Origin of the sequence: Burkholderia sp. MS389 (assembly GCF_016899425.1) — a bacterium.
GTDB lineage: Bacteria > Pseudomonadota > Gammaproteobacteria > Burkholderiales > Burkholderiaceae > Burkholderia > Burkholderia sola.
In genome coordinates this window covers 1-56087 of the sequence record NZ_CP045995.1, presented here as the reverse complement: position 1 = coordinate 56087, position 56087 = coordinate 1, and the positions used below count along the sequence as shown (strand labels likewise).

Annotated in this window: 55 protein-coding genes and 1 pseudogene (1 of these 56 running past the window's edge); 24 read left to right on the top strand and 32 right to left on the bottom strand. The window is 67.5% G+C overall.

All coding sequences use genetic code 11. The features are described from left to right. Nucleotides 1-114: the 3' end of an ornithine decarboxylase gene (locus tag GJG85_RS16835; RefSeq protein WP_204384193.1), read on the top strand. It extends 2067 nt beyond the left edge of the window; only the last 114 of its 2181 coding nucleotides appear in the window; its start codon lies beyond the left edge, outside the window; its stop codon occupies nt 112-114. Between the two features lie 59 nt (nt 115-173). Next, nucleotides 174-695: a hypothetical protein gene (locus GJG85_RS16830; protein ID WP_176015387.1), complete on the top strand. Its 522-nt coding sequence runs from the start codon at nt 174-176 to the stop codon at nt 693-695. Nucleotides 696-732: 37 nt separating this feature from the next. Here the strand turns inward: GJG85_RS16830 and GJG85_RS16825 are convergent, their stop codons facing one another. The 3 genes from GJG85_RS16825 to GJG85_RS16815 form a co-directional block, all read right to left on the bottom strand. Then, entirely contained in the window at nt 733-1890 is a 1158-nt protein-coding gene (locus GJG85_RS16825) for an iron-containing alcohol dehydrogenase (protein ID WP_089489233.1), read from the bottom strand. Next, nucleotides 1887-2222: a putative quinol monooxygenase gene (locus GJG85_RS16820; protein ID WP_089489735.1), complete on the bottom strand. Its 336-nt coding sequence runs from the start codon at nt 2220-2222 to the stop codon at nt 1887-1889. The genes GJG85_RS16825 and GJG85_RS16820 overlap by 4 nt, the downstream gene beginning before the upstream one ends. A 240-nt stretch (nt 2223-2462) precedes the next feature. After that, nucleotides 2463-3182 (bottom strand): SDR family oxidoreductase, encoded by a 720-nt coding sequence (locus GJG85_RS16815; RefSeq protein ID WP_050011142.1) that lies wholly within the window; start codon nt 3180-3182, stop codon nt 2463-2465. A gap of 134 nt (nt 3183-3316) precedes the next feature. Here GJG85_RS16815 and GJG85_RS16810 point away from each other — a divergent pair, with 134 nt between their 5' ends. The 3 genes from GJG85_RS16810 to GJG85_RS16800 all read left to right on the top strand — a co-directional run bounded on the left by GJG85_RS16810 (nt 3317) and on the right by GJG85_RS16800 (nt 6319). Then, the gene (locus GJG85_RS16810) at nt 3317-4294 is read left to right on the top strand and encodes a LysR family transcriptional regulator (protein WP_050011143.1); all 978 of its coding nucleotides are present in this window, start codon (nt 3317-3319) and stop codon (nt 4292-4294) included. Between the two features lie 142 nt (nt 4295-4436). Continuing rightward, a complete protein-coding gene (locus tag GJG85_RS16805) occupies nt 4437-5825 on the top strand; it encodes a nucleobase:cation symporter-2 family protein (protein ID WP_204384191.1) in 1389 nt (462 codons plus the stop codon). A 68-nt stretch (nt 5826-5893) separates the two neighbouring features. Further along, on the top strand, nt 5894-6319 hold the full coding sequence (locus tag GJG85_RS16800; RefSeq protein ID WP_050011145.1) for an NUDIX hydrolase: 426 nt from the start codon (nt 5894-5896) through the stop codon (nt 6317-6319). Nucleotides 6320-6380: 61 nt separating this feature from the next. On the opposite strand, the gene GJG85_RS16795 is transcribed toward GJG85_RS16800, so the two are convergent. From GJG85_RS16795 to GJG85_RS16785, 3 genes are all read right to left on the bottom strand, one after another. Beyond that, nucleotides 6381-6593, bottom strand: a complete 213-nt coding sequence (locus tag GJG85_RS16795; protein WP_050011377.1) for a hypothetical protein — start codon at nt 6591-6593, stop codon at nt 6381-6383. Between the two features lie 224 nt (nt 6594-6817). Beyond that, nucleotides 6818-8158, bottom strand: coding sequence for an APC family permease (locus GJG85_RS16790; RefSeq protein ID WP_050011146.1), 1341 nt, complete (start codon nt 8156-8158; stop codon nt 6818-6820). A gap of 139 nt (nt 8159-8297) precedes the next feature. After that, nucleotides 8298-9143 carry a carbon-nitrogen hydrolase family protein gene (locus tag GJG85_RS16785; protein ID WP_050011147.1) on the bottom strand — a complete coding sequence of 282 codons (846 nt, stop codon included), beginning with the start codon at nt 9141-9143 and terminating at the stop codon, nt 8298-8300. A 176-nt stretch (nt 9144-9319) separates the two neighbouring features. Between GJG85_RS16785 and GJG85_RS16780 the strand changes: the two genes are divergently transcribed. Next, nucleotides 9320-10138, top strand: coding sequence for a helix-turn-helix transcriptional regulator (locus GJG85_RS16780; protein ID WP_050011148.1), 819 nt, complete (start codon nt 9320-9322; stop codon nt 10136-10138). An 82-nt stretch (nt 10139-10220) separates the two neighbouring features. On the opposite strand, the gene GJG85_RS16775 is transcribed toward GJG85_RS16780, so the two are convergent. The 9 genes from GJG85_RS16775 to GJG85_RS16735 form a co-directional block, all read right to left on the bottom strand. Next, nucleotides 10221-10610, bottom strand: coding sequence for an HrpB1 family type III secretion system apparatus protein (locus GJG85_RS16775; RefSeq protein WP_089489734.1), 390 nt, complete (start codon nt 10608-10610; stop codon nt 10221-10223). Nucleotides 10611-10685: 75 nt separating this feature from the next. Continuing rightward, nucleotides 10686-11492, bottom strand: a complete 807-nt coding sequence (sctT, locus tag GJG85_RS16770) for a type III secretion system export apparatus subunit SctT (protein ID WP_050011149.1) — start codon at nt 11490-11492, stop codon at nt 10686-10688. A gap of 52 nt (nt 11493-11544) precedes the next feature. Continuing rightward, the gene (locus GJG85_RS16765; protein ID WP_050011150.1) at nt 11545-12030 is read right to left on the bottom strand and encodes a type III secretion system protein; all 486 of its coding nucleotides are present in this window, start codon (nt 12028-12030) and stop codon (nt 11545-11547) included. A gap of 15 nt (nt 12031-12045) precedes the next feature. Beyond that, on the bottom strand, nt 12046-13437 hold the full coding sequence (sctN, locus tag GJG85_RS16760; RefSeq protein WP_204384189.1) for a type III secretion system ATPase SctN: 1392 nt from the start codon (nt 13435-13437) through the stop codon (nt 12046-12048). A 51-nt stretch (nt 13438-13488) separates the two neighbouring features. Then, a complete protein-coding gene (gene sctL / locus GJG85_RS16755) occupies nt 13489-14511 on the bottom strand; it encodes a type III secretion system stator protein SctL (RefSeq protein ID WP_204384187.1) in 1023 nt (340 codons plus the stop codon). Then, the gene (locus GJG85_RS16750) at nt 14505-15317 is read right to left on the bottom strand and encodes a type III secretion protein HrpB4 (protein ID WP_239468965.1); all 813 of its coding nucleotides are present in this window, start codon (nt 15315-15317) and stop codon (nt 14505-14507) included. Before GJG85_RS16750 ends, sctL begins: the two co-directional genes overlap by 7 nt. After that, nucleotides 15314-16108, bottom strand: coding sequence for a type III secretion inner membrane ring lipoprotein SctJ (sctJ, locus tag GJG85_RS16745; RefSeq protein ID WP_204384185.1), 795 nt, complete (start codon nt 16106-16108; stop codon nt 15314-15316). Before sctJ ends, GJG85_RS16750 begins: the two co-directional genes overlap by 4 nt. A gap of 43 nt (nt 16109-16151) precedes the next feature. Further along, entirely contained in the window at nt 16152-16550 is a 399-nt protein-coding gene (locus tag GJG85_RS16740; RefSeq protein ID WP_050011153.1) for a serine kinase, read from the bottom strand. A gap of 28 nt (nt 16551-16578) precedes the next feature. Next, complete coding sequence (locus GJG85_RS16735) at nt 16579-17190, bottom strand: HrpB1 family type III secretion system apparatus protein (protein WP_235356125.1); 612 nt, start codon at nt 17188-17190, stop codon at nt 16579-16581. A gap of 335 nt (nt 17191-17525) precedes the next feature. On the opposite strand from GJG85_RS16735, the gene sctU reads away from it, so the two are divergent. The 11 genes from sctU (at nt 17526) to GJG85_RS16680 (ending at nt 27170) form a co-directional block, all read left to right on the top strand. Next, nucleotides 17526-18584 carry a type III secretion system export apparatus subunit SctU gene (gene sctU, locus GJG85_RS16730; protein WP_050011155.1) on the top strand — a complete coding sequence of 353 codons (1059 nt, stop codon included), beginning with the start codon at nt 17526-17528 and terminating at the stop codon, nt 18582-18584. Between the two features lie 5 nt (nt 18585-18589). Next, complete coding sequence (locus tag GJG85_RS16725; RefSeq protein ID WP_089489732.1) at nt 18590-20566, top strand: FHIPEP family type III secretion protein; 1977 nt, start codon at nt 18590-18592, stop codon at nt 20564-20566. Then, nucleotides 20529-21533 (top strand): type III secretion system protein SctP, encoded by a 1005-nt coding sequence (sctP, locus tag GJG85_RS16720; RefSeq protein WP_239468964.1) that lies wholly within the window; start codon nt 20529-20531, stop codon nt 21531-21533. The genes GJG85_RS16725 and sctP overlap by 38 nt, the downstream gene beginning before the upstream one ends. Before the next feature lie 7 nt (nt 21534-21540). Beyond that, nucleotides 21541-22665, top strand: coding sequence for a type III secretion system cytoplasmic ring protein SctQ (sctQ, locus tag GJG85_RS16715; protein WP_050011158.1), 1125 nt, complete (start codon nt 21541-21543; stop codon nt 22663-22665). Next, nucleotides 22652-23308: a type III secretion system export apparatus subunit SctR gene (gene sctR / locus GJG85_RS16710; protein WP_006750699.1), complete on the top strand. Its 657-nt coding sequence runs from the start codon at nt 22652-22654 to the stop codon at nt 23306-23308. The genes sctQ and sctR overlap by 14 nt, the downstream gene beginning before the upstream one ends. A gap of 10 nt (nt 23309-23318) precedes the next feature. Beyond that, nucleotides 23319-23582 (top strand): type III secretion system export apparatus subunit SctS, encoded by a 264-nt coding sequence (gene sctS, locus GJG85_RS16705; RefSeq protein ID WP_050011159.1) that lies wholly within the window; start codon nt 23319-23321, stop codon nt 23580-23582. Next, a complete protein-coding gene (locus GJG85_RS16700; RefSeq protein WP_050011160.1) occupies nt 23579-24772 on the top strand; it encodes a hypothetical protein in 1194 nt (397 codons plus the stop codon). Before sctS ends, GJG85_RS16700 begins: the two co-directional genes overlap by 4 nt. A gap of 114 nt (nt 24773-24886) precedes the next feature. After that, nucleotides 24887-25924: an HrpD5 family protein gene (gene hrpD5, locus GJG85_RS16695; RefSeq protein ID WP_179233163.1), complete on the top strand. Its 1038-nt coding sequence runs from the start codon at nt 24887-24889 to the stop codon at nt 25922-25924. Between the two features lie 23 nt (nt 25925-25947). Beyond that, nucleotides 25948-26208: a hypothetical protein gene (locus GJG85_RS16690; protein WP_011660757.1), complete on the top strand. Its 261-nt coding sequence runs from the start codon at nt 25948-25950 to the stop codon at nt 26206-26208. A 173-nt stretch (nt 26209-26381) separates the two neighbouring features. Further along, nucleotides 26382-26591 (top strand): hypothetical protein, encoded by a 210-nt coding sequence (locus GJG85_RS16685; RefSeq protein ID WP_006765597.1) that lies wholly within the window; start codon nt 26382-26384, stop codon nt 26589-26591. Between the two features lie 123 nt (nt 26592-26714). Further along, nucleotides 26715-27170 carry a molecular chaperone Tir gene (locus tag GJG85_RS16680; RefSeq protein WP_089489224.1) on the top strand — a complete coding sequence of 152 codons (456 nt, stop codon included), beginning with the start codon at nt 26715-26717 and terminating at the stop codon, nt 27168-27170. 133 nt (nt 27171-27303) lie between these two features. Here GJG85_RS16680 and GJG85_RS16675 read toward each other — a convergent pair whose 3' ends face one another. The 4 genes from GJG85_RS16675 to sctC all read right to left on the bottom strand — a co-directional run bounded on the left by GJG85_RS16675 (nt 27304) and on the right by sctC (nt 32614). After that, the gene (locus tag GJG85_RS16675; protein ID WP_204384183.1) at nt 27304-28731 is read right to left on the bottom strand and encodes a secretin N-terminal domain-containing protein; all 1428 of its coding nucleotides are present in this window, start codon (nt 28729-28731) and stop codon (nt 27304-27306) included. Next, a complete protein-coding gene (locus GJG85_RS16670) occupies nt 28728-29513 on the bottom strand; it encodes a response regulator transcription factor (protein ID WP_204384181.1) in 786 nt (261 codons plus the stop codon). Before GJG85_RS16670 ends, GJG85_RS16675 begins: the two co-directional genes overlap by 4 nt. 88 nt (nt 29514-29601) lie before the next feature. Further along, a complete protein-coding gene (locus tag GJG85_RS16665) occupies nt 29602-30810 on the bottom strand; it encodes a PAS domain-containing sensor histidine kinase (RefSeq protein WP_080334123.1) in 1209 nt (402 codons plus the stop codon). Between the two features lie 40 nt (nt 30811-30850). Beyond that, the gene (gene sctC / locus GJG85_RS16660) at nt 30851-32614 is read right to left on the bottom strand and encodes a type III secretion system outer membrane ring subunit SctC (RefSeq protein ID WP_176015394.1); all 1764 of its coding nucleotides are present in this window, start codon (nt 32612-32614) and stop codon (nt 30851-30853) included. 109 nt (nt 32615-32723) lie between these two features. Here sctC and GJG85_RS16655 point away from each other — a divergent pair, with 109 nt between their 5' ends. After that, the gene (locus GJG85_RS16655; protein ID WP_050011384.1) at nt 32724-33824 is read left to right on the top strand and encodes an ATPase, T2SS/T4P/T4SS family; all 1101 of its coding nucleotides are present in this window, start codon (nt 32724-32726) and stop codon (nt 33822-33824) included. 106 nt (nt 33825-33930) lie between these two features. Here GJG85_RS16655 and pilV read toward each other — a convergent pair whose 3' ends face one another. The 10 genes and pseudogenes from pilV to GJG85_RS16605 form a co-directional block, all read right to left on the bottom strand. Beyond that, complete coding sequence (gene pilV, locus GJG85_RS16650; RefSeq protein WP_050011164.1) at nt 33931-35640, bottom strand: shufflon system plasmid conjugative transfer pilus tip adhesin PilV; 1710 nt, start codon at nt 35638-35640, stop codon at nt 33931-33933. Further along, nucleotides 35633-36112: a type IV pilus biogenesis protein PilM gene (gene pilM, locus GJG85_RS16645; RefSeq protein WP_050011165.1), complete on the bottom strand. Its 480-nt coding sequence runs from the start codon at nt 36110-36112 to the stop codon at nt 35633-35635. The genes pilV and pilM overlap by 8 nt, the downstream gene beginning before the upstream one ends. Nucleotides 36113-36164: 52 nt before the next feature. Continuing rightward, nucleotides 36165-36719, bottom strand: coding sequence for a type 4 pilus major pilin (locus tag GJG85_RS16640; RefSeq protein WP_204384179.1), 555 nt, complete (start codon nt 36717-36719; stop codon nt 36165-36167). A gap of 102 nt (nt 36720-36821) precedes the next feature. Then, nucleotides 36822-37898, bottom strand: coding sequence for a type II secretion system F family protein (locus tag GJG85_RS16635; RefSeq protein ID WP_050011167.1), 1077 nt, complete (start codon nt 37896-37898; stop codon nt 36822-36824). Continuing rightward, the gene (locus GJG85_RS16630) at nt 37888-39672 is read right to left on the bottom strand and encodes an ATPase, T2SS/T4P/T4SS family (RefSeq protein WP_124554037.1); all 1785 of its coding nucleotides are present in this window, start codon (nt 39670-39672) and stop codon (nt 37888-37890) included. The genes GJG85_RS16635 and GJG85_RS16630 overlap by 11 nt, the downstream gene beginning before the upstream one ends. 4 nt (nt 39673-39676) lie before the next feature. Next, nucleotides 39677-40207 (bottom strand): type IV pilus biogenesis protein PilP, encoded by a 531-nt coding sequence (gene pilP / locus GJG85_RS16625; protein ID WP_235356128.1) that lies wholly within the window; start codon nt 40205-40207, stop codon nt 39677-39679. A gap of 46 nt (nt 40208-40253) precedes the next feature. Beyond that, nucleotides 40254-41570, bottom strand: coding sequence for a type 4b pilus protein PilO2 (pilO2, locus tag GJG85_RS16620; protein WP_204384177.1), 1317 nt, complete (start codon nt 41568-41570; stop codon nt 40254-40256). A 25-nt stretch (nt 41571-41595) separates the two neighbouring features. Then, nucleotides 41596-43329, bottom strand: a complete 1734-nt coding sequence (locus GJG85_RS16615) for a PilN family type IVB pilus formation outer membrane protein (protein ID WP_050011171.1) — start codon at nt 43327-43329, stop codon at nt 41596-41598. After that, nucleotides 43329-44597 (bottom strand): toxin co-regulated pilus biosynthesis Q family protein, encoded by a 1269-nt coding sequence (locus GJG85_RS16610; RefSeq protein WP_239468963.1) that lies wholly within the window; start codon nt 44595-44597, stop codon nt 43329-43331. The genes GJG85_RS16615 and GJG85_RS16610 overlap by 1 nt, the downstream gene beginning before the upstream one ends. A gap of 406 nt (nt 44598-45003) precedes the next feature. Further along, nucleotides 45004-45322, bottom strand: a pseudogene (locus GJG85_RS16605) (transposase); the annotation flags it as partial. Between the two features lie 243 nt (nt 45323-45565). On the opposite strand from GJG85_RS16605, the gene GJG85_RS16600 reads away from it, so the two are divergent. Further along, nucleotides 45566-46999 (top strand): helix-turn-helix transcriptional regulator, encoded by a 1434-nt coding sequence (locus tag GJG85_RS16600; RefSeq protein WP_050011173.1) that lies wholly within the window; start codon nt 45566-45568, stop codon nt 46997-46999. Between the two features lie 181 nt (nt 47000-47180). Next, nucleotides 47181-47648 (top strand): lytic transglycosylase domain-containing protein, encoded by a 468-nt coding sequence (locus tag GJG85_RS16595; protein WP_050011174.1) that lies wholly within the window; start codon nt 47181-47183, stop codon nt 47646-47648. 206 nt (nt 47649-47854) lie between these two features. On the opposite strand, the gene GJG85_RS16590 is transcribed toward GJG85_RS16595, so the two are convergent. Further along, the gene (locus GJG85_RS16590) at nt 47855-48655 is read right to left on the bottom strand and encodes a hypothetical protein (RefSeq protein WP_235356130.1); all 801 of its coding nucleotides are present in this window, start codon (nt 48653-48655) and stop codon (nt 47855-47857) included. A gap of 196 nt (nt 48656-48851) precedes the next feature. Between GJG85_RS16590 and GJG85_RS16585 the strand changes: the two genes are divergently transcribed. After that, nucleotides 48852-50939, top strand: coding sequence for a hypothetical protein (locus tag GJG85_RS16585; RefSeq protein ID WP_239468962.1), 2088 nt, complete (start codon nt 48852-48854; stop codon nt 50937-50939). Nucleotides 50940-51247: 308 nt separating this feature from the next. After that, nucleotides 51248-52066: a phage tail tip lysozyme gene (locus GJG85_RS16580; RefSeq protein WP_204384175.1), complete on the top strand. Its 819-nt coding sequence runs from the start codon at nt 51248-51250 to the stop codon at nt 52064-52066. Nucleotides 52067-52258: 192 nt separating this feature from the next. On the opposite strand, the gene GJG85_RS16575 is transcribed toward GJG85_RS16580, so the two are convergent. Next, the gene (locus GJG85_RS16575; protein WP_050011176.1) at nt 52259-52618 is read right to left on the bottom strand and encodes an HrpB1 family type III secretion system apparatus protein; all 360 of its coding nucleotides are present in this window, start codon (nt 52616-52618) and stop codon (nt 52259-52261) included. A gap of 19 nt (nt 52619-52637) precedes the next feature. Further along, complete coding sequence (locus GJG85_RS16570) at nt 52638-52943, bottom strand: hypothetical protein (RefSeq protein ID WP_050011177.1); 306 nt, start codon at nt 52941-52943, stop codon at nt 52638-52640. Between the two features lie 283 nt (nt 52944-53226). On the opposite strand from GJG85_RS16570, the gene GJG85_RS16565 reads away from it, so the two are divergent. Then, nucleotides 53227-54936: a hypothetical protein gene (locus GJG85_RS16565; protein WP_204384173.1), complete on the top strand. Its 1710-nt coding sequence runs from the start codon at nt 53227-53229 to the stop codon at nt 54934-54936. 198 nt (nt 54937-55134) lie between these two features. Then, nucleotides 55135-55989: a formyltransferase family protein gene (locus tag GJG85_RS16560; protein WP_204384172.1), complete on the top strand. Its 855-nt coding sequence runs from the start codon at nt 55135-55137 to the stop codon at nt 55987-55989. Nucleotides 55990-56087: the final 98 nt, after the last annotated feature.

Sequence of the window (56087 nt, the reverse complement as noted above, 5' to 3'; positions counted from 1 at the left end):
TTGCCGGGCTTCGAGCCGGAAATCCAGGGCGTGTACCTGCAGACGAAGTTGGACGGCACGAAACAGGCGTCGGCGTACGTGGTCGCGGCCGGCGCCGACGCGTCGCGGGCCTGATCGCGATCGGTGCCCGGCCCGCGCGGCGCTTGCGCGCCGCGTGTATCATCGCCGCCATCATGCCCATCCGACCGCTTCGTTCTATCCTGATCGCCCCGGCGCTCGCCGTCTCCATCGCCGCGCATGCGCAGCAGGTCGGCGTGGTGGCCGACGGCGTCTACTACACGCCGAATACGCATCTCGCGGCAGGTACGTCGCTGCAAGTGCTGCCCGACGACGACAAGGGCGTCGCGCGCTGCTGCGCGACGGTCACCGGCCGCGCCGGCAAGCCCGGCAACCAGATTCTCGACAGCCTGCACGACGACCGCACGATCGCCGCGTACGCCCTGTCGCTGCCGAAGTCGGTGCCGGCGGACACGCGCGGCTTCGGCGTCGTCGGCGCCGCGCATTTCGTGCGTCAGGGCGCACACCCGGAAGCCGTGCTCGACGGCGGCTTGCAACTCGCGTTCTCGACCTGCACGTCGGTGGAGGGCACGCATTACCTCGGGCGCAAGGTCGGCGCCAACACGTTGCTCGTGCACCTGTATCAGTACTTCGACGGCGAATTCGAGCCGACCTGCAAGGATCGCGACCTGAAATAACGGAACCCGGCCGGCGGACGGCATCGCGCCCGCCGCGTCACCACGCCTGCCGGTAGATCGCCAGCGCGTCGGCCTCGGTCACCTCGCGCGGATTGTTCACGAGCAGACGCGTCTGCAACATCGCGTCCGACGCCATCCTCGGCAAGTCGTCCTCGCCGATACCGACGTCGCGCAGCGTGCGCGGAATGCCCGTCGCGACGATCAGCCGGTCGATCTCGGCGATCAGCGCATGCGTTTTCGCTTCGTCGCTGCCCGTGGCCGACGGCGCGACGATGGCCGCCAGTTCCGCGTAAAGCGGCGCGGCCGCCGGCGCATTGAAGCGCAGCACGTGCGGCAGCACCAACGCATTCGACAACCCGTGCGGCACGTGGAAGATCCCGCCGACCGGATAAGCCAGCGCGTGCACGGCCGCGACCGGCGCATTCGCGAACGCCTGCCCCGCGAACATCGCGCCGACCAGCATCGCTTCGCGCGCGTGCCGGTTCTGCCCGTCGTCGCATGCGGCCAGCAGGTTGCGCGACAGCAGCGTCAGCGCGTGCGTCGCCAGCATGTCGGATACCGGATTCTTCAGCCGCGCGGACGTGTACGCCTCGATCGCATGCACCATCGCGTCGATGCCGGTGGCGGCCGTCGCCGCACGCGGCAGGCCGAGCGTGAGTTCCGCGTCGAGGATCGCGACGTCCGCGAACAGGTGCGGCGACACGACGCCCATCTTGCGCGCCTCCCCGACCGTGACGATCGACACGGCCGTGACCTCGGAGCCGGTGCCGGCCGTGGTCGGCATCTGCACGAGCGGCAGCCTCGCGCTCGCGACCTTGTCGACGCCGTACATGTCGGCCAGCGCCTGCTGGCCCGGCGCGAGCACCGCGATCAGCTTCGCGACGTCCATCGACGAGCCGCCGCCGAGACCGAGCACGATCTCGGCATCGGCCGCGACGGCTCGCGCGGTTGCTTCGAGCACCACGTGCTCGGGCGGATCGGCGATCACGTCGTCGATCACGGCGACCTGCCAGCCGTGCGCGGCGAGGCTCTCCAGCGCGGGCGCGAGCACGCCGCTGCGGTGCAGGAACGCATCGGTGACGACGCACAGGCGCGCGAGCGCCGGAAAGCGTTCGCGCAACAGCGCGCCGAGCCGGCGCGCGGCGCCGAATTCGACGATCTGCGTCGGAACGGTGCGGAATTGAAACGGGTTCATTGGGCGCCTCCCGGGGGCGTCGCCGTGCCGGTGTCCGGCTGCACCATGTAGCGGATCACGTCGCGACGCTCGAGCAACGGCATGATCGCGCCGACACCGATCCGCTGGAAATGCGGCGTTTCCCGATGCACGTCGAGGCCGTCGGCCTCGCTGTAACGCTCGAGGATCACGATGTGGTCGGGGTTCTCCGGGGACCGGAAGTACGCGTAGTCGAGGTTTTTCGGCTCGGTGCGCGTGGCCGGCGCGAGTTCGGCCAGCAGCTCGACCACGCGGTCGCCGTTGCCGGGTTTCGCGAAGAAATGCGCGATGACCTGCAGATAGGGTTCGTTCATGCTGCGCTCCATGTTGGACACAAGCCCGTCGCGACGGGAGCGCCCCCCATCCGCCACGAACCGGATGAATTCAAACGCGATGAGGCGGCACCGTATCGCTGACGCGTCGTCGCATTGTATTGAATCGGCACGGCCTGCGCTGTGCCGCGACCGGGCCGCCAACGGCAGGCCGAATCGCGCCGCACGTTCACGGCGAGCCGGAACCGGGCCGGCCGCCGCGCGCTTGCGCCGCCGCCCCGGCTACCACGGCACCGTCCGCCCCAGATAGTCGAGATACTCGAGCCCGGGCCGCGCCCGCTTCGCCAGCAGCACGTCGACGAGGCTCGGCACGCTCTCGTCGATGGTCAGGCGCGCGTCGGGCCCGCCGAGTTCGGTACGGACCCAGCCGGGCGCCATCAGCGCCAGCGCGCGGCGCGTATCGGCCTGACGCGCCGCGAAGCTGCGCATGAACTGGTTCAGCGCGGCCTTGCTGCCGCGATACACCTCGCGCATCCCGCTGACGTTGTTCGCGACGCTGCCCTGCCCCGACGACATCGCGCCGATCAGCCCGTCGTCGGTCACGAGATCCTGCAGCGTCTCGATCGCGCGCATCGGCGCCAGTGCATTCGTGATCATCACGCGCACGAATTCGTCGGTCGTCACTTCGCCGATCGTTTCGTTCGGATCGTTGGTCGTGCCCGCATTCACGAACAGCATGTCGAAGCGCCGGCCCGACAGACGCTCGCGCAGCGCGGCCAGTTGCGCGGGCTCGCAGATGTCGAGCGTGCCGATCTCGAGCCGGCCGTCGAACCGGTCGGCCAGGTCGTGCAGCTTGGTGCGCCCCGATCCTTCGCGCACGGTGCCCGTCACGTTCCAGCCCTTGTTCAGGAATGCCTCCGCCATTGCCAGTCCGAGGCCGCGCGACGCCGCGACGAGGAGGATCGCGGAGGTATTTCGTCGATTCGATTCAGTCGATTGCATGGTTTTTCGCCTTTGCCGTGTTTCGTCATGCGCCCACTATAGGCGCGCACCACACCAGGCGCCAGACGCACCGGATGCAACCCATCATTGCATCGAACGCCATGTCAAACCTCCCAGTGGCGTATCCTGTCCGCATGGAAGACATCGACCTGAACCTCGTCACCGCGCTCGACGTGCTGCTGTCGGAGAGCAGCGTGACCGGCGCCGCACGCCGGCTGGGCCTGAGCACGTCCGCGATGAGCCGCACGCTCACGCGGCTGCGCCTCGCCACCGGCGATCAATTGCTCGTGCGCGCCGGGCGCAAGCTCGTGCCGACGCCTCATGCCGCCGCGCTGCGCGACCGTGTCCATGCGGTCGCGCGCGACGCGCGCGCCGTGCTCCGGCCGGCGACGGCCGACGTCGATCTTGCAACGCTCACGGCTACGTTCACCGTTCGCGCGGCCGCATCGTTCATGGAAATGCTGGCCGGCCCGGTCGTCGCCGCACTGGCCGACGTCGCACCGCACGTACGGATCCGCTTCGTCCCGAAGCGCGACCGCGATCCGCAGGCGCTGCGCGACGGCACCGTCGACCTCGAGATCGGCAAGCGCGGCGACGACGCGCCCGAGCTGCATACGCGCATGCTCTTTCACGACTGGCACGTCGCGGTGGCGCGCGCCGGGCATCCGCTGTTCGCGTCAGCCCGGATCACGGCCGCGCGCTATGCCGCCTGCCGCCACGTGATGGCGGCCCAACTCGGCGATTTCGGCGGGCCGGCCGACGACTCGACCAGCCATGCCGGCCCGGACCCTGCGGTGCACGTCGTCGTGCCGGGCTACCCCGACGCGATGCGTGTCGCGGCCAGCACCGACCTGATCGCGCTGGTGCCGCGCTCGAGCCTCGGCAACGCGTGCTCGCCCGGGCTCATCGAAGCGCTCGGGTTGCGCAGCTTCGAGGTCCCGGTCCGCCTGCCGGCGATCCTCGTGTCGGCGCTGTGGCATCCGCGCATGCACGGCGACCCCGTCCATCGCCGTCTGCGCGACACGGTCATCGCCGTGTGCCAGCGCGCGTATCCGGATTCCCGTCCGCCACGCACGACGGCGCGCGGCAAGGGAGCCCGCGCGGCCGGCTGACGTCGGTTTGCGGGCGTGCTTGCCGGCCAGCCGCGCGGCCGGCAACGCACCGCCGACGCCCCACTACCGCGGCCCGGCCGGGCGGCGCCGCCAGCCCCTTCGGCTAAAATGCCGCACTTTCCACCTTGCCCGCCCGCTCGCCATGCAACCCGCCTCCTCCGCCCCATCCGCCTCCCACGGCGCCGACGCCGCAGACGCGGCCCGCGACCTCGTCTACGGCCCGAACGACCGGCCGGCGCCGATGGTCGCGTTCGTCGCCGCGCTGCAGCACCTGCTGGCGATCATCGTGCCGATCGTCACGCCCGGCCTGCTGATCTGCCAGGCGCTCGGCGTGTCCAGCCGCGATACGACCCTGATCGTGTCGATGTCGCTGGTGATTTCCGGCATCGCGACCTTCGTCCAGTGCAAGCGCTTCGGCCCGCTCGGCGCCGGCCTGCTGATCGTCCAGGGCACCAGCTTCAACTTCGTCGGCCCGCTGATCGCCGGCGGCAGCCTGATGGTCAAGCAGGGCACGCCGGTCGAGACCGTGATGGCCGCGATCTTCGGCGTCGTGATCGCCGGGTCGTTCATCGAGATGGGCGTGTCGCGCATCCTGCCGTTCGTGAAGCGCCTGATCACGCCGCTCGTCACCGGTATCGTCGTGCTGCTGATCGGCCTCACGCTGATCAAGGTCGGCCTGATCAGCATGGGCGGCGGCTACGGCGCGATGGCCAAGGGCACCTTTGCGAGCGCCGAGAACCTGACGCTGTCGGGCCTCGTGCTCGGCACGATCATCCTGCTGAACCGCGTGCCGGTCGTCTGGGTGCGCAGCACCGCGCTCGTCATCGCGCTCGCGATCGGCTACCTCGCGGCCGCGTTCCTCGGCCGCCTCGACTTCACCGGCATGCACCAGGCGGCGCTGTTCCAGGTGCCGACGCCGCTGCATTTCGGCATCGGCTTCTCGTGGGCGCTGTTCGTGCCGATGCTGATCATCTACCTCGTCACGTCGCTCGAAGCGATCGGCGACGTGACGGCCACCAGCAAGATCTCGAACGAGCCGGTCGAAGGGCCGGTGTGGATGCAGCGGATCAAGGGCGGCGTGCTCGTCAACGGTGCGAACTCGCTGCTGGCCGGCGTGTTCAACACGTTCCCGAGCTCGGTATTCGCGCAGAACAACGGCGTGATCCAGATCACCGGCGTCGCGAGCCGTCACGTCGGCATCTGGATCGCGGCGATGCTCGTCGTGCTCGGCCTGTTCCCGGTCGTCGCCGGCGTGCTGCAGGCCGTGCCCGAGCCCGTGCTCGGCGGTGCGGCGATGGTGATGTTCGGCGCCGTGGCCGCGTCGGGCATCAACATCCTCGCGGGCGTGCACCTCGATCGCCGCGCGCTGCTGATCATCGCGGTGTCGCTCGCGCTCGGCCTCGGCGTGTCGCAGGTGCCGGACATTCTGAACAACCTGCCGCATGCGCTGAAGAACGTGCTGGAATCGGGCGTGGCGACGGGCGGCATCTGCGCGCTCGTGATGAACTGGTTCCTGCCGGAAAGGAAGTAACGGCAATCAATCGTCAAACCCGGTCAGGGCGCCTTGGCCGATCGATTTCGGCTGGTTAGAATCACCGCATGCCCCAAACCCTCGCGCCCGACCAAACCCCCGAAACGACTGCCGTTCCGATCAAGGAACGCGCGACCGTCGTCTGCTATCGCGATGCGCGCGTGTTGCTCGTCACGCGCGCGGCGTCGCGCTGGGCCCTTCCCGGCGGCACGATCAAGCGCGGGGAAACCCCGCTCGAAGCCGCGCATCGCGAATTGGGCGAGGAAACCGGCATGACCGGCCAGGATCTGGTGTACTCGATGCAGTTCACCGGACTCGCGAAGATCCATCACGTGTTCTTCGCGGAAGTCGGGCCGGACCAGACGCCGCAAGCGAGCAACGAGATCGAGAAATGCAAGTGGTTTCCGATCGACAGCGTCGACCGTCTGCGCGCGAGTATTCCGACGAAGCGAATCGTCGAACTCGTCTACAACCACGAAATCCGCAACGCGTAGCGCCCGCCCGGCGCCGTCGGCCGGCTCGAGTCGCGTGTCGCGATCAGCGGGGCGCGAACGCTCAGTGCGAGCGCTTTCTTCGCAGTTCGTGCGTGGAATAGACGACGAGGAAGATGCCCAGCATCGCGACGCCGGACGCCATGAAGTCGTTTGCGCTGCCCGAGCTGCGCAGCGCCGCCGGGAAAATACCCAAGCTCAATCCCGCACCAGCAAGAAGCAATCCTGCTGCCACGCCCCAGATCGGTCCGGCGGTCTTGTCGATTATGTTTTTCATACAGCACCCGTCTACGGTCGTTACCTGAACGGTATCGGCAATCAGCGCCGCGTCTACCTTCAGCGATTCCACTATAACCGGAAGAAATTCCGCAAGCTTCTGGTGCTTTTCCCGATCAAGTTTCGGCGGCCGCGGCCGCCACGTGCGGCCGGGTCGCGCAACCTGCCGCAGGTTATTGGGTGCGCCCGTCCAGCTTCCGGATCACGTCGTCACTGATCGGTCGTTCAAATCGCCACTTCCGGCGGCGCCTGGCGAAACAGCCGCGTCATCCAGCACAGATACACGAGCCCGAGCACGAACCATGCGACGCCGAGCACGAGCGCCGTCTTCTCGAGGCTCACGAGCAGCCAGATATCGGACACCGCGCCGATCAACGGAAACACGAGGCCGCCGAATACCCCGATCCTGCGCTCACCGTGATGGTCCGACAGATACAGCCGGATCACGCAAAGATTGACGGCAGTAAAGGCGAGGAACGCGCCGAAGTTGATGAACGACGTCGACGTGGCGACATCCAGCTTCAGCGCGATCAATCCGACGACGCCGGCGAGGGCGATATTGATCGCGGGCGTCCTGAAGCGCGGATGAATGAACCCGAAGATGCGCTTCGGCAGGATTTCGTCGCGGCCCATCGCATACAGCAGCCGCCCGACGCTCGCTTGCGCGGAGATGCCCGATGCGAACTGCGCGAGGATCAGGCCCGCGAGGAACACGGTGACGAACAGGTCGCCGCCGATCATCTTCGCGACTTCGAACGCGGCCGAATCCGTATCCTTGAATTCGACGCCGGGATGCGCGAGCTGCATCGTATACGCCGCGATCACGAAAATCGCGCCGCCGATCAGCGCAATCAGCAGGATCGCACGCGGCATGTTCTTTTTCGGATCGATCGTTTCCTCGGTCAACGTCGAGACGGCGTCGAAGCCGAGATACGAATACGCGGCGATCGCGGCGCCTGCCATCGTCGCGCCGAACGGCACGTGCGGCCTGAAGAACGGCTCCGCCATCGCGATGCCGCCCGGGCCCGCCGCAGCCGACGCATAGTGCCAGCACAGCACGACGAACATCGCGACGATCGCCAGTTGCACGACCATCAGCACGATATTGAAGCGCGCGGCCAGTTCGATGCCGACGATGTTCAATCCGCTCGTCAGCACGATGAACGCGACGATCCAGATCCAGGTCGGCACGTGCGGAAATGCCGCGTTCAGGTACGCCGCACCGATCAGCCAGATCACCATAGGCAGGAAGAAATAATCGAGCAGCGTCGCCCAGCCGATCATGAAGCCCAGGTGCGGGTTGAACGTCCTGCGCGTGTACGTGTAGGCCGAGCCGGCGGCCGGATAGAGCCGCGCGAGCTTGCCGTAGCTGAGCGCGGTGAATGCGATGGCGATCAGCGCGAGCAGATAGGCGAGCGCGGCCGTATCGTCGCTGGCCTTGGCGAGCACGCCGTAGGTACCGTAGACGATCAGCGGCGCCATATAGGCGAGACCGAACAGCAGCACGGACGGCAGGCCGAGCGTGCGCTTCAGGCGGACGGGTTCACTGGATGACGACGCTTGCATGTGATCTCCTGGGCCCCTCTGGGGCCGATGCGAGTGCCTGGGTGCCGTGCGGCAGGCATTTCCGGCATGTCAATGGGACGACCGGGCATGTGCGGGCATCGCGCCCTGCTCCATGCATCGGATGGACCGGGGATTCGGGCTACTCGGTGCGGTGACGGCCCGCGTCGATCGTGAGCACGCGACTCCCGTCAACCTGTTCGACAGGCGACAGACCGAGCGCCACGCGTGCGTCGTGCAGATAGCTGTAATGCTCGCGACTTGCTTCGAGGCGAGTCGGATCGAGGCTCGCCGGTGCGACGGCTTCGTCCCGGCCGAGTTCGATCGTGCTCTCGCCAAACGGATCGACCAGCGTGGACAGGCCGGCGAACGTCAGATCGTCGTCGCCGGGCCCGCAGCGATTCACCATCACCGCGAACATCTGGTTCTCCATCGCACGTGCCGCGATCGCGCGGTGATGGACGGGCCCGAACGGGTCCATGTTGCCGTTGGTGACGATCAGCAGATCGGCGTCGAGCGCGGCGACCGCGCGCGCCGTCTCGGGGAATTCGATGTCGTAGCAGATCAGCAGGCCGACCGTCAGGTCGTTCCAGACGCAGGTCGCGAAGCGGTCGCCCGGCGTGAATACGCCGACATCCGACGCCCACAGATGGGTCTTGCGATAGCGCAGGACGATGTCGCCCCGCTCGTCGACGAGTACCGTCGTGTTGTAGAACCGTTCGCCGTCGCGCTCCGCGAGGCCCACCGCGACGGCAACGCCCTTGCGACGTGCCGCATCGCGTACCGCCACCAGCCGCGGGCCGTCGAGCGTCTCGGCGACGTCGGCGACGTTCTCCCGCGTCGGGAAACCCGACAGCGTCGTTTCGGGGAACACGATCAGTTTCGTGCCGCCGACCACGTCGGCGCGCTCGATCGTGTCGATCACCTTGCGCGTGTTGTGCACGACGTCTCCGTCGACGAGCGACAGTTGCGCGAGTTCTACCTGCATGAAGCCCTCTCCTTCCAATTGCCTTTCAGTGGCATGTCGTATGCGTTGCACGAGTCATGCGACGCGCGTCGAGCGAAGCGGCGAACGGCCCGCCGCCCGTCGAATCGAGGCCGATTATCGGGTTATTATTTTTGACCTGAAATTCCCCGCCAGGGTTACCCTCACCGGAGCACACGATGGACCTCGAATGGCGAGATCTCGCTTTTCATCGGGAGATTGGCTCGGCCATCGACGCCCTCGACGGCCCGCATTTCTGGGCGCGTCTCACGCGCGTACTCGAGCGGCATCTCGATTTCGACAACTGGGTCGCGCTGCGCTTCGCGCGCGATGCGGCGCCGCTGGTGCTTGCCGAACAGGCGATGCCGGACGGCAAGATCGACCTGATGTTCCAGGACTATCTGGCCGCGCTCTACCAGCTCGATCCGTTCTATCTCGCCGCGTTCGAAACGCAGGCGTCGGGCTTCTACACGCTCGCCGACGTCGCGCCGGACAACTTCCGGATGACCGAGTATTACCAGCGGTACTTCAAGAAGAACATCGTCGGCGACGAAGTGCATTTCAACGTCGTGATCGATCGCGATCACACGCTGGGCTTCTCGCTCGGCAAGACGAGCAAATACGACGAGCGCGAGATCGCATTGCTTACGCTTTACACACCCTGGGTGCTGTCGTTGATGCAGCAGCGCCTGCGCTTCGAAACGTTCGTCGTGAACGAAACGCCGCGCGCGAGGCAACCAGAAGCGCCCGATCCGCACGCGCGCTTCGGCATGCTGACCGGAAAGAGCGGACGCGGCGCATTGACGACGCGTGAAACCGAAGTGGCGATGCTGTCGTTGAGCGGCTTCTCCACGCGGGCGATCGGGGAGAAACTGTCGATCTCGTTCGAGACCGTGCGCGCACACAAGAAGCACATCTATGCAAAGCTCGGTGTCGGGTCGCAGTCGGAATTGTTTGCGCTGTTCTACGATCCAGCGGGGGCGGGTGAATCCGCGTGATATGAGCGGCGGCGATGTTGCGCGTTCTCCCGTTCTTTCGGCGGGAAGGCGGCCGAACACGGCGATGGGAGCTTGCGGGCGGCTATCCGCGCCCGATCGCGGGCGCGGATAGCAGCGCCTGGGCGGTGCGCGTCGCCATCGGGTCGTCGGATCGGTACGCCGCCGCGTAGGCATAGGTACGCCACGATGCATCGCCAAGCGCGTAAAGACATACGGCCGCGAGCGCGATGCCGCGCGACGACAGCGCGCCATCGCGCTCGACCCGGCGCAATTCGCTCAGCGCCTCGCCCCACGCGCGTGCCCGCACATGCCACCAGGCCAGCACCTCGCGCATTTCGCCGTTCCCGGGACGCAGCACCGCCATCGCATCGAGCAGGTCCTGAACGTCCGAAAACGTATCCAGCGCCGCACCGGCCCACAGCACGTCCATCATCCCCGTAACGATCGCGTTGTCGCTCAACGTCTCGATCATGTTCTTCTCCCGGCTTTTTCCGTCAATCGCCATCGTCGAACGCATACTTGCGCTCGCTCGCGCATTCGGCGCGTTTCACTTGCCGCCCGCGAGCGCCCTCGCCTCGGCCGCGATGCCCACGAGCGACAGCTGATCGCGTACCTGATCGATGAAAATCGCCGCCATCAGCGCGAGCATCAGGATCGTGAGCGCGCCTTTCACGGGCTGCGCCAGCGACGGCAGATCGAGCTTTTGCGACACCTTCCCGGTAAAGCCGAAGCCGATATCGATCAGCAGCAGCATCAGCATCATCGGCGTGGCCAGCTTCGCCACCGTTTCCATCAGCGAGTCGGTCTTCAGCAGCACGAACGATTCGAGTACCGATCCCCCGGCCGGCATGAGGTTCGCCAGCGGCCACCAGGTATACGATTCGTAGATCGCGCCGAGGAGGAACGTCATGCCGCCCAGACACCAGAACGCCGCGATCGCGAACTGGCTCAGGAGCGTGGAAGTCAGCGACGTCTGCTGCCCCTGGCTCGGGTTCTGCATCTGCAGTTGATTGAAACCGGTCAGATCGTCGACGTACGTGCCGACGCTCTCGGCGGCCCAGAACACCGTCGACGCCGCGAAGCCCAGGCCGACGCCGATCAGCGCCTCCTTCAACCCGATGCCCACGAGCATCGTCGCATCCCCTTGCTCGAGCAGGCCGCGTTGCCCGTAGGCGATGAAGCTGCCCCACAGCAGCGCCAGCGCGGTGCGCACGCGGCCTTGCACGACGTTGTCGGACGTCGGCGGAAAAATCATCATCAGGACCATCAATCGTTCGCTGCAAAGGCCCAGCACGATCAGAAACCTGACCAGTTGATGGCTCGATTCGATCGATGCGAAGGTAATCTCGCTCATTTCAGTCGCCTGTCGTTCAATGGATGCGCGGCTTGCGGGCGCGCTCGCCGCTTCAAAACGCCGGGCTGGGCCGGCGGCTCTCCGATGTTTCCTCGTCCTGCGCGTCCTCGATCGCGAGCTCGATCGCCTTGACGAGCGTGTCGCGCCGCTTCTCGTAGATGTCGATGCGGGCACGGTTGCGCAGGATCTCCGTGCGCAGCGCGCCGATCTGCGCCTCCTTCGCCGCCAGCGCCTGCCCGGCCTGCGCCGCCCGGGCCTCGAGCATCGCGTGCTGCTCGGCCGCGTGCGAGCGGAATTCGCGCAGCTTCAGATACGCGTCCGCCCGGAAGGAAACGCTGCCCAGCATCGCGTCGATCTTGCCGTCGTGCGCGGCGAGCCCGGCCGCATGCGCGCGCACCGCCGCGCGGCTTTCCTCCAACGCGTCGATGAGCGCCTGCAGCTCGCCGCGCAAGCCGCCGAGCGCCGCATTGAGCTTGCGATCGAGCTGGCGGCGGCGCGAGAGCACGCGCTCGAACGCGGCAACGCGGCGGTCTTTCATCGCTTGCCTCCGGCATCAGGACTGCACGATCTCGCCGAGGGCCGCGAGCGTGTCGTTCGGGTCGACGAGCAGATCGGTCGGTTGGCCGAGGAAATCCCGAATCGCGTCGATCTTCGCGATGGCTTCGTCGGCAAGCGCATCGGTGCCGCTCTGATACTCGCCCACCTGCAGCAGCAATTCGACCTCCTTGTGCTTGGCCATCAGCCGGCGCACGTGTCCTGCCGCCGCCACGTGCTCGCGCGGCACCACCTGCGTCATCACGCGAGAAAGACTGCCGAGCACGTCAATCGCCGGATAGCGGTTCTGTGCCGCAATCTCGCGCGAAAGAATCATGTGGCCGTCGAGAATGCCCCGTACTTCCTCGGCGATCGGGTCGCCGCCCGATTCGTCCTCGGCCAGCACGGTATAAAGGGCGGTGATCGAACCATGCTCCGAGCGGCCCGCGCGCTCCAGCAGCCGCGGCAGCTCCGCGAAGATCGACGGTGGAAAGCCGCGCCGCGTCGGCGGCTCGCCCATCGCCAGGCCGATTTCGCGCTGTGCGCGCGCAAAGCGCGTCAGCGAATCCATCATCAGCAGCACACGCATGCCGCGGTCGCGGAAGTATTCGGCCACCGCCGTTGCCGCATAAGCGGCCTTCGCGCGCTCGATCGACGAGCGGTCCGATGTCGCGCAGACGACGACCGAGCGGGCCATTCCCTCGGGCCCGAGAATGTGCTCGCAGAATTCGCGCACTTCGCGGCCGCGCTCCCCGATCAACGCGATCACGTTGACGTCGCAGCGCGCCCCGCGCGCGAACATGCCCATCAACGTACTCTTGCCGACGCCGGCCGGCGCGAAGATGCCCATGCGCTGGCCCTCGGCCAGCGTCATCATGCCGTCGACGACGCGCACGCCCGTCGGCATCGGGGTATCGACGACGGGCCGCGACATCGGATCGGGCGGATCGGCGATGACGGGCTGCCACTCGTCGCATTCGAGCGGCCCCTTGCCGTCGATCGGCTCGCCCAGGCTGTCGATCACGCGGCCGAGCAGGCGGGGGCCGATGCGCAGCGAAAGCGGACGCCGGAGTCCCACCACGCGTGTCGCCCGCGACACGCTGCCGAGCCGGCCGAACGGCGAGAGCAGCGCGACGTCGCGCGAGAAGCCGACCACCTCGGCACGCTGCAGCAACGTGCCTTCGGGCGAGCGCAGCTCGCATAGCTCGCCGAGCGTCGCATCGAGCCCCGATACGCGTACGAGCGTGCCGATCACTTCCTGGACCTTGCCGCATGCGGCGGGTTGTGGGCGGGCGCGCAGTTCGCGCTCCATCGCATCCATCAGCGCCGAGAAGCCGCGTACGTCCCGTAGCTGCGCGATGGGCACCCCGCTCGCTTCGTCGGTTTCGAAACCATCCGCGCTGTCGATCATGGCGCTCCTTTCGTTGTCGTGTCTTCTTCCACGTGCCGCTCGAAGATCGGTTCAGATGGACATCGCGTCGGCGTCGGCATACGCGGCATCGGTCCACCCCTCGTCGCGCAGGTCGCCCGCCGTTTGCACGGCCGCGGCCTCGTCTTGCCAACCTTCTTCGTCGCCGATGTCGCCGATGTCGCCGATGTTGCTGATGTCGCTGATGTCGCCGTCGTCCGCGCGCGCATCCGGGTCCGCCAGGCCCTCGCCGGCTCCGACGGCGTACTCGCCGATCGGCACCTCGTCGTTGCCCGCGAAACCGGTCTGCACGTCGACGGCTTGCGCGTCATCCCCGGGCCGCGCATCCGGCGCGTCGCGCGATGGGCCCTCCGTCACGCTTCGCACCGCGCGCGCCAAGGCATCGCGCATCGCCGCCAAGTGCAACGACAAGCTCGCGTCGATCGCGCCCAGGTCGGTTTCGGCGACGCATGCGCCGGGCGCAAGCGTCGCGTCGGCCGCCACGCACAGCCGCACGGAGCGCCCGGCCTCGCGCCACGCCGCGGCCGCTTCGTCGAAGGCCGCGCTCGCCGCGGCCAGATCCGACGGATGAACACGCAGATGAACGGGGCTGCCGTCGGCGACGATCCGCTCGACCGTCGCGGCCGCGCGGGCGAAAAGCGCTTCAGGCTCCACTGACGCGACGATCTGCTCGACCGCCAGCGTCACCAGCCCGGCCAGCCGGTCATGCTGCCCGGGCGCGAGCCGGCAGGCTTCGGCATGCGCGGCCGCCGCGCGTTCGTGCCAATCGGTCAGCCCCCGCCTCAAACCGTCGTCATAGCCGCGCTCGGCCGCTTGCGCGAACTCGCGCATGGCGCGCTCGACGAGTTCGTCCGCGCGGGCGCGGGCTTCGTCGAGCAGCATGCGGGCCTCGGCGCGCGCCGCGTCCAGCGCCTCGTCGCATTGCCGGCGCATCTCCGCGTACGCCGCATCGATCTCGACGATCGCCGCGACGCGTTCGTGGCGCAGGACGTCGCCTTCGACGCCCACGCCGAGATCCGTGCCTTCGGCCTGCGGATTGCGTAACCAGATCACCATGATCCCTCCGGAAACAAGTCGGGCAGTTGCGAGACGATCGAAAGGCTCGGGCTCGAGCCTTCCGAAGACGGTAGCGACGGCGGCAACGAAGGGAATGGCAACGGCCCCCCGTCGTCGCGCGCCGGCATGGCCAACCGCATGATCGCGAGCGGGCCGCCCGGCGCCCATCGGCGGTCGCGCGCGAACAGCCGAAAGCCGAGCCACGCGAGGTCATCGCCATCGGCGGCGTCGAGCGGCACTTGCATGACCGCTGCCGCGTGGTGCGCGCGCGCGGCAAGCGAGCGCGCATCGCCGGCAAGCTCGCGCCCGCGCGCGAAGAGCAGATTGACGCCGCGCGCCCCGATCCAGCCCGTCAACTTCTCGCGACGCGGCCGGTCGATCCACGCGCGCAACGGCTCCGCCTGCTCCACGAGCGCGCGCAAGCGGAATACGGTCAGACAATCGTGCGCCGGCAGCAACGCAAGCGCCGTTTCCGGCGCGTTGAACGCGGCAAGCGGCGGCGCCGGCATGCCCCATTCGTCGAGCAGCGCATCGGCAAGCGCCTCGGCCTGCGCGGGGCTGCATGCGCCGATTCGGTCCGCACCGGGCACGCGTGCAAGCCACGCCGGATGCATCCAGTCGAACAGCGTACGCCGGCGCCGATGGTAGGCGGCCAGTCTCGCCGCCACGGCCGCCGGCGTCTCGCCGTGCGGGGCGGCAACGCTGTCGGCGGCTGCGTCGTATGCATCGGCTGCGTCGTATGCGCTCATCATGGGCTCACCCATGCTTACCATGCCGGCCACGCGATCGTTCGGATCGACGGTCATGCCGGCGCTTTCGCTGCACGCCCCGTCCGGCGCGCGAGCAGGCCCGCAAGTCCGCCGCCGCCCTTGAGCAGGTTGCCGCGCAACAGCGCGAAGCCGCCGGCGATCGTCAACAGCAGCAAGCCGAGCGCGCCGCCCGCATAGACGACCCAGCCGTCCTGGCGGTGCGGGTGGGCGGGCGGATCGAGCGCATCGGCCGGCACGCTGGTCACGCTGACCTGATCGTAGGTCAGTCCCTCTATGCTGTGCACGACCAGGTTCTTGATCGCCGGCGTCATCCGCTCGAGATTCGCGTCGGGCCGGTACTTGATGAAGACCGATGCGGACGACGGCTTGACCGACTGTGCGAGCGGGTCGTTGTTCGGCAGCACGATCTGCACGCGCGCCACGACCACGCCGTCGATCTTCGACAACGTGTCGTCGAGTTCCTGCGACAAACCGTAAATGAAGCGCACGCGCTCCTCGGTCGGCGTGGACACGAGCCCGTCCTTCTTGAACAGCGAGCCGAGGTCGTCGAATTTCTTGCGCGGCAGGCCGCGTGCGCGCAGCACTTCCACCGCATGCACGATCTGCTTTTCGTCGACGCTGACCGACCAGGTCTTGCCGCCATCGGGCGTGCTCTTTTGCGCGTCGACGCCGGACATCAGCAGCGCGGCCGCCATTTCGTTGCAGTCGCTCTCGGTCAATTGCCCGTAGAGTTCCTGCTTGCAGGCCGCAAGCGACAGCACGAGCGCCGCCACCGCGACGAGCCGCCATGCGGAGTGCAGCCTCGAAGGCATGAGGTTCGGTTTCATCAGTTGCTCCGAGAAACCCTGTCCTTCAGGACGGGGAGTCAAGTTATTGGTTCTTCATGAGCGTCTGCACGGCGTCCTTCGACGACTGCACGGTCGCCATCTTCACCTGCAGATCGGCGTTCAGGCTGGCGATCTCGAGCTGGATGGTCATGTCGGCGGCGGCAAGGCGCTCCATCGACAGCGCGCTCATATGCTGAGTCATATAGAGCACGTCGTTCGGCACTTGCCGGTAATAGTCCGCCTGCTCCTCGACTGCTTTCGTCACGAGGTCCGCGCGCTCGGTCGGGTGGACGGCTGCCGCATGCTGGGGCGCCGAAGCCATCATCGCCTGGAATTTGTCGACGAGCGGCTGCGATATCGCGTCCGCATTCGGCGCCGCGGGCGTCGTGCCGGTGACGCGGGCCAGTTCGTACTGGAGTTGCGATGCAGTCGTGATGCTCATTTCGTTTCTCCTGGTAGGGGCAACAGGCTCAGACGCGCATGTACTGCATCGTCAGCAGCATGTCGCTGGATGAGGACGACGGCGTCGCGACCGCTTCGCCGTCTTCGGCGTGCGCTCCGTTTTCGAACGCGAGCGCGGAATCCGGCGCAACGAAGCGGCCCGTGCGCTTCGCGGTCGCGACCGCCTGTTTCAGCTCCTCGCTCGCAAGCAGAACCTTCGCGAGCCGTTCAACCTCTTCGTTGCCGCCCTCCTCCAGCAGGTGCCGGGCCTCCTCCTGCCAGCCGAACTCCTGGCGGGCCTTCAGGCACTGCAGCAACATTCCCTTGCTGGCCGGCAGGCAGACCGAGCGCTCGACCAGATCGCGAAAGAGCCGTTCGGCGTCGCTCCATTCCTCGCGCACCATATGCAGCCAGCCGTCGAAAAACGCGAATTCGGCGGAATCCGGGCGCAGCAGATGCAGCATGTCGACGAGGTGCTCGAGATCGTCGATGTCGACTTGCGCCGGCGTGCCTGCGCGGGCCAATGCCACCCTGACCAGGTCGACGATCGCGCCGACGACTCCCAATGGGCACTGCGGCCGATCCTTCAGAACGTCCATCCTTTCCCCCAACGAAATCAGATTCGATCCGATGGGCCGCACCCGATGAGGCGTGGCCTTCCGTTGACGCTAAGTTACGCAACACGATCGGCGCGCCACGTGCCGCGCACGAAGTCGCACAACGAATTGCGAAGCGCCGCGTGCGACGGGCGGCGGTCCGTGCCGCTTTTCGCGGACGTCTTCGCGCGTGCCCGCCGCCGCGCGGGTCGCCTTGCTCACGTGGCCTGCGCCCGGGCGACACGCCGTCGCGCCGCCTCGCTTCGCAGCCCCTGCCCTTGCTTCGCATCGCCGTCGCGCCGGATAGCGCGGCGCCGCTAACGTTGCATCGGGGCGCCCCATCCCGGGTGCGCGCCTGCGACAAGCGAAGGACAGCGGTCATGAGCGACGAGAAAACCGAAGAGCCCACAGACAAGAAGCTGGACAAAGTCCGCGAGGAAGGCCAGGTCGCGAAGAGTTCCGACCTGGTCGAAGTCGCGTCGCTCGGCTCGATCGTGCTCGTGCTGACGGCGGGCCAGCACTATCTGGCCGATACGCTGCGCGCGATCGTCAAGGAGGCGGTCGATTTCACCCACGGCGAGCGCGAGTTGCAGGACCTCTGGACCATCCTCGTTCATATCGGCCTGCAGACGCTCGGCCTGCTGTGCGGGATCGCGGCCGTTGCGCTCGTCGCCGCCATCATCGCGCTCGCCCCCCAGACGGGACTCAAGATTTCGCTGAAAGCCGTCATGCCGAAGCTTGCGTCGGTCAGCCCCGGGTCCGGCTTTCAGCGCATCTTCTCGATGAACTCGGCGATCGACCTCGCGAAGATGGTCGGCAAGGCCGCGATTCTCGTCGCCGTCATGTGGCAGACGATCAAAAGCGCGATGCCCGTGGTGGCGAGCGCGCTCGATCAGTCGCTACCGCAGTTGATCGGCGTGCTGTGGTCCGTGCTCATGCATGTGGTCGTGGTCGCGCTCGGCGTGTTCGTCGTCATCGGCGCGTTCGACTACAAGCTGCAGAAGTGGCTCTTCATCCGCAAGAACCGGATGTCGAAAGACGAGGTGAAGCGCGAGCACAAGGAGAGCGAAGGCAACCCCGAACTCAAGGGCGAGCGCAAGCGCATGGCCAGGGAGATATCGCAGGAAGGTCCGAAAGGCGGCGTCGCGCGCGCGAACGTCGTCGTGGTCAACCCGGTTCACTACGCGGTCGCGCTGCGCTACGACCCGGCGGAGTTTCCGCTGCCCGTCGTCCTCGCCAAGGGCCTCGACGAGCAGGCGCTGCGGCTGCGCCAGCAGGCGATGCACGCGCGCGTGCCCATCGTCGCGAACCCGCCCGTCGCGCGCATGCTGCACAAGGTGCCGCTCAATCAGCCGATTCCCGAGGAACTGTTCGAAGTCGTCGCCGCGATTCTTCGCTGGGTGGACGGCCTCGCGCCTCAAACCGCCACCACGGAGTAGTGGACATGTTCAAGACCATGAAACTGCCCGGCATCGGCGAGGCCGGCATCGCCGTCCTGCTGATCGCGATCGTCTCGCTAATGATCCTGCCGCTGCCCCCCGCCATCATCGACGGGCTGCTCGCGATCAACATCATGATCAGCATCACGCTGCTCATGGTGACGATGTATGTGGGCCATATCGCCACGCTGTCGGCGTTCCCGTCCGTGCTGCTCTTCACGACGCTGTTCCGGCTCTCGCTGAATATCGCGTCGACGAAGTCGATCCTGCTGCACGCCGATGCCGGCGAAATCATCGAAAGCTTCGGCCAGCTCGTCGTCGGCGGCAATCTCGTCGTCGGCCTCGTCGTGTTCGTCATCATCTCCGTCGTGCAGTTCATCGTGATCGCCAAGGGCTCGGAGCGCGTCGCCGAAGTGGGGGCCCGTTTCACGCTCGATGCGCTGCCCGGCAAACAGATGAGCATCGACGCCGACCTGCGCGCGAACATCCTGACGCCGGACGAAGCCCGCAGGAAACGCGCGAGGCTCGCCATCGAAAGCCAATTGCATGGCGGCATGGACGGCGCGATGAAATTCGTGAAAGGCGATGCGATCGCCGGCCTCATGATCACGATGATCAACATCGTCGCGGGCATCGCCGTGGGCGTCGCCTATCACGGCATGTCGGCCGGCGACGCGGCCAACCGCTTCTCGGTCCTCTCGATCGGCGACGCCATGGTCTCGCAGATTCCGTCGCTGCTGATCTCGGTGGCCGCGGGCGTCATGATCACGCGCGTGGACGAAGGCGGCGACCATGGAAATTCCTCCCTCGGCGAAGACATCAGGCGCCAGTTCACGAGCAGCTCGCGCGCGCTATACTTCGCCGCGCTGCTGCTGCTCGGCTTCGCCGCCGTGCCCGGTTTTCCGGCGGCGCTCTTCGCGCTGCTCGCCGGGCTGCTCGGCTTCGTCGGCTACCGTCTGCAGAAGAAGCAGGATGGTCCGGCCAAAGGCGCCGGCAAGCCCGTAGGCGCACTGCAGCGCGCCGGCGCCAAGGGCGACGCGCCGTCGATCCTGCCACGCCCGCCGCAGTTCACCTGCCCGCTCGGCGTGCGCCTCGCCGCCGACGTCAGCGCGCGTCTCGCGGCCGATGCGCTCGACCGCGCGTTCGACGCCCAGCGCCACGCGCTGCAATCGGGAGTCGGCCTGCCGTTCCCCGGCATCATGATGTGGACCGACGGCACGCTGCCCGAAGACAGTTACGAAGTGCTCATCTTCGACGTGCCGCAAGGGCGCACCACGCTCGCCGAAACGCGCGCGGTACACGCGGCGGCCGACGGCGGCGTCGCGGACGCGCCTGCCGCCGCGGCGACCCCGGAAGCATTGATTGCACGCCACACGATCGACCTGCTGCGGCGCAATGCTCATCTCTTTCTCGGCATCCAGGAAGCACAGTGGATGCTCGATCAGCTCAACGAGGACTACCCGGGCCTCGTCGCGGAAGTACAAAAGGCGCTGCCGCTGCAGAAGATGGCGGACGTGCTGCGCCGGCTGCTGGAGGAAGACGTGCCCGTGCGCAATATCCGCAGCATCACCGAAAGCCTGATCGTCTGGGGACCGAAGGAGAAGGACATGCTGATGTTGACGGAATACATCCGCATGGAGCTCGGCCGGCTCATCGCCTATCGCGCGACGGGTGGCGTGCGGGATTTGCCCGTCGTACTCGTCGACATTCAGGTCGAGCAGCACATCCGGCAGTCGATCAAACAGACGCCCACGGGCAACTTCCTCGCGCTGCCGCCCGACGAAATCGCCCAGCTCGTCGGCAAGATCGCCGACATCGTCGGCGATACGCCGCGGCAGCCGCTGGCGCTCGTCGCGTCGATGGACATCCGGCGCTACATCAAGCGGATGATCGAGGCGCGGCTGCCGTGGCTGCCCGTGTATTCGTACCAGGAGCTCGGCGCGCATGTCGATCTCCAGCCCGTCGGCCGCCTGGCGATGTGATCGAGCGAGCCGCGCCATGCACACCTGCCCCCCTCATCGCGCCCGCGTCATCGCAGCGCCGGCCGCGCACACCGACCCCGCACCCGAGATGCCGGCCGCGCAGTTGAACCGCCAGGCCGCGCTTTTTCAGCGCCTGCGCGAAGGCGCGCGCGCCGGCGCATCGGAAACGCCCGGCGACGAGCCGCCATGCGCCGCACCGGCCGAGCCTCCATTCGGCGAGCAAGCCGAACCGTTCTACCCGGTCCCCGGGTTCGCCGCGGACGACCATCGCGACGATGCCGGCAGCGGCGAGCGCGACGACGACGCACAGGCTGGCTCCGGCGACGAACGCGATGACGCTGCCGGGCACGCTCGATCGGCAGCGCCGGTGCCGGCGCCGGCTCCGGTGCCTGCGACGATTCATCCGCCCATGCATTCGACGATGCACCTGCCGGTGCAGTCGGCCATGCATGCGCCCATGCATGTACCGGCATATTCGACGATGCCCACGCCGACGCCGATGCCGGTGCACGGCGCGGCGCCACTTTCACCGCAGAGGCCGCCCAACGCCCGGCCATCGACGGCTGCGCCGGCCACGCCGCGCGTTCAAGCCACGCGCGAGCCGCAGCGCTCCGAAGCAGCCGGCCCGCACGCCGTGGTCGCCGTGCGGGCACCGGCGCGCACGGGCCAGGACATGAACCGGTTCGTCGATTCGATCGTCGCCGAAGTGTCGGACTTCTGCGCCAATCCGATCGTGTTCGCAAGCGGCGACTGGCAGATCACGATTCCCATCGATCCGGCGCTGCTGCCAGGCTGCACGTTGGACCTCGCGCTTTCGCATTTCCAATTGACGCTTCGCTTCGACACCACGGACGCACGCTCGCGCGAACTAATCTCACAGCATGCGGCGACGTTGCGCACCAGCCTCGAGGCAGTGATGCAAAGCCGCTTCGACGGCGCGCGCAGCGTCGAGATCATCGTCACGTAAAACGAATATGGACACCACACGAACGCTACTGACAGACCACGTTGCGGCGGCCGCGCAAGCGCCGGCGGTGGCCGTCTTGCTCGATCCCGCGCGGCTGCCCGCGCTTGCGGCCGCCACCGCGCGCCAGCATCGGCTCGCCGTCGACGAGCGCCTGAGCGCACTGCTCGCTCACGCGCTCGGCGTCTCGGCCTTCAGCGTCGGTACGCACGATTTCGTGGAGCCGGAGCGCGCCGCCGTCGTGCGCTTGCGCTGGGGCATGGAGACGGCCGCGGTGCGCATCGACGTCGGACAGCACACGGGGCTCGCGAGCATCGTCGCGTCGGACGAGCCCGTCAACGCGCGCTTGCGCCATGCCGTGTGCGCGATCCTGCTTGATCCGCTGCGGCGCGCGCTGCAAACGCTCGGCTTCGACGGCGTGGAAGTCGTCTCGCTCGAACCTGCCGCGCGTCAGCCGTTGAGCGCGCCTTGCTGCGCGCTCTCGCTGCGCGTGGGCGATACCCGCTTCGATGCGGTTGTCGAGCACGTCGACAGCGGCTGGCTCGACGCACTCGAAACGCTCGTGGCCCGGCAATGCACGCCGTTCGCCACCCACGTCAGCGAGATCGCCGTACCGGGCCGGCTGCAGATCGGCGAGAAAACGATGAACGTGACGACGCTCGATTCGCTGCGCGCGGGCGACGTCATCTTGCGTGCCGTACCCGAAGCCACCCGCGCGCTCTTCGCGAGCGAGCGCTCGTCCGCCCCGATGCACGTCGTCTGGGGCCGCTACGGGACGCGGCAACTGCGCGCCGTGGCAGACGTCACCCACCATCTGATGACCTTGAACGAGGACCCCACCATGAGCCATGAGACGCAGTTCAACGCGCCGCTTTCCGATTCGATCGACACGCCCGTCGAAATCAGCCAGCTGGACCTGCCGCTGAAGCTCGAGATCGACACGGTTTCGATGCCGGTCGCCCAGCTCTCGGCGCTGCGCGCGGGCTACGTGCTCGAGCTTCCGACCGCGCTGCCCGATGCGCGCGTGCGGCTCGTCACCTACGGGCAGACGATCGGCTTCGGCGAACTCGTGAGCGTCGGCGATCATCTCGGCGTGCGTCTCGTTCAGCTGTCGCGCGGCCATGGTTCAGTTTAGCGATCTCACCGGGCTGCTGATCACCGTCGTCGCGATCAGCCTGATCCCGTTCGTCGCGATGGTCGCGACCTCGTACGCGAAGATCGTGGTCGTGCTCGGGCTGTTGCGCAACGCGCTCGGCGTGCAGCAGGTGCCGCCGAACATGGTGCTCAACGGCATCGCGGTCCTCGTCTCCGCTTACGTGATGGCGCCGATCGGCATGCAGGCCATGCAAACCATGCAGACGATGCACCGCACCCCCGGCAGCGACACGTCGCTCGTCGTGCTCGATGCCTTCGATGCGGCAAAGGAGCCGTTTCGCGCCTTTCTGAAGAAGCACGCGCACGAACGCGAAAAGCGGTTCTTCGTGCGCTCGGCAACCGTGGTCTGGCCGAAGGACATGGCGGCGAAGATCCGCGAGGACGACCTCATCGTCCTCGCCCCGGCCTTCACGCTGACCGAGATGGCCGACGCCTTCAAGATCGGCTTTCTGCTGTACATCGCGTTCATCGTCGTCGATCTCGTCATCGCCAACGTGCTGATGGCGATGGGCCTGAACCAGGTCCAGCCGACGAACGTCGCGATTCCGTTCAAGCTGCTCTTGTTCGTCGTCATGAGCGGCTGGTCCACATTGATTCACGGTCTTGTCATGACCTATCGCTGAGGCGCACACCATGGAAACCGATACGCTCGTTCGCATCACTTCGCAGGGCCTGCTGCTCTGCCTGTCCGTCTCGATGCCGGTGGTGGTCGTCGCCGCGCTCTCCGGCCTCGCGATTTCGTTCGTGCAGGCCATCACGTCGATGCAGGACCAAAGCATCTCGTACGCGGTGAAGCTGGTGGCCGTCGTGGCCACCGTGCTGATGATCGGCGCCTGGGGCGCCGCCGCGATCCTGCGCTTCGCCAATCAGATCGTCACGCTCGCGGTGCCGTCGTGAATGCGCCGATCCGCAACAACCACGGCCACCACGCCGCCGATCTCGCGCAGCAGGCGCAGGCCGGCGCCGAGCACACGGGGCAGATGACCCAGGCGCGCGGCTTCACGGGCGTGAAGGTGCAGCACACGAAGATGCAGCGCGCGCGCCTGCAGCACAACAAGATGCTCGCCGCTGCTTTCTACCGCGGCAAGCGTTTTGCCGAAGGCATGCACAAGCCGCCGCCCCCTTCCGCGCAAAAGCTGATGCGCCAGCTCGGCCAACGGCCGCGGCCAGGGGGCTCGGCGAAGGCGCAGGGCAAAGAGGCATCGGCTCACGAACGGCCGGACGACCCGCACGCGCTCGAGCCCAGGCACGAGCACGAACACCCGCACGAGCGCGAACGCAAGCACGAGCAGGGTCAGCAGCAAAAGCGCGAGCGCGATCAGCAACACGGCGAGGGGCAACAGCATCGCAACGGCCATGGGCACGATCGCGGCTCGAACCAACAGGGCGAAGAACAGGGGCAGCCGCAGCAGCGTTCGCCGCGCGACGGACAGCCTCGGCGCGACGGCCGTCAGTCCGGCGAAGGCCGCGACACACCGCGCAAGTTCGCGATCGGCAAGGCGGGCCGGGCCAAGGCCGCCGCGCGCAGCCAGCCGCTCGCGGCGACGATGCAACTGCTCGCGACGCAAAAGCTCGGTGCACCGGACTTGCCGGCCGAACTCGCGGCGGCCTGCGCGAAGGAGGTGCTGCGGCTTGCCGCGCAGGTCGAACTGGGGCCCTTGCTGGCGGTGCCGATGCTGCTCGCCATGCGCTCGCCGATGGCGCTCCGGCGCAATGCTGCCCGGCTTCACGCGCACCGCCATGCGGCGCTGATGCAAAGCGCCGCGACCCCGGGCAAGGCCGCCGCAGTGGCCGGGCTGCTCGGCGTATCGCTCGACAACACGCTCGCGCGCCAGCGCGCGGGCATCGAATACTCGTACGACGATCAATCGATCGCGGCAGTGAAGCAATGCATTCTCGACACGCAAGCCGCGCTGCCGGCCGGCAAGGCGCCAGCCGGTGCCGCCGTCACGGGCGGCGCGACGGGCGGCGCGATCGGCGGTCAAACCGGCGCCGCGCGGCAAGGGGCGGCCAAGGCAACGGCCGGCGCTTCGGATAAGACGTTCGAAGTTCGCATGGCGCCGGCCGCGCCAACGGCAAAACCCTAAACTGATTTTGACGGTCAAGGCCCGGCGGCCCGATGCGCGAAGCAGCGACACGCCGGAGCGGCGACCCGCAAGAGCAACCGCATGACCCACGTCGGATACACGGATACCACGATCATGAAAGCGCTTCGAGTACTGACCGGCACCCACGCCGGAGCCCAGGTCCGGCTCACGAGCGGCACCTACCGGATCGGCGCCGCCGAGCACGCGGATGTCTGCATCAGCGACTGGACGGTCGAGGACATCGAGCTTTGCGTGGGCGAGGACGGTGTGGCGCGGATCCGCTCGGCGAACGGCGACGAGGTGCTCGTGGCGGACTTCGTGGCCGTGCCGTTCGGCGATGTCGTGTTTTGCGTGGGCCCCGATGGCGAAGCCTGGCCGCGCGATCTCGATTTGCTGGCGGGCCTCTGGAAGACAGCCGAGCCGCCTGCCGACACCGCGACGGCGGCTGACGCGGATAGCGGCGCGCCGGACCGGAACCCGGCCCATGCGGACGAACCCGGCGCCGGCCGCGCGCCGACCGCGTCGCCCCAGGTGCGCTGGCGCACGGCCGTGCTGGCGCTCGCCTGCACCGCTGCGATCGGCGGCATCGCCGTGGCCGGCGTGATGTTCGCGGGCACGCAATCGAGCGAAGCGGCGAGCGTGAAGTTCGACGCCGACGCGATCGCACGGCAGTTGCAGGAGGCCCTGCACCGCGAAGGCCTCGGCGATCTGCAGGCAATGGCACGCAAGGACAGTGTGGCGGTGCGCGGCATCGTGACGAGCAGCGACGAAAGCGCGAAGGCGCAGCGGATCATGGACAGTCTCGCGCGCGGCAAGGTGCGGCGCGAATACGACGTCGCGCAGCAAGATGTGGACAACATCCAGCAGTCGCTCGCCGGCACGGGCGCAGCAGTGAGTTACCAAGGCCACGGCATCTTCCGCGTGAGCGGCAGCGTGCAGTCGATGACGACCTTCCGCACGCTGATAGCAGGTATCAGGGCCGACCTCGGCGACAACGTCAAGCGCGTCGACGTCGACGTCAAGGAGGCGCAGGCGCTCACGCCCGATGTCGAGTACACGTCGGTGATCGCCACGGGCGGGCTGCGCTACATCGAGACGCCCGACGGCACGAAGCATCTGTTCGCGAGCAGCAGGGACGAAGCAAACAATTGACCTCGACCACCAAAGGAACCGACATGTACGACGCATTGCTTCCCATCGCGCAGGATCTGAACGCGCTCGATGCCACGCTCTCGGCGCCCGACGGCGCGCAGCGGGTCGCGCGCATCGCGGCGGCCTTCGACGAAACCGCGCGCCGGATCAGTACGGCCACGCAGTCCGCGGCCGACGAGCGCGAGCGGCTCGATCTGCAAAAGCTCTATCGCGGGATGATCGCGGCGCGCCGCATCGTGCTCACGCTGCAGGAGCGCCACAGCGCGCGTGGCGCGGCGCTTTGACGGCATCCGCGGCGATACGGAAGAAGGTTAGACAGTTTGCAGTTGCAGCATCCGGCTGCGCGTCAGCCGGTCCGGACCGGCGGCCACCACGGCCACGGGCCTTTTACCGAAGCATCAGGCGTCAACCCACAGCAGTGCTTTTTTCATCACTTTCTTGATAAGGGGAATACATCATGTCTTCATCGATCGGAAGCTCGGGCGTCTCGCAAGCCGGTTCGCAAAACGCCGACATGGTCGGCCAGATGCAGGCCATGGCCAACCAGAACAACGCCATGACGATGGCCGCCATGCAGATCAACATGCAGCAGCAGGAAACGTCGGCGCTCGCCTCCGTCGGCAACAACGGCGCGAAGAACATCGCCGACGCCGCGAAGGGCCAGTAAGCGACTCGCGTTGCCGCGGTCCGTTGGCGCGAGGGGCACGAAAGCGGAAAGCCCGGCTTTCCGGCTCCGTGCCCCCGCTTTTTTGCAACCGGCCCGCCCTATTTTCGCCGGAGATTGCCGCCCATGAGCAGGGAACGTTTCGTCGAGTTGATTCACGAGGTTTGCGCGGTGGTCGGGCTGCCCGACGCCGAGTATGTCGTCGACACGCAAACGCTCGAGATCGAAGGGTTCGACGTCCATCTCGACCACCACGAGGCCGACCCCGATTCGGTCTATGTCAGCTTTCATTACGGCGCCGTCACGCCCGGCCGGTCGCTCGTCGTTTTCCGGCTCATGCTCGAGGCCAACCTGCTCGTCTACGCGCAGGACCAGGCGCAACTGTGCCTCGAATCCGATACGGGCAACGTCGTGCTGCTCGTCCATCTGCCGATGGGCCCGACGATCACCGGCGATTATCTCGCCGATCTCTTCTCGCACTACGCCGAACACGGCCGCTACTGGCAAAACAACATCCTCGAATCGCCCGACGAAATGTTCGAGGGCATTGCGTCGGGCAATTTCATGTGGCTGCGGGCGTAAGCCCGGCGAGCGCGGGCGCACCGCAGGCAAGGGGCGCATCCGCGGGCATCGACGCCTGGCCGGCCATCGCAACCGTTCGTACACGGCACGTCGCTTCACGCTCACGCCATCGCGGGCGCTCGCCCGCTCGGCGCTATGCCGCCACGCGCGGTATCAGCAAGACGAGGCGGCGACGCGTGCCGCCCTCTCCCGCACTGCCGGAACCGGTATCGTCCGCGCGACGCTCGACATCGCCCCTGTGCCGCGCCGGCCCCTCGATGACGAGGCACTCGCCCGGCGCCAGGCTTTCGTCGACGGCCCGATAGCGGCGCGCATCGCGGCGACGCCCCAGTTCCACGCGCAAGCCGATACGCGGCATCGACGCGGCGCCTTCGACCGTCGGTGCAATCGAGAGCCAGAGATCGCGGGCGCCGTCATCGGGCAGGTCATCCTCATCGCGGCGTGCGAGACGTGCCTCGTGGCGGTCGATGACGGCCGGCGAGCGGTCGTGCGTGAGCGCCGTTTGCGACACCTCGATTTCGGCGCGGCCGCGGCTGGCCAATGCCTTGAGCTGCGCGAGCAGCGCGCGGCCGCCGTCGGGCGCGATACCGGCATCGCGGTGCGCGCGCGCGTCCGCCGTCGCCTGCTCGGCGGCTGCCCCGTCGGCCATGGCCGGCGGCAACGCGGGCCGCAACGCGTCGAGCGCGTCGCCATCGACATCCACCACCCACGTCTGGACCGATACGAGCTGCGCACGCACGTCCAGGCTGGCGACGAGCGCGCCGTCGGCGTCGATACGCTCGGCCCGATCGCGTATCAGGATGGAATTCGTCGTCGCATCCGCTTCGATCGCCGGCAACGCCGCATCGAACTCGACGATCCGCGGTGCATCGGCAATGGCGGTCCCGTTCGCCACGGCCGGGCGCTCGAAACGGCGCCGCAAGAGCGTGGCCACACCGGGCACGACGAGCGTGCGGCCATCGACCACGCGCGTTTCGTCGGCGGCATTCGCGGCACTCAGGCGAAACACCCGCACGGACAAGCGCACGCGCTCCCGCGCGTCGCGCTCGAAGCGCTCGGCCGCGGCACGAATACGCTCCACGTAGGTCGCCGGCCCGCGCACGTTCACCGTTTGCGCGGCGGCATCCACCGCCAACGGGAAGTGCGTATCGGCAAGACCTGCCTGCTCGAGCGACGTACGCAGCGCATTCGCCGAAAGGAAGTGAGGCCGGATGGCGATATGCGCCTGCTCGTTCGCGGGCGACACATGCAGGACCGCACCGTCGTAGTACCAGACGAATCCGTACGAACGGCTCATGACGTCGAGAAAGCGCTGCGGCGGCATGGCGAAACGGCCGCTCACGACGCCCTCCACCTGACCGTCGATGCGCAGCGCAACGTGCTGCCCCGCCGCGAAGGCATTCAGGACCTCCGCGAGGCCCGCGCCATTCGTCACGTAGACGAAGCGGGCGCCGGGGCCGCCGGCCCACGCCATGCTCGCCGCCTGCGCATGCACGGTGGCCGCGCAGACGAAGGCAGCGACGGCGCCGCGCGCGAGCGCTCGCGTGCGTGCCGCGCTCATGCGGCGCCTTCCGGCGACGCACCGGCGCCCGACGCACCGGCGCCCGACGCATCGGCGCCCGACGGATCCATATCCGGCTTGAGGGTCAGGCGGTAACCGGTCGCATAGACCGATTGCACGGTCCAGCCGACGCCGGCCGCCTTCAGGCTCGCACGCAGGCGGCTCACGTACATGTCGACGGAGCGGCTTTGCACGGCCGCATCCCAGCCCCAGACCACGCTCATCAGATCCTGCCTCAGCACGACGGCGCCCGTGTGCCGGGCGAGATGCCAGAGAATGTCGAACTCCTTGGTGCCGAGCTTGTGCGCCACGCCCGCCACCACGAGCGAGCGCGCCTGCTGATCGAGCGCGCATTCGTCGTCGACGAACATCTTGCGGCCCTGCACGTTCATCGGCGCGAAGCGCCGCAGCAGCGCGCGCATGCGCGCGAGCAGCACCTGCCTGTCGTAGGGCTTCACGAGATAGTCGTCGGCACCCGCATCGAGTATGCGCACGATGTCGGACTCCGCCGAGTGCACGGTCTGAAAAATCACGGGCATGATCGATTGCGAGCGGCTGCGGATCTTCTGCAGCAGCTTGTCGCCGGAAACGCCCGGCAGATCCCAGTCGAGAATCGCGAGATCGGCCCACTGCTCCGACAGAAATTGCTGCGCGTCGAGCCCGCTGTGAAAAGCGTCGATGTGGTAGCCCTCGCTCTTGAGCCAGGAATGAATGAGCGCGTGGTGCGCGACGTCGTCCTCGACGAACAGAATGCGTACGGGTTTGCCTGCAAGCGATTTCATGAGACCCCTTGGTTCTGACGGCCGCGCGGGAGCCGGCGGCCGGTCCGCGCAACGCGTGTCAAACGAATACGGGCCGCGCGCTGGCGCCTCACTCGCCGCGCGCCGCGCGCAACGCGCGGTCGGCATCGACGAGCGACGTCGCGTGCGGCTTCGCGGCGACGGGATTCAGGCACGGCAGACGCAGCACGAACACGGTACCGCCCTGTCCGTTGAGCTCGGCGTAAAGCGCGCCGCCGTGCATGCCGACGATCTGCACGGCGAGCTTGAGCCCGAGACCGAAGCCCGTTGCCGTCCGCTTGCCGAGCTTCTCGAAGTCGGTCAGCCGATCTCCCGCGACGAGACCCGGCAGCCCGCCCGCGCGATCGTCGACGACCACCTCGGCGAAACCGTCGGCCTGCCGGATCGACACCGTCACCGCCTCGCCGCGCGGCGACGCGCGAACGGCATTGTCGATGACGTTCTGGACCGCGCGCGCCACGAAGTTGCGCATGCCGCTCACCCAGAGCGGCGCGCTGTCGGGCAGCCACAAGTGTAGCGCGACGCCGCAATAGACGGCGGTGACCTCCAGCTGCGAGATGATCTGGCGCAGCGTCGCGCGCAGATCGAACCGTTTGAAGTCGCGCGCCTGCAAATGCTCGGTCACCGACGAGAAGATGAACTGCTCGCCGAGCGAGAGCACGTACTGCGCGAGCGCGGTGATCTGCTGCATGCCGCCGCAGCGCTCGAACGCGTCGGGGTCGCTCGCATCGAGCTGCGTGAGCGCGCTGATCGAATTGAGCGGCGAGCGCAGATCGTGCAGCAAAAAGCGCAGCGACATCGCTCGCTCGTCGAGCGAGCGAGCGAACGGCGTCACGTCCGTCACGGCGATGACGGATTCGCCCGCCCCCGCACCGGCGCACGCACCGGCGGGGCCCGCCTGAATCCAGAAGGTCGAATCGTCCACGCGTACCTCGCGGCCCGCTTCGAGATCGCGCAACCGCGGCACATCCGTCATCTCGAAGCGCTCGCTCAGCGCCACGCTGAAATCGACGCCCGCGGGCAGCGTCATCGCCAGCATCTCGAGCGCGCGCGCGTTCGCGTGGACGACCGCGCCCGCGCGATCGAGCACGATCACCCCGCACGGCAGCCCGCGCAGCGTGCCGCGCAGGCGGCGCGCGTCGTCGTCGGACAGGCGGCGATCGGCGGCGCCCTCGCCGCATGCGTCGGCGGGCAAGCCCGATTGGGCGGCCCGCGGCTCGGACTGCTTCCCGGGCTGCACGTCGGGCAGCGAATGCGGCTGAGTACGGGATTCGTTCACATGGCCTCCTGCATTACCCGGGGCGGGCGGTTGCGGTGCATCACGGCGAGATGACGCGCGGCGACAGCAGGAAGAGCCGCTCCATGTGGCTCTTCTGGCGGTTGTCGGTCCTGAAGAGCGCGCCGATCAACGGAATCTTCGAGAGCCCGGGCACCCCGGTCACGCCCATCGTCGCGCTGTCCGCGCGATAGCCGGCGATGAGCAGCGCCTGCCCCTCCTCGATGAACGCCTGCGTGTTGATCGTGCTGTTCTGGATCACCGGCAGGTTGCTGACCGTCTGATCGGTGAGCTGGCCGTCCTGAATCGCCACGTCGAGCTTGATGCGCGTGCGCCCGTCCTCCTCCACGACCATCGGCAGCACACGCAGCGAGATGCCGGTCGACACGCTGTAGAGATCGCCCGACGTGTATCCCGACACCGGCACGAAAAACTGCGTCTGGTTGTCCATCACGGCCTCGATGTTGTTGAGCGTGACGACCTTCGGGCTCGCGTCGATCTTGGCGGCCTTCGTCTGCTGCAGTGCCGAGATGCGCGCCATCAGATAGCGGCCGGCGTCGCCGAGCACGGCGGCCACCGATGCGCCCACGGGCGTCGCCGCCGCGAGCATGTTGCCCGCCAGCGCCGTCTGGCCGAAGTTCTGGGAGAGCGTGCCGTTGTAGGTGCTCTGTGCGAGCGTGCCGGTACCGGTCTGCACGTCGACGTGGCTGTTGTGCGCGGTCCAGTCGACGCCAAGCTGATGCAGCGCGTCGTCGTCGATCTCGATGATGTGCGCCTCGATCTCGATCAGTTGCGGTTTGACGTCGAGGCGATCGATCAGTTTGCCGTACTGATCCATCCGGTCGGCCGTATCGCGAATCACGACGGAGTTCGTGCGCTGGTCCGCGACGATGACGGGCAGTTGATCGTCGCTCGCCGGCGCCGTGCTCGTGTTCTGCGGCGGCGGCGGCTCGCCCACCGCCGCCGCCACGGCCGGCGACGGCTGCCCGGTGAGCCCGGCGAACATGCCCTTGCCGGCCGCGCCCGACGGCACCGGCGGCGGTACGTACGGGCCGTTGTACGCATTGCCGTTCACGTCGTTGATCGGCGTGGTGCGCTTCACGCCGCTCGCCGCGCGGCCGCCCTCGCCGCGTTTGTCGGCGGCCTTGGCCGTGCCCGGGTGGTAGATGCCGTTGAGCACGGCCACCACGCCCTGCAGCGTGACCTGCTGGCCGTCGATGGGCACCGTGCGGTCGTGCGCCCACGCGTGATAGAGCGGAAAGACGCGTACCTGCGTGCCGCTTCGATGCGCCGCGTTGTTGTCGAGCCGCGAGGCCACGTTCGTCACCATCTGCACGTAGCGAGGCGGCCCGCTCACGAGCGCCGTGCCCTGCGCGCTGTCGTAGACGATCGGAAAGCGCTCGTCGGCGATGCGCAGGCGGTCGAGCGCATCGCGCAGCGCGCCCGTATCGGCCGAATCGAGCTTCACGAGCGTGCTCTGCAGTTCGGCGGCCGTCGTGATGTCGAGTACTTCGCCGTCGTAGTACCACACGAAGCCGAACGACGCCGCGAGCGTATCGAGAAAACGCCGCGGCGGCAGATGGAACTTGCCGCTCACGGTGCCGCTCACGTCGGCGGCGATGCGCGTGGGGACGCCCTGGCTCGCGCCGAAGTCGCGCAGCACGTCCTTGATGTCCTTGCCCTGCGCTTCGTAGTCGACGCTCGACGACTTCCAGCGCACGGCCGCCGCCTCGGCGACGGGGGCGGTCGCCCCGAATGCGAGCGCGGCGGCGAGGGCCACGGTGCCCAGTCGGCGAGCCCAGTTCATGACACGCCGCCCGCGATGAAGCGTACGCACCGCCACGCGGTGCTTCTCCGACACATCGACAAAGTTTTCATGTAAGTTCCGACTATCTTTCATAGGAAGGGCATTGACGATGAACGCTCCGAGTCACGAACGTCGCGACCTGACGCGCGAGATTCTCGAATTGATCGACCTGCGGCAGACTTTCACCGACATCCATATCGAGCAGGACCGGCCGATCATGATCAAGGCGCCGCGCGGGTGGCTCGCCGTCGGCGAGGAGCCCGTGCTCCACGACGAAATGCTGCCCACGCTGGCGTCGATCGAACCGGACTGGGAGGCGCTGCTTCAGCACGGCGCGATCGATCGCCCGTTCGTGCTCACGCGCTGCCGCCTTCGCTGCAACATCTACCGCACCAATGGCGGCCGCAAGCTCGTCATTTCGATCCGGCGCCTGCCGCTGCAGCCGCTCGCGCTCGACAAGCTCGGCCTGCCCGCCTACGTGCGCTCGATGATCGACAGCGCCAAGGGGCTGATCCTCGTGACGGGCCCGACCGGCTCGGGAAAGACGACGACGATCGCGTCGCTGCTCGAGCACATCAACCGCACGCGCAACAGCCATATCGTCACGATCGAGGAGCCGATCGAATACGAACTCGAGGGCCGCACGTCGATCGTCTCGCAGCGGCAAGTGCCGACCGACACACCGAGCTTCTCGGCCGGCCTGCGCGAGGCGCTGCGGCAGAAACCCGACGTCATCATGGTCGGCGAGGTGCGCGACCCCGAGACCGCGGAGACGGCGCTGCAGGCCGGCGAATCGGGCCACCTCGTGCTCGCGACGATGCACACGGGCAGCGCGATCGGCACGCTCACGCGGCTGCTGTCGTTCTTTCCGGCCGAGCAGCGCGAGCGCTATGCGGCCGCGCTCGCGAACTGCCTCATCGGCGTGATCTGCCAATGCCTCGTGCCGACCGAGGATGGCGAGAACTTCGTGCTCGCGAGCGAACTGCTCTTCAACAACAATCAGCAGATCAGCGGCCTGCTGACCGATCCGGGCAAGCTGCCGTACCTTGCCGAGTTCATGAAGCGCAAGGAAGACAACATGTCGCGCATGCTCAACGATCACCTCTTCAGCCTCGTATCGAAGCAGCAATGCCTGCCACGCGACGTGCTGCGCGCGACCTACAACCGGCTCGAGCTGCACGAAATGCTGCAGACGCTCGCGCCGCACTGAGCCCGCGCGAAGGCGGTGCCGGCGCAATGGCGCCGCTTTCGCCGGTCGCGCCGTGCGTGGCCGTGCTGCGAAGGTGTGCGGTATGGATAGGCTCACGGTCGGGCGCTCAGTAGTAGGAGTTGATCGTCCAGCCCGCCGCGACGGGCGTGTTCCAGACCGTCTGGCCGGACTCCCCGCAAAAGCTGCTGATCCACGGCGTCGTGATACCGGCGTACGTCGCCCAGTTCGTCGTCACGACGATCGTGTAGGTGCCGGGCGTGCCCGCCTGGGACAGCGCGTTGTTGATCCCGCCCGAATCGTCCTGAAGCGTCGGCGTCTGGCTCTCCGTATGCCCGAGGTTGTGGTTGCCGCCGTCGGTGATGTCGATGCTCTGCGAGAGCTGCCCCCGGTTGCCGGTAGGGCCGTTGCACATGCCGTCGTTCAGGTGCGCCCAGGTGGACGCGACGATGATCCCCGGCTTGGCGAGGTTGACGGTCGTCCTGAACGTATACGAGTACGTACCGTTGCTGCCGTTGTACGAATAGGCGCCCGACTGGAAGTTCGTCGCCGGCTGGCCCGTGCAGGCCGAGTAATCGCCCGCGCCGTTCGGGTTGGCCATCACGAGCTGACAGCCCGTGAGCGACGACGCCGGCTCGATTTCGCTTTGCGTTTGCCACCTGCCGCCGCGGCACGACAGCACGCGTCCGTTCGCATCGGTGGAGACGAGCGTCGTGCTCGCCGACGCGGGGGCGATGGCCGAATTCTGCGGCGCGGGCGGGCATGGGTCGCCGACGTTGTGCGCGTTGCCGAGCGCGAGATTGCCCGCTTCGTCCACCGCCAGCGCCTGCCATGTGGCGCCGTTGTACGCATAGGCCCGATTCGTCGCGGTGGTGAGCCGCACGTCGCCCTGATGCGCGGCCACGCCCGCGAGCGCCGCTTCGTCGGCCACCGGCTCGCGCCAGTGATAGGCCGCCTGCGGCACCCAGAGGTTCTGCGTGCCGTCGCAATTCAGGACGTTGCCCGACGCGTCGGCCGCGATGGCGCCGGGCTGCGTGCAGGCGGCATAGTCGATCTGCCGCGCGAGCACGATCGGCACTTGCATCGTGTTCGCCTGCGGATTGCCCGGCACGGCCACGCGGTACAGATAGTCGACGTTCTGCGCCTGCGTGCCGTCGTAGAAAATGAGGCTCGCGAGATGGCCCGTGCCCGTTTTCTTGCCTGTGCACGATGTATTCGCCGGGTTCGGCGTATCGATTTTCCAGGTGCCGAAGGCGCCGGTGGCCGCGCCGTTCGCATTGTTCGTCGCCTGGATCGAACCGCCGCCCGGGCCGGCGTTCGCCGCGATGTAGCCGAGTTCGGGATCGGGAATGGTCCGGCCGCCCTCCGTGACGAGCAGCGCCTGCAACGCCACCGGGTTCGCGCCGCCCGGCGCCGCGTAGACGAGCAGGCACGGCGCCTGACCATAGGGGTTCGTGCCGCCCAACGCATTCGGAAGGTAGGTCGACAGCTGATACGTCGAGCCGGTCATTTTCGCGATCACCGGCGAGGTGGTCGTGGCCTGGGCCGCGAGCGCCGTGTAGTTTTGCCGAATGAGCCGCGTGGCGGCCGCCGTCAGCTGCGATTGATAAAGCGCGGCCTGCTGCGCGCGCGTATCGTCGAGCGACGAGTTCGTGAGCGTGACGAGGCCCGCCATCATCAATGCGGCGAGCGCAAGCACGGCCAGCATCTCCACCATCGTGAAGCCGGACATGCGGCGAGCCGGCCGCGCGCGGGGGCCGCGGCGCCGCATGCCGGTGCGGGCAAGGGTGCGGGTGCGGGTGCGGGTGCGCTCAGTCATACGCTTGCGCCATCCATACCGGCATGCCGTTCGGGATCGCGTTCGCCAGTGCGGCCGGCAGCGGCACCGCCGGGTTGCCCGGAGACACGAGGTTGGCGCCGAGCGCCACGCCGGCCAGCGCCGAGCCCTGCGCAATCTGCTCGATGCCGTCGACCGCCGCCGCGGCCGACGCGGATGCCGCATAGACCACGACCAGGCTGCCCGCATAGCCGGCATTGGGCTGGACGTAGTTCCGCCACATCGGATCGGGAACGGTCGCCCCGAGGGAGGGCGCGAGGCTGGCCGCCGGCACGCTGCCGGCGAACGACGGGTTGGCGCGCGCGAACGCCACCACGGCCTGCCGGTAGGCGCTCATGTTCGCCGCGAGCGCCATCGCCGACGGCGCGAGCGGTGCCGGCGCCGCCTCGGCGCCGAGCAGCGCGTAGGCACCGGTCAGCATCGCGAAGGCGGCGACGATCCAGATCAGGAACATGGCGGGCGGCTCGTGGCGTCAATCGGGGCGAAGGCCGGTACTCGGGCCGCGATCAGGCCGAGGTCCAGATGATGTTCTTCGCACCGCCGGCACAAGCCGCCTGAGCGGCGGCGGGCGTGACCGGCACGGTTTGCGCCGCACCGCCGATCGAGACGGCCGTCCAGGTTCCGCCAGCCGATGCTGCGTTGATGCAGACGTCCGTCGGCACGGAATCGAATTCGATCGTGAAGGTACCGCTGCCGGTGCCCGTCACGGTTACCGCGCCACCCCAGGCATCGGTGACGGTATTTGCCGCTGTGTCGATGACGAGCGTCGTCGGGATGATGCCGGCGGCAATGGCGACGGTCGTCGCCAGCCCGTTGTAGCCGTTGGTCTGCCCCATATACAGCTTCTTGACGCCGGTCTGGATGGCCGTCACCTGCTCGGCCGTCTGATTCGACGAAGCACTGCCGAATGCGCCGCGCAGCAGCGCAATGGCGCCGATGACGACGATGGCGGCGATCCCGAGATAGGCGATCGCTTCGAGCAGCGTGGCGCCACGCTGCATGCGCCGCGACCCGCGGCTACCCACCTTGGCGCGAATCGATGCGATGGTCTTGACATTCATGTTGCTCTCCTTGGTTTCCTCAATCGGCACTCGAGAAAGACGTGCCGCTCCTTTCGACACCCGTTCGTTTGCACTGCGCTTACACGTCATTACACGGCAGGCTCAATGCAGACTCCGGGCCAAAGCCGCAATTTCCTGCTGAATTCCGAAGAAGCCGCTGATCAGCCACGACAGCACGAGCGCGAGCACGACGATCGCCGCGCCGTTGACCACGCGCATCTGCGCCTCGATCGTCTCCACGCCGTCGGTCATCCATTCGTTGGCGATCGCGTGCAGCGCCTCGGCGAAGCCCTTGTATTCGGCATACACGCACAGATCGTCGACGATCTCCTCCGAAGGAAACCGGTAGCCGGCGTTCTTCATCGCCTCGCCGACGTTGAGCCCCGATTTCACGCCGAAGAGCATGTCGTCGATTCGCCGCCTGAGCCACGGCTTCGCATCGGTGGCGAGCCGCGCGAGCGAGCGTTCGACCGTGAAGCCCGCCGCCTGCAGCGACGAAAACGCGACGAGAAAACCGCAGCCCGTGATGAGCCGATAGATCGAGTAAGGCGGGTAGCGGTCGAGCCAGACCCGCACGTTGCCGGACCAGCGCGGCATCGAGTAAAAGAGCGCCGCGACGAGGATCGCGAGCACCACGAGGCAGTAGATCATTCCGCCCTGCACGAACCGGGACAGCTCGTAGAGCGACTTCGCCACGCCGTGCCAGTGCTCCGGGTTCACGATCGACGCGAAGCGCGGAATCACGAGCTGGCCGAAGAGGTACACGTACCCGATCGTCATCGCCACGATCACGCACGGGTAGGTCAACCCGCCGACGATGGCCGTGCGGATCCGGCGGCTGTACTGCACGACGTTGCACACGTTCAGCAGCGCGGCCTCGAGGCGCCCCGACTGCTCGCCGGCCATGACGATCATCTGCTCGGTATGCGGCACCCACCACGCCATTGCCTCGGCCAGCATGCCGCCGTTTTGCACGACGCTGCGCCAGTCCGCGAGCGTCAATGCCAGCGGCTCGTTCGGCTTGCGGCCCTCGTGCGACGCACGCAACTCGAGCTCCTCGAGAATCTTGAGCAACGGCAAACCGTTCGCGAGCATTTTCGCGATCTTGCGATAGAGCCGCAGGCGCGCCTGCGTCGTGAGTTGCAGGCGCGCCCAGCGCCGGTTGAGCTCAAGTGCCATAGCCGCTTCCGAGCGGCTGCGGCCGCCCCCCGCTGCCCGGCATGAACGGGCCGACCACGCGCTCCGCCATGCGCGGATCGACGAGGCCCGCCGCCACTTTTTCGAGCGCGTGCTGCGCGACCGTCTGCCCCGCGAGCTCGCCGAGCCAGTACGCGTGCGCATCGGGCTTGCGCCCGGCGCGCAGCAATTCGCAAAACGTCGCGTCGGTGCGCACGACCTCGGCCACCACGGTCCGGCCGACCGTGCCGTTCTTGCAATGCGGGCAACCGGGCCCGGCCACGCGCACCGCGTCGAACCGCGCGCCGACGGCCCGCTTCACGCGCGCGACGAGCCCCATGTCGAGCTGCGCCATCGACTCGGCCAGCGGGCGCGAGCAGTGCGGACACAGCAGCTTGACGAGCCGCTGGCTGATGAGCCCCGTGACGAGCGATTCGTCCGTCACCATCGCGATCGGCAAGCCGAGATCGACGAGACGGTCCACGATCGCGAGCGCGCCGTTCGCGTGCACCGTCGTCCAGACCTGATGGCCCGTCATCGCGGCGCGCAACGCGCTTTGCGCCGATGCGCGGTCGCGCACCTCGCCGATCATGATCGTATCGGGATCGAGCCGCATCGCATTCGCGATCGCGGCGGCGAACGCGAGCGAGCGCGCCTCTTCCGTCGGCGCGTTGACGACGGGCGTCTGCACCGCGCCCTCGATCGGGTACTCCACCGGATCTTCCACGGTGATGACGTGGATCGAGCCGGCCATCTCGCGCAGTTGCTTCGTCAGCACGCGCTGCAACGTCGTGGATTTGCCCGAGCCGGTCGGGCCGCTGATGATGTTCATGCCGTGCGGCTGCTGCGCGAGCAGCTCGAACGCGTTCGCCTGCGCCACCGTGAAGCCGAGCTCGGTCAGGGCCGTCGCCTCGCCTGCATCGTTGTAGAGCAGCCGCAGCACCATGACACTGCCGACGCTCGTGGGCGCCGTCGCGATCCGCACGCCGAAAAGCCGGTCCGGCAGCTTGTCCCGATCGCCGATGGCCGCGTCCTGGCGCTCGTTCGGCTTGTAGGTGTTGTCCGATACGCTCGACATCGCCGCATAAAGCGTGGCGAGCAGCCGCTCGCCGTACTCGCGCGTCTGCTCCGACATGCGCACGAGTTCGTTGTGGATGCGAAACAGAATCTCCGTGCTGAAGCGGTTCACACGGATATGGATATCCGACGCACGCGCATCGCACGCCCGCGCGATCAGGTTCTTCGCGACGACCTGCATCTGCGTGTGATCGATGCGCTCGGCGCTGCCGTCGCGGCGCGGGCCCTGATAGCTGCGCCTGATCGCATCGAGCGCCACGAGCCGCGTCGTATAGCGGCAATTGAGCCGTTCGAGCCTCGCGCAGTACGACAGCACGAACGGATTCATTTCGTGCCCTTCGGCCACGAGCAGCGTGCCGTCGTCGAGCAGGCAGAGAAACTTGCGCTCCTCGTCGCTCGCGGCGAACTCGCCGCTGTCGGAAAGCGGGCGCGCCACGGCGGCGAGCGGCAGCGCCTGCCCCGGCGGCTGGCTTTGCGACGCCGTTTGCGCGGGCTGCACCGAAGCGGCGGCGGCAGCGGCCACGGCGCTCAGCACCGGCTCGCGCGACCGCGCAACGGGCGCGAGCGCCGGCGCGGCCGGGGCCGCGGGCTGAACCTGCGTCACGGACGGATCGGTTTCGATCGGCTTCACGGCGCGCGAGAGAATCAGCGGCGTCACGCTTTTGGGCGTCTTGCCCGGCGGTGTCGGAGACGAACTCATCGCGTCACCTCGCAGACATCGGCAAAGCAGGCAGCGTCGGCACCGGCGGCACGCCGGGCGAGCCTGTCGACGCTACGCTGCGCGCGGGCTGCTGCCGCGCGCTCGCGGAGACGGTCAGCGTCGTGCGCCGTCCGTCTTGCGATGCGAGGACGATCGCACCCGGGCGAATGGCCGCCACGCGCATGCCGTTGGGCAGCGTATCGCCGGGCCCGACGTCGAACTCCGCGCCGTCGCTCGTCGCCACCGTTGCGCCGAGCTTCTTGCCGAGCCCTTGTGTCGCCACGAGCGACACGTCCGAATACGACGAGACGGTACTGCCCATCCGGTGCAGCGCTTCCTGCCGCTCCGCCACCTGCGCCTGCGCGTCGAGCTTTTTCAGCTGGGCCTTGAGGATCATCGTTTCCTCCTGTAGCCGCATCAGTTCGTTGGCTGCCTGCACGGCGGCCGGCGTCGGAACGACATTCATGCGCGGCGCCGCTTCAGCGGGCGCGGCGGCCGTGGCAGCTGCGGCGCCGGCCTCGCCGAACGCGGCCAACGGCCACGCCCAGCAGCAGGCGAGCACCAGTACAGTCAATGCAGCGTCATTTCTCATAGAGCACTCCGTCGAGCGTCCACTGCCCGGATTTGTATGAAAGCGTCTCGACGCGCACACCCGGCTCGTCGAGGTACCTGATGAGGCTGTCGGGCCGCACGTCGTCCAGTTGCGCCGACATGCGCCAGGTCTGCCAGCGCGGCGCCGGGGGCGGCTCGCCGCCCGGGTGCAGGCGGTCCAGCGTTTGCGAAGCGAGGCTGCGCTGCGGCGCGCTTGCCGGCTGCAGCGTGAACGTCAGGCCGATGCCCAGCAACTGGAAGGCGGAAAGCATGCGCAAGCGCACGCCGCGCACGCCCTCGAGCACTTCGTCTCCCCCCACGGGCAATGCCAGCGGCTCCACGTAGCTCGCATGCTCGCCGTTGCCGTCGATCGTCGCGCGCGGCTCCGCCGCCATCAACATCGCCACGTTCGATCCACCCCGCGACCAGCTGTAGCTGACGTTCGACGCGCGGCAAACGTAGTCGTCGAGTTCCCAGCCGCCCGGCGCGAGGTGCGTGAAGTGATCGAGGCACGCGCGAACGAACGCATCGGGCCGTGGCTCGCTGGCCCACGGGTGCGGCGCTTCGGGCGGGGCCGCGGGCTTGGGCGGATGCAGCGCGAGCTCCGCGCGCATCCGCTCGAACGCCTGCTGCCGCTCGAGTTCCATGCGGTGGCGCCGGTACGCGACGATGCCGGCCGCCACCGCGGCCGCCACCACGATCGCAGCGGCGGCGAGCAGCACCTCGCGCCGCGGTGCGCGCCGCGAGACACGCGACAGATTGAGCCAGCGCGGCAAATGCGGCTTGCCGCCCCGCCGCGGGATCATGTCCTCGATGCGCCGCGCGTAGAAGTTGTGGAACCCCTGCACTTCCAGCTGCGGATCGCCGATGACGACGTTCCAGCCGCCGAGGCTGTAATCGCCGTGCAGCCGCTCGAACACTTCGTCGCTCGAACCGATCCAGTCGCCGTTCGGCAGGAACGCGCCGTCGCGCACGGCGAAGTAGGCCCAGCGCCCGTCGGGCAGATGAAACGCGCCGAGCCAGTTGGGCGCCGGCTGCTGGCGTCCGTCGTAGAACGCGCCTTCGGCCGCGATCGTCTTCGACACGAGCGCGCCGAGCGACGGCAAGCCCAGTTGCGCGCCCTCGCGCGTGCTCGCGAAACCCGCGCCCGCGAACGTGCGGTCGATACGCAGCACCATCGCATCGAAATTCAGGCGCGCGGCGAGTTCCACGGCCTCCGCGCGCAGCGCGTGCCGGCGCGAGAGCGATTGCCAGAAAAGGCCGCATATGAAACGCTGGCGGCCGATCTGGATGACTTGCGTCGCCATGACGGTTCCTGTGCCCGAGCGCGCGTCAAGCGCCGTTGATCGCGATGGGCGACAGCAGGATGACGATCACCTCGCGCGTGCCGGACGCGTTGAATCCGCCCATCGCGTAGTTCGACGGATGGCCGACGCCTTGCCGGTTATCCAGATCGGTGATGCCCTCGTAGCCGCTGATGACGAGCGTCTGCCCCGACTTCACCGCGATGCGCTGCAGGAAGTTGCGCGTATCGACGGTCGGCAACTGGATCTGCTGGTTCGCCGGGCCGAACGGCGCAAGGTTCACGAGCGACGAAATGTTGCTGTAGAACTGCATCATGATCGTGCCGTCGTCGAGGATGTGCGGCAGCACCGTGAGGTTGAAGCCGGTCGTGATCGTGCCCGGCGTGAGCGACGTCTGGCTGCCGACGTTGACGGTGTTGGTCGTCGAGATCTGCGCGAGATAGCCTTGCTGCTCGGCCACCTGCACCGGAACGGGCTGATCGTTGAGCGTCGTGATCGACGCCGAGGTCTTGCGGTGCACCGTGCCCTGGGTCGAAAGCGCATCGATGATGGCCGTCGTGCTCGAGGCGCGGCTCGACGGTGTGATCACCGTGGCCGAGAGCTCGCTCGGGTTCTGGATCATGCTCGTGAACGCGGTGGTGATACCGAACTGCGTGCCGAGCGCCTGATAGACCGCGTGCCAGTTGATGCCGTAGCTGTCCTGCGCGGAAAGCGTGACCGAGAGCACCGTCACGTTGACGAGCACCTGCCGCGCGAGCACGCGGTTTTGCTGCTCCATGAACTCGCCCACGCGCTCGAGCACGTCGGGCGTGTCGGTGACCGAGATCGAGCCCGTGGCGGGCGAGGTGATGACCGAGCCTACCGGGGAGAGCATCGCCTTGATCGCCGTCTGCAAGCCGTTGTACACCGAAAGCTGCGCGTTCATCGTGATATTCGCGGTGTTGTCCGACGACACGGAGGGCGAACCGGACGTCCCGCCACCGCCTCCGCCGCCGATGCCCGCGCCGCCGGCGCCCGATCCGCCCGCCCCCGCGCTGTTGCTCGACGCGCCGCCGCTGTTGCTCGCCCCGCTCACGACGTTCGTATCCAGCTTCGAGTCGCCCGGAATGGCGACGACCTGATAGACGCGCGTGGCTGTGTAGAAGAAGACGATCGCGCCGTCCTCGTACTTCCAGTAGACGCCGAAGCGAGCCGAGGCCGTGTCGAGCAGCCCGCGCAGCGTGCCGCCGGAATACGCGATGCGCACGGGCGAGGATACGCTCGGCACGCGCGCGACCACCGTCGCGGCGCTCGTGCTCGGTGCAGGCCCCTGCAGCAGGCCGGGGGGCAGCGGCGGCACGCCGGGATAGGCGCCCGCGCCCCCCGTATCGACCGCGGTCTGCGTCGCGCGCGCGGCCGCTTCGCTCGTGCCCGGCGCGACCTTGGCCGGCAGGTGCGCGAGGCGCGAAATGCGATCGGCGAACATGCGCAGCGAATCGACCGTGCCGTCGAAGCTCGCCGGCTCGTCGAAGAGCTTCGGCAGCGTCGATTTCGTCGCGAGCTTGATCGTCTTGCCCGAAAGCCAGAGTTCGTCCTTGACGATGACGTCGTCACTGCCCGGCACCGCGCGGTTGTCGCCGTTCGAGAGCTTGCCGAGCAATTGCCCCGCACGCGCGGTATCGACCTGCGAGCTGCGCTCGATCTTGTCCAGGAGACCGGTGCACCCCGCGAGCAGCGACAGGCATGCGGCAAGGATGACGAAAGGACGACGGAGGACGCTCATCAACTTGCTCCTTTGGGAACGACGCGCATGACGCGGTTGCGCTGGTACAAGACCACCTGGATCGGCACCTGCGAGCCGGCGAGCGCATTGGTCACCTGACGCAGCGCTTCGGCGAGCGTGCCGTGTATCGTGGCCGTCGCGTCGACCTGAAAATCGGTCGGCACGTCCCAAATGAATTGCCAGCCGGCTTCGCTCGCCCAGCGCGCGAGCGCGTTGCGCACGGAGCCGTCCGACAGGCGCATCTGCCACTCCGTGCGCTCGGGCGGCGCCGCGGGTGCGAACGCCGGCGTGGCGGTGGGCGCCGACGACGGCGCCGGCGAGCCCGGGCCGGACGCCCATTGCGTAGCGGCGAGCAGCGGGGGCTCAATGGCGTCACGCTTTGCCGGCGTGGGTACCTGCGCTCGCGGCGGTGCTGAAACACGTGCCGGTGCCGATGCCGGCATGGCCGGCCCGGCTGCCGGTGCGGGCGACATCACCAGAGCGGGTGCGGGTGCGGGTGCGGGTGCGGGTGCGGGTGCGGGTGCGGGTGCGGGTGCGGGTGCGGGTGCGGGTGCGGGTGCCGGCACGAGCGGGACCGCCAATGCTGCCGCGTGTGTGCGAGCCGATACCGGTGTTGCGGGCATCGACGTCGAAACGCGCGCCTGCGCCACGGTCTGCGCCTGTCCAATGGCAGGCCCCGCCGCGGGAGCCATCGCCGCCGCGCCCGTGGGCAAGGTGGTAGACGCATTCGTGGCGGCACCGTTCATGCGCGACGCCGCGCCGGCCGCCGCCGGGAAAGGCTGCGGCGCGTCAACGTTTGCGCGCCGCGCGTGCGCAGTCACCGAGAGCAAGCGCATATCCGTATCGATGCGCGCCTGCAGCGCGGGATCGACCGACAGCACCTCGCCGAGCGCGTGCACGACCGACGAGCCGGCGCGCCAGCTCACGGGCGCGTCGGCCCATGCGCCCGCGTTCGGCACATTGATGCTGTAACTCGTCGGCATGATCTGTTCGAGCGCGCGCAGCAACGGAACGTCATGGCCGCCCGTGCGCACGACGCCGCCCAGGCGCTGCCCGCCGTCGACGATGACTTGCTGATCGGAAGCGTGCGCGACCGTGCAGGCGAACCAGACGCCGCCCAGCAGCGCCCGAATTGCCGGCGGTATCGCCGCTATCCAGACATTCGCCCTCGCCCGGCTCCACCTCTTGTCGCTCACGCACCTCGGATGCGCCGGAAGCTCTATTTTTTTTGTTGCCACGTTCTTTTCAATCTGCTTGAACCATGCCAATAGCCGCCCTAAAAGCAGTACCGAAAGGCGTCAGGAATTCGAAAGAAATTGTGTAAGAAAACAGTAACGACGCGTAAGGATATCACTACAGATCAATGGGTGTTTACGGCAAAGCACACCGCGCCTTTAAGTAAAAAAATACTCTCGGAAAATCGTTCTTTCTCGGCCGGCATGGATGATACAGGCACTGGCCCGAACGCGTCGTCCTCGCGGCACAATCCCCGCCCAGCAAGGCGCTGCGGCCGCTGCCACGTATTTTTTGGACGTTTTGACGCGAATCACGGAATGGCCGCCCGTGGAAATATGCCAGATACAATGATGTGCTATGGCGCTGTTCGCGGGCGAGTCGCCAATTGGGTGCCGTGCGCGAGGTATCCGGAATTCCGCGTGTGACGCGGATTGAGATTCAAACTCCAATGTTTAATCGTTCTGGATAAACAAGCGCGAACCGATTCATGGCGCGCTTCCAATCGTGCCGGGAACCGGTTCACCTGGTCAGGACGTTGCGCAGCGCCATCCAGATCCGTTCGAGCGCTGCCTCATCCGCCGGGAAGCGGTCTCGACCGTCGTTTCCGGGAAGCCCTTCAGGCCGTCGACCACCGCGATCAGGATGTCCTGCACGCCGCGCAGTTTCACGTCGTCGACCGCGCGCAGCCAGAACGCGCGCCTTCGGCCTGCCGGATCCATAGACCGAACACGTCCCGCGTGCCATCGCCGTGCACCGCGCCAACTACCGCACCGCGGCAACAAACGTAACAAATCACCAAACAATCGCGACGCAGGCCTGCCGCTCGTGCGTGAAAGTCCGCCGCGGCGCCGCCCTCTCCGGCCACCGCCGATGCCGAACCGAAGGTAACAAACCATCACAAACACGCGCTTAAATCGGCCCGCGATGAAAACATGCGCTCACGGCTTCACGAATCGTTTCACGCCGCTTAACGCATCGCTCATCGAGTCAGGAGCACGACATGTTCTCAACGATCTACTTCGCCGCCGCCTCGGCCCTCGCTTTCGACGACACCCCTGCGGACGTCGCCTCGAAAATGCTCCAGGGCCAGTTTCTCGACGCTGTCCGCCACGCCGCACGCCACGCCGATACCGACACGGCGCAAGCCCAGCCCGGCTACGCACAGCTGCAAGTCTGCGCCGACCTCGAGCTGATGCTCGGCCGCCATGAAGAAGCGGAGGAAACGTATCGCCGCGCGCAAAAAGCCATTCGCGCCCATCGCGACGATCTGCGTATCGCGTCGTGCCGCAATACCGGCTGGCAAGCGTTGTTCCGCAACCAGTTCAACGTCGCGCTCAGTTGCTTCAAGCGCGTCGGCGAGGAAAAGGCGGCCACGCCACGCCAACGTCTCGACAGCCTCGTCGGTGCGACACTCGTTTCGTTTCATCTGGGCTTGATCCAGGCGGCGTGCCATCGCCTCGGCGAACTGGCCGCGCTGGCGGCAACGCATGACGATCGTCGCTGGCGCTACCTCGTGGAGGCGTTGCGGCGGGACCTCTTCGCGCAGCACGAACTGCACGGCGCCGAGCGACTCGCCGACCACATCTACTGGCGCTCGGCCATCGCGGAGTTCGAGCCGGGCGAGGCGCCGGTACCCGGCACGCAGCCCGCCGGGACCGTGCTGCCGCTGTTGGCCGAACGACTCTCGCACCTGAACCGGCTCGTGTCGCTGGCCGACGGCCGGACGAGCGCGGGCGAAACGCTCAAGCAATACGTGAGCTGGAGCCGCCAGGCCGGCCTCAACGATTATCACCGCAGCCTGTGCCTCGAAATCACGCTGGCCGCGATCGCCGGCCACGCGACGCCGTTGGCCGAAGCGATGCTCGATGCGTCCGGCGCGGCGAATTCGCAAGGCAGCCAGCATGCGCGCTGGTACCTCGACTACCTCTACTGCCGCGCGAAGATCATGCAGCAGCAGATGCGCACGCAGGAATTCGCGCAGTTCTACGGCCGCTACGCGCTCGCCTCGATTCAGCACGTGCGCGCGGACAGCATGTCGATGCCCGCCGCGGCCGATCACATGCAGGCATCGCGCGCGGCACAGCGCTCCGACGACGTGAGCGCCCGCCTGCCGGCGAAATACCGCCGCGCCTATCGCTACCTGATGGACAACCTCGACCAAAAGGATCTTTCGGTGCGCGAAGTGGCGTCGCATGTGGGCGTGACCGAGCGCGCGATGCAGGCCGCGTTCAAGAACCACCTCGGGCTGTCGCCGAGCGAGCTGATCCGGCGCCAGCGGATGGAGCGCATTCGCGACGATCTGCTCGACGACGGCGCACCGGCCACGCGCGTGCTCGACGTCGCGAACAAGTGGGGCGTGCGCCATCGTTCGACGCTGGTCAACGGCTACCGGCGCGTGTTCCAGGAAGCGCCCTCGGAGACGATGGGCCGCTGAGGGCAGCGGTGTGCGGGGCCAAAGCGCCTGCACTCCCGATCGGTAACACGGCCGGCCCGCGGCTTTTTTCCGCCAACGCCGTCCGACGAAACGCACACGCGTGGGTCGGACGGCGTTTTCATTCGCATGTCGGTGCGAAGCGATTCCCGCACCGCTGCTCTTACCGGATACCGGATGATCCATGATGCGACTATTCATACCCAGGCCGGCGCTCGTGCTGGCGCTTGCCGTTCTGTCCGCGCGGCCCGCCGAAGTGCGCGCGCAGACCCTCGACTGCTTTGCGGCGGCCGCGGCCTATCAACATGTGAGCCCCGTCGTGCTGCGCGCGATCGCGTGGCAGGAATCGCATGGCAACGCGAACGCGCGCCATCGCAACCGGAACGGTTCGACCGATTACGGCATGATGCAGATCAACTCGATTCACCTTCCGCTGCTGTCGCGCTACGGCGTCTCGGCGGACGACCTCATGAACCCCTGCTCGAGCGTCTACGTGGCCGCGTGGCACCTGCACAAGATGATGGTCAAGTACGGGAACACCTGGGCGGCGATCGGTGCGTACCATTCGGAGACACCTGCCGAGCGCGATCGCTACGCGCGTTCGGTGGAACGCATCGTCGAGCGCATGAAGCTGGCGGATGACGGGCAGTAGGATGAGCAGGAGCAGCCGGGAGACCCGGCTGCCCGCGAACGTCATCAACAGGGAAAGCGACGTTGCATGAGGAAGTCGTCCCGTATGGCGAGCGCCAAGGCAAGCGCGAAGCGCGGGGACGAAGCAGGAACGAGGCAGGCAGGACGCGTGGACGAACCGCGGCGTTCGCGAGCCGCGCGCGACAACGCCGCGGCCCGCCGTCGCCGTTACTGCCCCTTCGCGGCGTTCGAAATGTTGCTGGCGCCCTTGTTACCCACCGACGCCAGTGCCGACGTGAGCTCCTGCGACTGCTGGTTGACCGCGGCCGCCATCGTGTTCGCGTTGTTGAGCCGCGTCATCTCGTTTTGCTGCTTCATGAAGTCGTTTTGCATCGCAGCCATTTGCGTCACGGGGTCCCCTGCGCCGAGGGCCGATGGACGCACGATGTCACCCGCCGCATGCATTGCGGTGGACGCGATGCCCGGCGGCATGAACTGACTTCCGGCATGAAGCGCCGAACTCAGCACCTGTGCACCGACGTTCCCCGCGCGCCCCGGCAGGCTGGCGAAGTTGCGCGGCGGCGCAGGCGGAGGCGGCGGCGCGCCGTCGGCCCCCTTGAAGCTGGACAGCCCGTCCAGTTGGCCTTTGCTGCGCGCGGGCGATTGCTTTTGTGCGCCGTCGGCCGCACCGTTCTTCGTCCCATTCTCGAACTTCGCGACAGTGGACTGGACGAGCCCCGGCCGAATTCCTAAGTTGTTCATGGCGAACTCCTTGAGTGACATGACGATTTCCGTCGCCTGCAACATCGCTCGATGTCGGCGCGGCACGGTCCCCGCATCCCACTCACGCGGAGCGATATCGAGGAATGCAAGCGCAAGCTTATGCTCGACGGCATTGCGCAACGCACGCGACGCGACGCGGCGAGCGAAATTGCGAAGCACGCATGCGACACATGCGATGAAGTGCGCAAAGAGATCCGCGGTCGTCGCACCGGCGCCGGCATCGACGTGCGTGTTTTTGCACGCCACTTCGGAATCGGCAGGCTGCCACCGTCATGTCGTTTTACCTTTCCAACACGAGAACCCACGTTCGCAAAGCGCGAAGACGGAATCGACGGGCGAACGCACGTCGACCGCCTGGACGCGATGAGGCAGCGCGCAAGTCCATCGAGGCCTTTGTCGCGAGGCGACGTCGAACGATCGAAATCAACCGAAAGGAAACGTCATGACGATCAGCAACAGCACGCAAGTACGGTCATCATCGCTCGACCTCCCGCGCAACGACACGCAGCCCGCGCCTGCCCCGCGCCAACGAAGCGCATCGATGACCGGCCCGCGCCCCTCCGGCGGCGCATTGCTCGGCGCGCTGAGCAATGCGCCGGCCTTTCCGGCGCACACCGGCACCGATGCACCGGCGCCGGCGGGCCCGCTTTCGACGACATCGCAACCGGCCGGGACGGCGCAGCCCCCTTCGCCGGCGCTACCGGCACCGTTGCCGGTCAGGCGCAAATCGCTGCCTCCGCGCGCGTCATCGTCGTCAGGCGCCGCGATCGGTCGCGAAGGTGGCGGCTCACGGTCGCTGCCCGGTTCGGGCAAGCTGAGCGCTCAACGTGCAGCCCTGGGAGACGAGACGGTGCCGGTGCTCGACTTGTCGGGGGGCGGGCAGTCGAGCGAAGAATTGCCCGTACACGACGAACCGCAGCCACACACGCCTGCATCGGAGCACGACAGTGCGGCGCCCGGTCAACATCAGGAGCTGGTGGAAACGAAAGCTGCCGGCAAGCAACCGGCCACGTCCCGCTCGAGCAGCCCGCTGCCGCTCGACAAGGGGGCGAACCCGGCGTTGCTCCACCGCGCCGCATCGAACGCTTCCTCATCCGCTCCGTCCAGCCCCGTCTTCGATCAACATAAACCCGACGGACACGACACGACGCCCCGAAGCCCGCTCTCCCCGAATCCGGCCAGCTTCGCGGCGCCTCACCGCGTCGCGCACGACATCGACATTCAGGATGCCGAAATCCGGCCCGAAGCAACCGTTCCGAGCTCGTCGTCCCGGATAGCACTGGAAACCCGCACGCTGGCCGCCGGGACATCGGTGGCCGAGGATATCTCGGCGGTCGCGGAACCCGAAGACACACGTCCGGCATCGGCCGCCGCGATCAGCGACCACCTGTCGGCCGCGCTGTCCCGGCCGGGACAAATCCGGTCGTTCATCTCGAACGTCGGCGACATGCTGACTCGGAACCCCTACGGCGCCGCGCAACCGCTCAAAGGGTGGACGGCCAACCTCGTCAACGCGTTCAGTCATGAATTCGTCGCAACCGGCGGCGCCACGCTGTTCCGGGAGTTGTGCTCGATGGCGACCGAAGCCGTCCTCGACAAGACCGGCGCCGGGCCCGAAACACGCGGCGTCATCACGGCCTCGCTGTTCACGGCGGCGGCGATGGGCAATCTGGTCGCGATGTTGCACAAGTATCACACCGGCACCGCGGACACGAAAACCTACGCGGGCCACGGTGCGCAGCTCATCGCGCTGATCACGACGGTGGGCCTCGCCGCCCATGCCGGCAAGAACGACGAAGGCAACGGGCATCTTGGGCAGCTCGCCGGCATGCTGCCTAGCGCGATCAAATCGTACGCATACCTGGCGCGCGACGTGATCAACGTGTTCCGCCCGCTCGAAGGCAATCACGACGCCGGCTACGAGCACCCCGTCAGAGGTCAGGCGCTCAACGGCGTTCCGTATTTCGGAAACCAGCTCGCCGTGAACACCGCGCAGGCCAGCTCGCAATGGTCGGCCACGTCCTACGTCGACAGCCTCATTCACCACACGAAGACCAACGCAGCGATCAAAGGCCTGTTCGGCTATTCGGCAGCGAATGCCGCCGGCGAGGGGCTGGATGCGATCGGGGGACGCGTGGCCTCGGAAATCTCGACGCACGGCTTCACGGGCAAGGCGCTCGATGAACTGAAGTCGCTGCGCCTGAGCTGGGGCAAGATCGACACCTCCGAAACCAGCACGGCCAGGCAGCTCGGGGACAAGGCGGCCGGCGCGGGAATCGCGCGTCTCAGCCTGTTCCTCTCCCTTTATGCGGCCACCGCCGTGGTCAATCACGCCGTGGGGGGGAGAAGCGATTGGTCCGCCGGCGATAAGAACTTCACGGAGAACGCGTTGGGTGCACTGCTCATCATCGCGGGATGCCTGCCGTTTGCCGCGAGCACGTCGAGCCCGTCGAACCGGTCGAACGAGCGGCGAACGGTCGACGCCGACAACGCGGTGGAACTCGGCGTGATGCATCGCACGACCGCCTGAACACACGGGCCGCGCCAAGCTAGCGAAACGACGAAGGTTCGTGCAGGTGGCCGCATCGGTGGCGCGGCGGCTCGCCTGCCGCAAGCCGCTTGCATCGGCATCGCGGCCGCCACCCGGTTCGGCGGTTCGGCGGTTCGGCGGTTCGGCGGTTCGGCGGTTCGGCGGTTCGGCGGTTCGGCAATCCGGCGACGGCTTCGCATCCGTCAACGCGCTGTAAGCGCCGGACAATAAATTAGGTTTCGCAGGCGGCCGCTATCGGCCCTCCATCGGCAGCTGATGAACAACGTCATTCTCACGCGGAGAAAATCATGTCTACCACGGCAGTGCAAAGCTATAACGCCGGTTATCTGAACGGCATCGACGATGTCGGCGGCAGCGGCGGCACGAACGAATCGCAGCTCGCACAACTGCTCGAGTTGCTCATCGAAGAAATCAAGCAGATTCTCGATCCCTCCAGCCAGAATTCAGGCGATGCGGGTGGTGTGGGCGGCGTCGGCGGCGGTACGCCTTCGTACTCCGCGCCGCCCGCCTATGCCGGCGGTGGCGGCGCCGCACCCGCTGGCGTGAGCGGCGGCGGTGGCGGCCAGGGCGGTGGCGGCGCGTCGCCGGGAATAGGCGGCGGTGGAAGCGGTGGCGGCGGCCACGGCGGCGGCAACACGCTGCCCAATGTATCGGGCGGCGACGCCGCGCACGCCATCGCACAGGACCTCAAATCGCGCTACGGCCTGACCGACGCGCAGGTCGCCGGCGTGCTCGGCAACCTGCAGCAGGAAAGCGGGCTGAAAGGCAACGTCAATCAAGGCGGAGCGACAGGCGCGCCCTCCGGCAACTTCGCGGACGACAACGCCAACGGTTGGGGGCTTGCGCAATGGGGCGGCACACGCAAACAAGGCGAAATCAACTATGCGAAGGAGCACGGACTCGACCCGGGCAGCCTCGAAGCCAACATCGGCTTCATGAATCAGGAACTCGACACGACGTATAGCAAGACGATCACGGACATCAAGCAGACGACGACGGCGGACCAAGCGGCACTGGTCTGGGACAAGGACTACGAACAGGCGACCGATCCGCAAATGGAAAACCGCAACAAGTACGCCGAGCAATTCCTCGCGCAAGGTCTGTGAACGCGAACGCGTCCGCCCCCCGGGGCGTTTGAAGCGCGCACGATCCCGCCCGATGTCCGGGCGGGCTTTTTTTGCCCGGCATTTCCCGCCGCGCGACAACGCCGCTCATCGGCAATACATGGACGACACGGATTCGAGGGAAACGACGCGATGGGATTCGCCGAGCGGGGCCGAAGGCCCCGGCAGCGGCCATCAGTCTCTTTCGAGCAGGCGCCGCATGGCAAGGCGCACGTAGGGATCGCTACTGTCCTCGTGCGCCGTCGCATAGCCATGCCACGACGGATCATCGAGGACTTTCAGACAGATTGCCTTCAGTTCGGGCGCGCGATCGTCGGGCAATCCGTTCACGATCTGCCACGCTTCGTGCGGACGCCCGCGCACCAACGCGATCGTCACGGCGAACACGTGCACCTCGCGCGTTTCGGGGTAGACATCGTGCATGCGCGCCAGCAGCGCCTCGGCCTCGTCCAGCTCGTTGGCCTCGATATGCTCGATGATCGCCTGCGCGATGGCCGGCGCATCAGCCGGCAGTTCGGTAAGAAGCTCCATCATGCTCGTCACCGTCCGTGCATCAGGCTGCGCCCGTGCCTGAGGTCAGCGTTCGCACCGCCTCCTTGCCGCCCGCCAGCGCGAGCGCGGTGGCGGCGCCCTCCGGCGTCAGGTTTTCCGCGAGCGCCGTGCCGCCCTCGAGCGCCTCGAGCCCGCCCTTCGCAATGGCCCCCGCCCCCGCAAGGGCTTCCTTCGGGTTGCCGCTCAGCAGCCCCTTGCCGAACGTCGCCGCGCCGTGCAGCGCGTTGCCTACACCATTGAGGACACCCCCGGCAGCCTTGGTGACATCCCCGACTACGCTCTTCACAATATTGCCGATGAAGCTCATTCGTTTTCTCCTTGATCGTGAACGAAACGCGCGTTCGATGAAACGCGCGACACCGAACCGCGTGAAGGCGGCCCTCGTTCCAATCTAATGAATGCGGATGCGAAAGCGTTCGCGCGCGCGAAGCCGCACCGCGAAAACCGAATGAGCGACACCCGCGAGACGGCTCGTCGGCATGCCGCCGCGAACCCGCTTCGCCAATCCGGACGATGCTTCGCGCGGTTCACGGGAGTGTCATGACCGGCCCGCACAGTCCAGTCCATCTTGTCTCCTGGTCGAGAACATCATGGCGCCCCCACCCAAGCTCGAGTTCCGGTCGCATGCGATCGAATCCGCCTCCCTCACCCGCACGGCGAGCGACCCCGGCCCCTCCACGGGAGCGAAACCCGCGCCGGCGCCGACCCGGCGCGCGAGTGCCGGCGCGCTCATCGACGAACTCGGCAGCCTCGGCAAGCGCTCGTGCGCGGAAGGTCCGCCTGCCGCGCCCGCTGCTCCCCGGCCCGCGGCGGCTATCGCGGCGCAGAAGCCCGGGGTGGACGACATCGGCGCATTCGTGCCGGGTGCCGGCGGCAAGGGCCGGCGCTTCGCCGATTTCGCGCACGCGATGGGCGTCAACCGCAAAGGCATGACGTTGACGGCCTTCGCCGCCAAGCGGCCCGCGAAAGACGGCCTGAACGGCGCATCGACGGCCGCGCACGGACAGTTCGGCTACGACGCGGCGCCCGCGACCGACCTCGTGAACGCGCTGGCCTCGGGCTCGAACGCCGCCGCCGCGCATTCGATTCATAGCCGTTACGAAAACAAGGTCAAGGCGATGCTCGCCGCCGACGTCGAACGCTTCGAGCACCCCGAAAAATGCCCGCCGGGCGCGCCGATCCCCAACCAGGTCGACAACCTGCTGCTGACGAAAAACAGCAACGGAGAATGGCAATACGACAAAGGCAAGCTCTCGCGCATTGCGCGAGACGACGCGCATCCGCTCACGCAGCATGCCCGCGACGTATTGACCGCCATGAGCATCGCGGAGAACAAGGGCAAACAACGTAACGGCGCGCTCTACCAGTCGGTCACGTCCGCCATCGGCCTGACGGCAAGCGGGCTGCTCATAGGCGGCTCGCACGGCGCGCTAGCGCCGCTCGCGGCATCCGGGCACCTGACCAACGCGGTCAAGGAAGCGCTCGATTTGAAGAAGCCGTTTGTCGAAGGACGGCAAAACCTGCGCAATGCGAAGGCCGCCACGATTCAACGCTACGTCGACACGGTATTGGCCCCGCACGACTACACGGGCCAGACGCGGGACGAGCGCCTGCGCGCGGCGCTGCAAACGAGCCGTGCGAAGATCGACGATCTGCGCGCGATGGAGGCGCGGCCGGAGGACGAAGGCCTGCCTGCGGACTTGCGCAGCCCGCAGGCGCAGGCGGGTATCTATGCGTCGCTCTACGACGATGCACGCCGCTATGCCAACGGCACGACGTCGTTCGGCAAGCGCTTGATCTCGGGCATGCACGCTGAAGACAAGGCGAAAGTACACAAGGATGCCGAGCGCGACATCGTGGTCAAGCACATTCTGTCGATGGTCACCCAGAGCATCGGGCGCCTCGATCCAGCCTCGCTTGCAGCGCTCGCGGGTGCCGACATGGCAGTCGATGCATCAGGCTCGCAACGCGCCAGGCAAGCGCTCGCGATCGTGGCCAACCATCCGCGCGCGAGCCGCAATCGGGATCTGATCGCCGCGCACACGCTACTGACGGACAGCGGCATTCCGAAGGGCGAAGCGGCGCTGCTGCTTTCGCAGCTTGCCCGCGCGCGGCGCGAAAAACCGCAAGAAGCGCCGGCGCCGCGCGATACATCGGCTTCCAGCCGGAGCGCCGCCCCGCTGACCGAAAGCGAGCGGCTCAAACAGATCGCCAACATCATCGGGCAGCCCGGCCTCACGGCAACCGCCGCCAAGACGGCGGAGGACGCCATCAAGAAAAACCTCGGGCTGAGGTCTTGACGCGCGGCGCGGCGTCAGGCGCAATAGCGACGCCGTCGCCGCGGCACGCAGTCGGCGATTGATTTGCCGGTTCGCGGCACTCGACGAAACTTCGGAATGCGCGGGCTGTCCTCCACCGTGCGCGCTTACCGTGAAGCGGGGTGGCCGTCATCGCCGTCCATGCCGCCATGACCTTCACTGCGAAAGGGAGAACCGATCATGCGATTCGCGTTCGCCGGCTTCGATCGCTGGCGCGTCGTCTTCGACGCGTTCGTGGCCGCCGGCTGGGAGCCCGTGGCGCTCTACTCGATTCCGGTCGACAACCGGCTCGACTTCAATAGCGAACTCGTCGAGTGCGCGGACAAGCTGCGCATTCCGGTGCAACTGTCACGCATCGACGAAGACGATCTGCGCTGGCTCGCCGAACGGCAATGCGAGGCGCTGATCGTGGCCGGCTACAACTGGAAGATTCCGGCGTGGCAACCCTATCTGCGCCATGCGGCGAACTTTCATCCGTCACCGCTGCCCGACGGGCGCGGCCCGTACCCGGCCATGCGCGCCATCCTCGAGGGGCGGCGCGAGTGGGGCATCAGTTGCCATCGAATCGATGCCGATTTCGATACCGGGGACATCATCGATTCCGAATGCTTTCCGCTCGATGCCGACGAATGGCACGAGACGCTGCAACTGAAGCTGCTGATGGCCGCCCGTCGGCTGGCCACGCGCGTGGCCCGCGACTTCGATCGGCTCTGGAACGAACGGCGTCCGCAAGGTGCGGGCAGCTACTGGCCGCGCGTTGCCGATGCCGAGCGCACGATCGATTTCGCGCAGCCCGTGGCCGAGGTGATGCGCGTCGTGCGGGCCTGCGGGAACGTCGAATCGATCGCGCCGCTCTTCGGCACGACCGTCCACGTGCGGCGCGCCACCGCGTGGCAGGAAGCACACACGTACGAGCCCGGGCAGATCGTGCATCAGTACCGGCGCTGGGTCGTGGTCGCCGCGCAGGACGGCTTCGTCGCGTTGCTCGAATGGAGCCCGCTGAACGCGTCCCTTCGTCAGCAGATGGGGGGCTGAATCCGGACATCGGTTGCGCCGGTAAACAACGAAGCGGCCGCGCTGCGGTGTTTCGCAGCGCGGCCGCCGATTGTCGTCGATTGTCGCTTCCTGCAGCC

What these genes read in the sequence shown, in the direction of transcription:
- GJG85_RS16830 (WP_176015387.1), top strand. Translation starts at nt 174, where the DNA reads ATGCCCATCCGACCGCTTCGTTCTATCCTGATCGCCCCGGCGCTCGCC.
- GJG85_RS16825 (WP_089489233.1), bottom strand. Translation starts at nt 1,890, where the DNA reads ATGAACCCGTTTCAATTCCGCACCGTTCCGACGCAGATCGTCGAATTC.
- GJG85_RS16820 (WP_089489735.1), bottom strand. Translation starts at nt 2,222, where the DNA reads ATGAACGAACCCTATCTGCAGGTCATCGCGCATTTCTTCGCGAAACCC.
- GJG85_RS16815 (WP_050011142.1), bottom strand. Translation starts at nt 3,182, where the DNA reads ATGCAATCGACTGAATCGAATCGACGAAATACCTCCGCGATCCTCCTC.
- GJG85_RS16810 (WP_050011143.1), top strand. Translation starts at nt 3,317, where the DNA reads ATGGAAGACATCGACCTGAACCTCGTCACCGCGCTCGACGTGCTGCTG.
- GJG85_RS16805 (WP_204384191.1), top strand. Translation starts at nt 4,437, where the DNA reads ATGCAACCCGCCTCCTCCGCCCCATCCGCCTCCCACGGCGCCGACGCC.
- GJG85_RS16800 (WP_050011145.1), top strand. Translation starts at nt 5,894, where the DNA reads ATGCCCCAAACCCTCGCGCCCGACCAAACCCCCGAAACGACTGCCGTT.
- GJG85_RS16795 (WP_050011377.1), bottom strand. Translation starts at nt 6,593, where the DNA reads ATGAAAAACATAATCGACAAGACCGCCGGACCGATCTGGGGCGTGGCA.
- GJG85_RS16790 (WP_050011146.1), bottom strand. Translation starts at nt 8,158, where the DNA reads ATGCAAGCGTCGTCATCCAGTGAACCCGTCCGCCTGAAGCGCACGCTC.
- GJG85_RS16785 (WP_050011147.1), bottom strand. Translation starts at nt 9,143, where the DNA reads ATGCAGGTAGAACTCGCGCAACTGTCGCTCGTCGACGGAGACGTCGTG.
- GJG85_RS16780 (WP_050011148.1), top strand. Translation starts at nt 9,320, where the DNA reads ATGGACCTCGAATGGCGAGATCTCGCTTTTCATCGGGAGATTGGCTCG.
- GJG85_RS16775 (WP_089489734.1), bottom strand. Translation starts at nt 10,610, where the DNA reads ATGATCGAGACGTTGAGCGACAACGCGATCGTTACGGGGATGATGGAC.
- sctT (WP_050011149.1), bottom strand. Translation starts at nt 11,492, where the DNA reads ATGAGCGAGATTACCTTCGCATCGATCGAATCGAGCCATCAACTGGTC.
- GJG85_RS16765 (WP_050011150.1), bottom strand. Translation starts at nt 12,030, where the DNA reads ATGAAAGACCGCCGCGTTGCCGCGTTCGAGCGCGTGCTCTCGCGCCGC.
- sctN (WP_204384189.1), bottom strand. Translation starts at nt 13,437, where the DNA reads ATGATCGACAGCGCGGATGGTTTCGAAACCGACGAAGCGAGCGGGGTG.
- sctL (WP_204384187.1), bottom strand. Translation starts at nt 14,511, where the DNA reads ATGGTGATCTGGTTACGCAATCCGCAGGCCGAAGGCACGGATCTCGGC.
- GJG85_RS16750 (WP_239468965.1), bottom strand. Translation starts at nt 15,317, where the DNA reads ATGACCGTCGATCCGAACGATCGCGTGGCCGGCATGGTAAGCATGGGT.
- sctJ (WP_204384185.1), bottom strand. Translation starts at nt 16,108, where the DNA reads ATGAAACCGAACCTCATGCCTTCGAGGCTGCACTCCGCATGGCGGCTC.
- GJG85_RS16740 (WP_050011153.1), bottom strand. Translation starts at nt 16,550, where the DNA reads ATGAGCATCACGACTGCATCGCAACTCCAGTACGAACTGGCCCGCGTC.
- sctU (WP_050011155.1), top strand. Translation starts at nt 17,526, where the DNA reads ATGAGCGACGAGAAAACCGAAGAGCCCACAGACAAGAAGCTGGACAAA.
- GJG85_RS16725 (WP_089489732.1), top strand. Translation starts at nt 18,590, where the DNA reads ATGTTCAAGACCATGAAACTGCCCGGCATCGGCGAGGCCGGCATCGCC.
- sctP (WP_239468964.1), top strand. Translation starts at nt 20,529, where the DNA reads ATGTCGATCTCCAGCCCGTCGGCCGCCTGGCGATGTGATCGAGCGAGC.
- sctQ (WP_050011158.1), top strand. Translation starts at nt 21,541, where the DNA reads ATGGACACCACACGAACGCTACTGACAGACCACGTTGCGGCGGCCGCG.
- sctR (WP_006750699.1), top strand. Translation starts at nt 22,652, where the DNA reads ATGGTTCAGTTTAGCGATCTCACCGGGCTGCTGATCACCGTCGTCGCG.
- sctS (WP_050011159.1), top strand. Translation starts at nt 23,319, where the DNA reads ATGGAAACCGATACGCTCGTTCGCATCACTTCGCAGGGCCTGCTGCTC.
- hrpD5 (WP_179233163.1), top strand. Translation starts at nt 24,887, where the DNA reads ATGAAAGCGCTTCGAGTACTGACCGGCACCCACGCCGGAGCCCAGGTC.
- GJG85_RS16690 (WP_011660757.1), top strand. Translation starts at nt 25,948, where the DNA reads ATGTACGACGCATTGCTTCCCATCGCGCAGGATCTGAACGCGCTCGAT.
- GJG85_RS16685 (WP_006765597.1), top strand. Translation starts at nt 26,382, where the DNA reads ATGTCTTCATCGATCGGAAGCTCGGGCGTCTCGCAAGCCGGTTCGCAA.
- GJG85_RS16680 (WP_089489224.1), top strand. Translation starts at nt 26,715, where the DNA reads ATGAGCAGGGAACGTTTCGTCGAGTTGATTCACGAGGTTTGCGCGGTG.
- GJG85_RS16675 (WP_204384183.1), bottom strand. Translation starts at nt 28,731, where the DNA reads ATGAGCGCGGCACGCACGCGAGCGCTCGCGCGCGGCGCCGTCGCTGCC.
- GJG85_RS16670 (WP_204384181.1), bottom strand. Translation starts at nt 29,513, where the DNA reads ATGAAATCGCTTGCAGGCAAACCCGTACGCATTCTGTTCGTCGAGGAC.
- sctC (WP_176015394.1), bottom strand. Translation starts at nt 32,614, where the DNA reads ATGAACTGGGCTCGCCGACTGGGCACCGTGGCCCTCGCCGCCGCGCTC.
- GJG85_RS16655 (WP_050011384.1), top strand. Translation starts at nt 32,724, where the DNA reads ATGAACGCTCCGAGTCACGAACGTCGCGACCTGACGCGCGAGATTCTC.
- pilV (WP_050011164.1), bottom strand. Translation starts at nt 35,640, where the DNA reads ATGACTGAGCGCACCCGCACCCGCACCCGCACCCTTGCCCGCACCGGC.
- pilM (WP_050011165.1), bottom strand. Translation starts at nt 36,112, where the DNA reads ATGTTCCTGATCTGGATCGTCGCCGCCTTCGCGATGCTGACCGGTGCC.
- GJG85_RS16640 (WP_204384179.1), bottom strand. Translation starts at nt 36,719, where the DNA reads ATGAATGTCAAGACCATCGCATCGATTCGCGCCAAGGTGGGTAGCCGC.
- GJG85_RS16635 (WP_050011167.1), bottom strand. Translation starts at nt 37,898, where the DNA reads ATGGCACTTGAGCTCAACCGGCGCTGGGCGCGCCTGCAACTCACGACG.
- GJG85_RS16630 (WP_124554037.1), bottom strand. Translation starts at nt 39,672, where the DNA reads ATGAGTTCGTCTCCGACACCGCCGGGCAAGACGCCCAAAAGCGTGACG.
- pilO2 (WP_204384177.1), bottom strand. Translation starts at nt 41,570, where the DNA reads ATGGCGACGCAAGTCATCCAGATCGGCCGCCAGCGTTTCATATGCGGC.
- GJG85_RS16615 (WP_050011171.1), bottom strand. Translation starts at nt 43,329, where the DNA reads ATGAGCGTCCTCCGTCGTCCTTTCGTCATCCTTGCCGCATGCCTGTCG.
- GJG85_RS16600 (WP_050011173.1), top strand. Translation starts at nt 45,566, where the DNA reads ATGTTCTCAACGATCTACTTCGCCGCCGCCTCGGCCCTCGCTTTCGAC.
- GJG85_RS16595 (WP_050011174.1), top strand. Translation starts at nt 47,181, where the DNA reads ATGATGCGACTATTCATACCCAGGCCGGCGCTCGTGCTGGCGCTTGCC.
- GJG85_RS16585 (WP_239468962.1), top strand. Translation starts at nt 48,852, where the DNA reads ATGACGATCAGCAACAGCACGCAAGTACGGTCATCATCGCTCGACCTC.
- GJG85_RS16580 (WP_204384175.1), top strand. Translation starts at nt 51,248, where the DNA reads ATGTCTACCACGGCAGTGCAAAGCTATAACGCCGGTTATCTGAACGGC.
- GJG85_RS16575 (WP_050011176.1), bottom strand. Translation starts at nt 52,618, where the DNA reads ATGATGGAGCTTCTTACCGAACTGCCGGCTGATGCGCCGGCCATCGCG.
- GJG85_RS16570 (WP_050011177.1), bottom strand. Translation starts at nt 52,943, where the DNA reads ATGAGCTTCATCGGCAATATTGTGAAGAGCGTAGTCGGGGATGTCACC.
- GJG85_RS16565 (WP_204384173.1), top strand. Translation starts at nt 53,227, where the DNA reads ATGGCGCCCCCACCCAAGCTCGAGTTCCGGTCGCATGCGATCGAATCC.
- GJG85_RS16560 (WP_204384172.1), top strand. Translation starts at nt 55,135, where the DNA reads ATGCGATTCGCGTTCGCCGGCTTCGATCGCTGGCGCGTCGTCTTCGAC.